The 57,671-nt window shown below is 52.3% G+C and carries 45 protein-coding genes (2 of these 45 cut by a window edge); 3 read left to right on the top strand and 42 right to left on the bottom strand.

What is annotated here, in order from left to right; genetic code table 11:
• From ACI3EW_RS07935 to dctP, 8 genes are all read right to left on the bottom strand, one after another.
• A protein-coding gene (locus ACI3EW_RS07935; protein WP_118532088.1) for an HAD-IIA family hydrolase crosses the window boundary here: on the bottom strand, positions 1-147 show its beginning. The gene continues 669 nt to the left of window position 1, outside the view; only the first 147 of its 816 coding nucleotides appear in the window; it begins with the start codon at positions 145-147; its stop codon lies beyond the left edge, outside the window.
• Positions 148-324: 177 nt separating this feature from the next.
• Positions 325-687 (bottom strand): DUF1667 domain-containing protein, encoded by a 363-nt coding sequence (locus ACI3EW_RS07930; protein WP_118532086.1) that lies wholly within the window; start codon positions 685-687, stop codon positions 325-327.
• Positions 687-1,952, bottom strand: coding sequence for an NAD(P)/FAD-dependent oxidoreductase (locus tag ACI3EW_RS07925; RefSeq protein ID WP_329752449.1), 1,266 nt, complete (start codon positions 1,950-1,952; stop codon positions 687-689). The genes ACI3EW_RS07930 and ACI3EW_RS07925 overlap by 1 nt, the downstream gene beginning before the upstream one ends.
• A 2-nt stretch (positions 1,953-1,954) precedes the next feature.
• The gene (locus ACI3EW_RS07920; protein ID WP_243022309.1) at positions 1,955-3,409 is read right to left on the bottom strand and encodes an NAD(P)/FAD-dependent oxidoreductase; all 1,455 of its coding nucleotides are present in this window, start codon (positions 3,407-3,409) and stop codon (positions 1,955-1,957) included.
• A gap of 14 nt (positions 3,410-3,423) precedes the next feature.
• On the bottom strand, positions 3,424-4,125 hold the full coding sequence (locus tag ACI3EW_RS07915) for an MgtC/SapB family protein (protein ID WP_118298120.1): 702 nt from the start codon (positions 4,123-4,125) through the stop codon (positions 3,424-3,426).
• Between the two features lie 195 nt (positions 4,126-4,320).
• Entirely contained in the window at positions 4,321-5,631 is a 1,311-nt protein-coding gene (locus ACI3EW_RS07910; protein ID WP_182426817.1) for a TRAP transporter large permease, read from the bottom strand.
• Positions 5,631-6,131, bottom strand: coding sequence for a TRAP transporter small permease (locus ACI3EW_RS07905; protein ID WP_118532082.1), 501 nt, complete (start codon positions 6,129-6,131; stop codon positions 5,631-5,633). The genes ACI3EW_RS07910 and ACI3EW_RS07905 overlap by 1 nt, the downstream gene beginning before the upstream one ends.
• Before the next feature lie 101 nt (positions 6,132-6,232).
• A complete protein-coding gene (gene dctP, locus ACI3EW_RS07900; RefSeq protein WP_182426519.1) occupies positions 6,233-7,318 on the bottom strand; it encodes a TRAP transporter substrate-binding protein DctP in 1,086 nt (361 codons plus the stop codon).
• 408 nt (positions 7,319-7,726) lie between these two features.
• On the opposite strand from dctP, the gene ACI3EW_RS07895 reads away from it, so the two are divergent.
• Complete coding sequence (locus tag ACI3EW_RS07895; protein ID WP_118321019.1) at positions 7,727-8,302, top strand: YcxB family protein; 576 nt, start codon at positions 7,727-7,729, stop codon at positions 8,300-8,302.
• Between the two features lie 23 nt (positions 8,303-8,325).
• Here the strand turns inward: ACI3EW_RS07895 and cobK are convergent, their stop codons facing one another.
• The 27 genes from cobK to ACI3EW_RS07760 all read right to left on the bottom strand — a co-directional run bounded on the left by cobK (position 8,326) and on the right by ACI3EW_RS07760 (position 44,391).
• Positions 8,326-10,551: a precorrin-6A reductase gene (cobK, locus tag ACI3EW_RS07890; RefSeq protein ID WP_485663352.1), complete on the bottom strand. Its 2,226-nt coding sequence runs from the start codon at positions 10,549-10,551 to the stop codon at positions 8,326-8,328.
• A complete protein-coding gene (gene cobJ, locus ACI3EW_RS07885; protein WP_118321017.1) occupies positions 10,548-11,288 on the bottom strand; it encodes a precorrin-3B C(17)-methyltransferase in 741 nt (246 codons plus the stop codon). Before cobJ ends, cobK begins: the two co-directional genes overlap by 4 nt.
• The gene (gene cobM / locus ACI3EW_RS07880) at positions 11,285-12,055 is read right to left on the bottom strand and encodes a precorrin-4 C(11)-methyltransferase (RefSeq protein ID WP_118532078.1); all 771 of its coding nucleotides are present in this window, start codon (positions 12,053-12,055) and stop codon (positions 11,285-11,287) included. The genes cobJ and cobM overlap by 4 nt, the downstream gene beginning before the upstream one ends.
• 75 nt (positions 12,056-12,130) lie before the next feature.
• Positions 12,131-13,483 carry a cobalt-precorrin-5B (C(1))-methyltransferase CbiD gene (cbiD, locus tag ACI3EW_RS07875; protein ID WP_118532076.1) on the bottom strand — a complete coding sequence of 451 codons (1,353 nt, stop codon included), beginning with the start codon at positions 13,481-13,483 and terminating at the stop codon, positions 12,131-12,133.
• A gap of 36 nt (positions 13,484-13,519) precedes the next feature.
• Positions 13,520-15,943, bottom strand: a complete 2,424-nt coding sequence (hemC, locus tag ACI3EW_RS07870; protein ID WP_118532074.1) for a hydroxymethylbilane synthase — start codon at positions 15,941-15,943, stop codon at positions 13,520-13,522.
• 3 nt (positions 15,944-15,946) lie between these two features.
• The gene (gene cobI, locus ACI3EW_RS07865) at positions 15,947-16,639 is read right to left on the bottom strand and encodes a precorrin-2 C(20)-methyltransferase (RefSeq protein WP_118532072.1); all 693 of its coding nucleotides are present in this window, start codon (positions 16,637-16,639) and stop codon (positions 15,947-15,949) included.
• 57 nt (positions 16,640-16,696) lie between these two features.
• Positions 16,697-17,509: a zinc dependent phospholipase C family protein gene (locus tag ACI3EW_RS07860; protein WP_182426816.1), complete on the bottom strand. Its 813-nt coding sequence runs from the start codon at positions 17,507-17,509 to the stop codon at positions 16,697-16,699.
• Between the two features lie 222 nt (positions 17,510-17,731).
• The gene (serS, locus tag ACI3EW_RS07855; RefSeq protein ID WP_118298108.1) at positions 17,732-19,012 is read right to left on the bottom strand and encodes a serine--tRNA ligase; all 1,281 of its coding nucleotides are present in this window, start codon (positions 19,010-19,012) and stop codon (positions 17,732-17,734) included.
• A 239-nt stretch (positions 19,013-19,251) separates the two neighbouring features.
• Positions 19,252-20,079 (bottom strand): pyridoxamine kinase, encoded by an 828-nt coding sequence (locus ACI3EW_RS07850; RefSeq protein WP_118321011.1) that lies wholly within the window; start codon positions 20,077-20,079, stop codon positions 19,252-19,254.
• 163 nt (positions 20,080-20,242) lie between these two features.
• The gene (locus tag ACI3EW_RS07845) at positions 20,243-20,833 is read right to left on the bottom strand and encodes an ECF transporter S component (protein ID WP_118532068.1); all 591 of its coding nucleotides are present in this window, start codon (positions 20,831-20,833) and stop codon (positions 20,243-20,245) included.
• 311 nt (positions 20,834-21,144) lie between these two features.
• Positions 21,145-21,837, bottom strand: coding sequence for a thiamine diphosphokinase (locus tag ACI3EW_RS07840; protein WP_252197354.1), 693 nt, complete (start codon positions 21,835-21,837; stop codon positions 21,145-21,147).
• Positions 21,838-22,043: 206 nt separating this feature from the next.
• On the bottom strand, positions 22,044-22,709 hold the full coding sequence (gene rpe / locus ACI3EW_RS07835; RefSeq protein WP_118298105.1) for a ribulose-phosphate 3-epimerase: 666 nt from the start codon (positions 22,707-22,709) through the stop codon (positions 22,044-22,046).
• A gap of 4 nt (positions 22,710-22,713) precedes the next feature.
• Positions 22,714-23,592 (bottom strand): ribosome small subunit-dependent GTPase A, encoded by an 879-nt coding sequence (gene rsgA / locus ACI3EW_RS07830; protein ID WP_118298104.1) that lies wholly within the window; start codon positions 23,590-23,592, stop codon positions 22,714-22,716.
• 76 nt (positions 23,593-23,668) lie between these two features.
• Positions 23,669-25,843 carry a Stk1 family PASTA domain-containing Ser/Thr kinase gene (gene pknB / locus ACI3EW_RS07825; RefSeq protein WP_405581574.1) on the bottom strand — a complete coding sequence of 725 codons (2,175 nt, stop codon included), beginning with the start codon at positions 25,841-25,843 and terminating at the stop codon, positions 23,669-23,671.
• Entirely contained in the window at positions 25,840-26,580 is a 741-nt protein-coding gene (locus ACI3EW_RS07820) for a Stp1/IreP family PP2C-type Ser/Thr phosphatase (RefSeq protein WP_118298102.1), read from the bottom strand. The genes pknB and ACI3EW_RS07820 overlap by 4 nt, the downstream gene beginning before the upstream one ends.
• Positions 26,577-27,623 carry a dual-specificity RNA methyltransferase RlmN gene (gene rlmN / locus ACI3EW_RS07815; RefSeq protein WP_118650133.1) on the bottom strand — a complete coding sequence of 349 codons (1,047 nt, stop codon included), beginning with the start codon at positions 27,621-27,623 and terminating at the stop codon, positions 26,577-26,579. The genes ACI3EW_RS07820 and rlmN overlap by 4 nt, the downstream gene beginning before the upstream one ends.
• 63 nt (positions 27,624-27,686) lie before the next feature.
• Positions 27,687-29,015 carry a 16S rRNA (cytosine(967)-C(5))-methyltransferase RsmB gene (gene rsmB, locus ACI3EW_RS07810; RefSeq protein ID WP_243022307.1) on the bottom strand — a complete coding sequence of 443 codons (1,329 nt, stop codon included), beginning with the start codon at positions 29,013-29,015 and terminating at the stop codon, positions 27,687-27,689.
• On the bottom strand, positions 29,005-29,730 hold the full coding sequence (locus ACI3EW_RS07805) for a zinc metallopeptidase (protein ID WP_118298099.1): 726 nt from the start codon (positions 29,728-29,730) through the stop codon (positions 29,005-29,007). Before ACI3EW_RS07805 ends, rsmB begins: the two co-directional genes overlap by 11 nt.
• A 96-nt stretch (positions 29,731-29,826) precedes the next feature.
• Positions 29,827-30,753, bottom strand: coding sequence for a methionyl-tRNA formyltransferase (fmt, locus tag ACI3EW_RS07800; RefSeq protein WP_118298098.1), 927 nt, complete (start codon positions 30,751-30,753; stop codon positions 29,827-29,829).
• Between the two features lies 1 nt (position 30,754).
• A complete protein-coding gene (gene def, locus ACI3EW_RS07795) occupies positions 30,755-31,231 on the bottom strand; it encodes a peptide deformylase (protein ID WP_118298097.1) in 477 nt (158 codons plus the stop codon).
• 75 nt (positions 31,232-31,306) lie between these two features.
• Positions 31,307-33,526: a replication restart helicase PriA gene (gene priA / locus ACI3EW_RS07790; protein ID WP_118532048.1), complete on the bottom strand. Its 2,220-nt coding sequence runs from the start codon at positions 33,524-33,526 to the stop codon at positions 31,307-31,309.
• A 45-nt stretch (positions 33,527-33,571) separates the two neighbouring features.
• Positions 33,572-34,960, bottom strand: coding sequence for a UDP-N-acetylmuramoyl-tripeptide--D-alanyl-D-alanine ligase (locus tag ACI3EW_RS07785; RefSeq protein ID WP_405581581.1), 1,389 nt, complete (start codon positions 34,958-34,960; stop codon positions 33,572-33,574).
• Complete coding sequence (locus tag ACI3EW_RS07780) at positions 34,960-36,459, bottom strand: UDP-N-acetylmuramoyl-L-alanyl-D-glutamate--2,6-diaminopimelate ligase (protein ID WP_485663351.1); 1,500 nt, start codon at positions 36,457-36,459, stop codon at positions 34,960-34,962. Before ACI3EW_RS07780 ends, ACI3EW_RS07785 begins: the two co-directional genes overlap by 1 nt.
• Before the next feature lie 69 nt (positions 36,460-36,528).
• Positions 36,529-38,199, bottom strand: a complete 1,671-nt coding sequence (locus ACI3EW_RS07775) for a formate--tetrahydrofolate ligase (RefSeq protein WP_118298094.1) — start codon at positions 38,197-38,199, stop codon at positions 36,529-36,531.
• Between the two features lie 96 nt (positions 38,200-38,295).
• On the bottom strand, positions 38,296-41,829 hold the full coding sequence (locus ACI3EW_RS07770) for a DNA translocase FtsK (RefSeq protein ID WP_485663350.1): 3,534 nt from the start codon (positions 41,827-41,829) through the stop codon (positions 38,296-38,298).
• Between the two features lie 118 nt (positions 41,830-41,947).
• On the bottom strand, positions 41,948-42,637 hold the full coding sequence (locus ACI3EW_RS07765) for a ClpP family protease (protein WP_118532117.1): 690 nt from the start codon (positions 42,635-42,637) through the stop codon (positions 41,948-41,950).
• Between the two features lie 110 nt (positions 42,638-42,747).
• Positions 42,748-44,391, bottom strand: a complete 1,644-nt coding sequence (locus ACI3EW_RS07760) for a C40 family peptidase (RefSeq protein ID WP_405581592.1) — start codon at positions 44,389-44,391, stop codon at positions 42,748-42,750.
• A 476-nt stretch (positions 44,392-44,867) separates the two neighbouring features.
• On the opposite strand from ACI3EW_RS07760, the gene ACI3EW_RS07755 reads away from it, so the two are divergent.
• Positions 44,868-45,434, top strand: coding sequence for a hypothetical protein (locus ACI3EW_RS07755; protein ID WP_118532044.1), 567 nt, complete (start codon positions 44,868-44,870; stop codon positions 45,432-45,434).
• An 85-nt stretch (positions 45,435-45,519) separates the two neighbouring features.
• On the opposite strand, the gene cls is transcribed toward ACI3EW_RS07755, so the two are convergent.
• Together cls and ACI3EW_RS07745 are read right to left on the bottom strand one after the other, a co-directional pair.
• The gene (cls, locus tag ACI3EW_RS07750) at positions 45,520-47,106 is read right to left on the bottom strand and encodes a cardiolipin synthase (RefSeq protein WP_215702503.1); all 1,587 of its coding nucleotides are present in this window, start codon (positions 47,104-47,106) and stop codon (positions 45,520-45,522) included.
• Positions 47,107-47,173: 67 nt separating this feature from the next.
• Positions 47,174-48,454: an O-acetylhomoserine aminocarboxypropyltransferase/cysteine synthase family protein gene (locus ACI3EW_RS07745; RefSeq protein WP_118298090.1), complete on the bottom strand. Its 1,281-nt coding sequence runs from the start codon at positions 48,452-48,454 to the stop codon at positions 47,174-47,176.
• Positions 48,455-48,667: 213 nt separating this feature from the next.
• Here ACI3EW_RS07745 and ACI3EW_RS07740 point away from each other — a divergent pair, with 213 nt between their 5' ends.
• Entirely contained in the window at positions 48,668-49,189 is a 522-nt protein-coding gene (locus tag ACI3EW_RS07740) for a zinc ribbon domain-containing protein (RefSeq protein ID WP_405581597.1), read from the top strand.
• Between the two features lie 81 nt (positions 49,190-49,270).
• Here ACI3EW_RS07740 and ACI3EW_RS07735 read toward each other — a convergent pair whose 3' ends face one another.
• The 5 genes from ACI3EW_RS07735 to nifJ all read right to left on the bottom strand — a co-directional run.
• Positions 49,271-50,149, bottom strand: a complete 879-nt coding sequence (locus ACI3EW_RS07735) for a DUF368 domain-containing protein (RefSeq protein WP_405581600.1) — start codon at positions 50,147-50,149, stop codon at positions 49,271-49,273.
• A gap of 198 nt (positions 50,150-50,347) precedes the next feature.
• Positions 50,348-52,822 carry a DUF6449 domain-containing protein gene (locus tag ACI3EW_RS07730; protein WP_405581602.1) on the bottom strand — a complete coding sequence of 825 codons (2,475 nt, stop codon included), beginning with the start codon at positions 52,820-52,822 and terminating at the stop codon, positions 50,348-50,350.
• On the bottom strand, positions 52,797-53,696 hold the full coding sequence (locus ACI3EW_RS07725) for an ABC transporter ATP-binding protein (protein WP_118650316.1): 900 nt from the start codon (positions 53,694-53,696) through the stop codon (positions 52,797-52,799). The genes ACI3EW_RS07730 and ACI3EW_RS07725 overlap by 26 nt, the downstream gene beginning before the upstream one ends.
• Positions 53,693-54,082: a GntR family transcriptional regulator gene (locus tag ACI3EW_RS07720; protein ID WP_329752479.1), complete on the bottom strand. Its 390-nt coding sequence runs from the start codon at positions 54,080-54,082 to the stop codon at positions 53,693-53,695. Before ACI3EW_RS07720 ends, ACI3EW_RS07725 begins: the two co-directional genes overlap by 4 nt.
• Before the next feature lie 285 nt (positions 54,083-54,367).
• On the bottom strand, positions 54,368-57,671 hold the 3' portion of the coding sequence (gene nifJ, locus ACI3EW_RS07715) for a pyruvate:ferredoxin (flavodoxin) oxidoreductase (protein WP_118532028.1). 239 nt of this gene lie beyond the right edge of the window; 3,304 of the gene's 3,543 nt are visible here — the last part of the coding sequence; its start codon lies off the right edge, out of view; its stop codon occupies positions 54,368-54,370.

Below are 57,671 nucleotides of genomic sequence, written 5' to 3'. Positions count from 1 at the left end.
TGTAAAAAAGACATATCGCTTTCCGGCTTTCTTCACCTCTTCCAGAAAATCCAGCGCTCCGTCAATCACATCGGTATCCAGATAAAAGGTTCCGTCCATATCCAGGACAAAAAGTTCTGTTTCCTTCAAAATCTCACGTTTCGTCATGTTCTTCTCCTTGTCGTTTTCCAGGACCGGTGCAGCCCATTCTCTTCCCTCTATTTTACATCATCTGATCCGCGAATGCAAATCCTGCTCCCCTACAGGCAGAAAGGAGGCAGCAGACAAATACGATCTGTCTGTACTGCCTCTGTCATCGTTGCCCCCGCACCGGCGGTTAGTCTTTTATGCCTGCTCTACATTTTTGCCCGCGACAACCGCCACTCCGGTTCCGGCACAGTCCGCGAGGATCACGTCTCCGATATGCACCGGTGCTTTTACTTTTGCGGCATGGATCTCCTTCATACATTCAAAAATGCTGCCCTTCGGAATGTCGGATGCGGTCTTGACGGATACACGTTCGATCGTTCCGCCTTCTACTCTCACAGTCGAGGTCACGATCCGGGTCGGGTTGGTCACTTCCTTTTTCGCATAGGCTTCCCCGCGCGGACATGTATTGCCCTCAACCTTGATCTCGTTTTCTCCCATCGTCACAGTGAGCTGGCAGCCCAGCGGACATCCGATACATGTCAGTTCTCTTACTTCCATCACTCATCCACCTCCGTGCAAATGGTTATCTCTCTCAGATCCGGATACTGTTCCAGGCTTTCCTTTGTCAGGAATACCTGTTCCATCTCCCCGGGCGCCAGCACTTTCTTTTTCCGGCGGCTGATACATGTTCCGTCATAATAAACACAGATGCTGCGTCCTTTGTATACATCCGCTACGCGGAAGCGCACCGTCAGTCTGTCTGCCATCGCACCGATGTCGATCGACTGCGGCACGGTATAGCGGACGCCATTCTCGGCTTTGATCGTCACGGTATGACCTTTTTTCGTCTCACCGGACATGATATAACGGGCCGCATTCTGCCCGGCAAGTGCCGCTTCCTCTGAAACATAGTCGACAAGATCATGCACATGGAGGACGTTTCCGCAGGCAAACACACCCTCGATCCCGGTTTCCAGCCGATCATTGACCATAGGCCCCGATGTGACCGGATTCATGGTGACGCCCATGTTTCTCGTCAGTTCATTTTCCGGGATCAGGCCGCAGGATAACAGAAGTGTATCACAGCTGTAATATTCTTCCGTCCCGGCGATCGGTTTTCTGTCCGATCCTACTTTCGCCAGGGTAATCCCGGTCACGCGCTCTTTTCCGTCAATTTTGACAACGGTGTGGCTCAGCTTTAACGGAATTCCGAAATCGTCAAGACACTGCACGATATTTCTCTTTAAGCCTCCGGAATACGGCATCAGTTCCGCCACGACCTTGACTTTCGCCCCTTCGAGCGTCATACGGCGCGCCATGATCAGCCCGATATCCCCGGAGCCGAGGATCACGACTTCTTTTCCGACCATATGTCCCTCGATGTTCATGAGGCGCTGTGCCGTTCCGGCGGTGTAGATGCCTGCCGGGCGGTAGCCCGGGATATTTAAGGCGCCTCTCGGGCGCTCTCTGCAGCCCATTGCAAGGATGATCGCCTTTGCCTTGATGATCTCCAATCCTTCGCTCCGGCTCACAACGATGATCTCTTTTTCCTGATGGATATCCATGACCATGCTGTTTAAGCGGTACGGGATTTCAAGTTTCTTTACTTCTTCCTCGTAGCGGGCCGCATATTCCGGTCCGGTCAGCTCTTCCTTGAAGGTATGAAGGCCGAACCCATTGTGAATGCACTGATTTAAGATGCCGCCCAGCACACTGTCGCGCTCCAGGATCAGAATGTCATCCACTCCGCTCTTTTTTGCTGCCGCCGCTGCCGCAAGTCCTGCAGGACCGCCGCCGATAATTACAATGTCATGCTGAATCATGGTTATGCCTCCTCGCCTTTTATCATTTCTGAGCCTTTGCGGTTCTTGCAGATCTCCGTGATCGGGATCCCCGCCTCACGGGAGAGGATCTCCATCGCCCTCGGCGTGCAGAAACCGGCCTGGCAGCGTCCCATTCCCTGGCGGACACGCCGCTTGATCCCGTCCATGGAGCGGGCGCCGAGCGTTCTTGTCACAGCATCGATGATTTCGCCCTCGCTGATGTTCTCACAGCGGCAGATGATCGAGCCGTATGCCGGATTCTTCCGGATCAGTTCCGCGCGCTCTTCCAGGCTTAAATCTGCGGCTTTCACGATGCCTTTCCGAACCGGATCAAAGTTCGGGTTCTTTCCGAATCCCGCCTTTTCCCCGATCATCTCCGCTAAATATTCCCCGATCGCCGGAGCGCAGGAAAGTCCCGGAGATTCAATGCCCGCGGCATCAAAAAATCCAGGTGCATCTTCCGCTTCCCCGATGATAAAATCGTCCCCGTCCTCATGTGCACGAAGACCGGAGAAGGAGGTGATCACCTGACGGAATGGGATGTTCTTTACACTCTTTGCCGCTTTTTCACAGGCTTCCGCAAGTCCCTCTGCTGTTGTATATGTTCCGTCCTTATCTTCCTGATCGACCGCTGTCGGTCCGACGAGAAGGTTTCCGTGGACAGTCGGGCTGACCAGAATCCCTTTTCCGTATTTTCCCGGAAGCTGGAATACGGTCGCTGAGACATGATGGCCTGCTTCTTTATCTAACAGACAATATTCGCCGCGGCGCGGAACGATATGAAGCTTTTTCGCGGAGACCATGTTGTGGATCTCATCCGCGTAAACTCCTGCGGCATTGACTATGTAAGTTGTCTCATACGTGCCGTTCGGGGTCTCGATCCGGTATCCATCCGCAGTCTTTTCGATCTTCTCCGCTTTTGTGTTGAACACAAACTCTACACCGTTGTCACATGCATTCTCCGCGAGTGCGATCGTCAGGCTGAACGGGCATACGATCCCGCCTGTCGGCGCATAGAGGGCAGCAACAACTTCCTCACTGATGTTCGGCTCTCTTCTTCGCACTTCATCTCCGGACAGGATCTCAAGATCCGGAACACCGTTTGCCATGCCTCTTTCATAAAGCGCCTGCAATGCCGGGCGGTCTTCCTCCGCAAAGCAGAGCACCAGGGATGAGTTGCGCTTGAAATCAAAATCGAGCTCTTTCGACAGCTCTCCCATCATGGCATTGCCTTTTACGTTTAACTTTGCTTTTAATGATCCTGTTTTTGCGTCATAACCGGCATGAACGATCGCGCTGTTCGCCTTGGAAGTGCCGGAGCAGACATCCTCTTCCTTTTCCAGCAGGACCGTACGGCACTGATATTTCGAAAGCGCTCTTGCGATGCTGCTTCCGATCACGCCTCCTCCGATTATCACTACATCGTATCTGTTCCCATTCATCCTGTGATCCTCCATCGTATTGATACTTCCTATAATTCTTCTGCAAATCTTATCTCTTCCATTGCCTGGATATTGCTGAGCAAGGTCTTTCTCAGCGTTTTATCCTGGACTTCGATCGACATCGTCGCGGACGGTCCCTCGCCCTTCAGCCTGCTTTTCGCAATGTCAAACGATACGATCCTGATATCCTTGGTACGCATGGTATCCATAAAGGTTCCGACTCCACTGCTGGTATTGAATTCCAGGTAAAAATCGAACACTTTAGCATGATTATGGATCATTGCATCTACTTTTGTCAGCAGCTTCAGCGTCAGAGCGATCAGAACCAACCCATATGCTGCTCCTTCGACAAAGCCGATCCCGGCTGCAAGTCCCTCACATGCACTGATCCAGAGGCACGCCGCTGTCGTCAGGCCGCGCACCTGATTCCGTCCGGTCACCATGATCGTTCCGACTCCGAGAAATCCGACTCCGCTGATCACCTGCGCTCCGAGTCTTGCCATATCGGCTTTGGCATCCGGGAATGTCCGGAACATATATTCGCTCGTCAGCATGACAAGAGTCGATCCCAGACAGACGAGAACATGCGTCTTGATCCCGGCGCCTCGCCTTTTCAATCCTCTGTCAATTCCGATAAACATTCCGACTGCCAGTGAAAACAACAGGCGGATCCAGATTCCGGCCAGTGTCCAGGTGGCTGCCGTACCCACGATCCATTTCCAAACTGCCATTGCTATCGCCTCCCGAATCCCGGGATAAGACAAGCGGATGTGCAGTTTTTGTTTTTTCTGTAACAGAAAAGAGCAGAATGCCTCCGTATCGCTACGACTGCCTTTCTACTCTTCTTCTCACAGGCTCATCTTATCCGGTTTTATCTATTTTTCATCTGGTTCCATGATGGTCCATATGTTCTGTGACAGATCCTCTTATGCCGCACCGTAAAGGAGATCCGGTACGCAGGTGATCAGGAACGGGCAGAATGTCAGGATCAGAAGAACGATCAGGAGGGAAAGGATGAACGGCCATACTTCCTTCAGGAATTCACTGATCGGGCAGCCCGTAATACCACAGGTCGTAAACATCATGGATCCGAATGGAGGTGTGATACCACCGATCATGATATTTACAATAGCGACAAGGCCGAAATGGTAATCGTTGATTCCAAGCTGTCTCGCAACCGGAAGAAGGAGCGGTGTGATGATCATTAACGCTGCACCGCCTTCCAGGAACATACCCATGATCAGAAGGATCACGTTGCACGCTAAGAGGAACAGCCATTTGTTCGTCGTCAGACTTAACATTGCGGATGCTACGACTCTCGGCAGGTTGATCCAGGTCATATAGTAGCCGAATACATTGGCTGCAACCATGATCAGGACAACGCTGGAGGTTCCGGCGATACTGTCAAGCAGGATCGGGATCAGATGTTCTTTTACGGACAGTTTCTTATAGACGAACCGTCCGATAATGATACAGTAAAGAACGGCTACTGCACCGCCCTCGGAAGGTGTGAACATTCCGAAACGCATTCCGAGAATAATGCCAAACGGGAAAAACAGTCCCCAGAAGGAGGTAATTCCCTGTTTTACGATTTCTTTCAGAGACGGGAATTTTTCACGGGTCGTCGGGTAATTTCTCTTATGTGCGATGATAGAAACCACGATCATCATGGAGATCGCCATCATGATACCCGGAATATATCCGGCTGCAAAGGTACGGCCAAGGGAGATCTGCGCAATCAGGGTAAACACGATCAGATTGACTCCCGGCGGGATAACCGGAGTGGCTGCCGATGAAGCTGCCGTGATCGCTGCTGAGAATGCCTTGGAATATCCTCTCTTTTCCATCTCCGGAACGAGCATCTTGGACTGCATCGCACAGTCTGCGTTCGCAGAACCGGAGCATCCGCCCATCAACATGCTGAGCACAACATTGACCTGTGCCAGACCACCTTTCATGTGTCCGGTCAGGACCTCCGCGAAATCCATCATCTTGTCGCTGATGCCGCCGTAGTTCATGACGGAACCGGCCATGACGAAGAACGGGATCGCAAGCATCGAGAACGACTGTGTGGAAGTCATGACCTTCTGTAAGATCAGCCAGTTCTTACTCGTCGTGTCGATAAACGTGAAATAGAAAAAGGTCGATCCGAACAGCGCATACACGATCGGCATTCCCAGGAAATAGAGAATAAATACCATAAAGATCGGAACGAGTTCAATTAATTCGAGTCCCATTATTCATCTCCTCCTCCCTTTTTAAATACCCTGATCAGGTCTTTCAACAGAAAATAAATGCAGAAGATCAGGGAAAGACCAAATCCGATCGGAACTGCGCTGGAGATATACCAGCTTGGTACACGAAGCGTATTTGTAAGTTTATCCATTGTGTTCATGACATACTGGACACTTGTCCTCGTCAGCATGACGAGTGTTACGAGCTCCAGGAGATCCATGAGCACCTTAACGACTTTTCTGATCTTCTCCGGAAGAATGTTGATCAGGATATCAACGCCCAGATGTGCATGCTTGCGGTACGCATATGCGCTTCCAATAAAGACAGTCCAGACGAAGAGCCCCGTAGCGACTTCCTCCGACCAGTAAAGCGGTCTTTTCAGAAAGTAGCGCATAAGGACGTTTACATTTACAACGATGGTACAGAGTGTCAGTGTCACGCAGGTAATGATCGCATCCAGATTTACCAGCACCGACCCCAGTGTAATTTTTTTCTTCTCCATAATCTATCCTCATGCATTCATCATAATAGTCACGATCTTAATTCATCAGCGGCTGCCCGGAAAGAGCAGCCGCCGGTTCCATGTGTTTTATGGATGATCCGTTAGTTTTTTGCGCGGTAGTCATTCAGGAAATCAACCAGTTTCTGGTGGAGATCCGGGTCTGCGCCGTACTCTTCTACGATCCAGTCGTAAACCGGAGCACATGCCTCTGTAAATGCGTCTACGTCGACATCGTTCCACTCAACGCCTTTTTCCTTCAGGAATTCGATCATGGAAGCTTCGTCGTTCTCTGCATTTTCCTGTTCCCACTTACCAGCTTCTACACAGCACTCGTCGAGGATGTTTCTCCATTTTTCCGGGATGGACTGGTAAACATCTTCTGCCATGAACAACCAGCGGGTTGCGATAAAGTGGTTGGTGTTTGCAACTTTCTTGGTGTACTCATAAGCACCTGTATCTTTCAGCGTGGAGACGGAACCTTCGAAACCATCTACAACACCGCTGGACATTGCGGATAAGCACTCCGTAAAACTCATTGCGGACGGGGTTGCACCGAGGCAGGTGATCGTCTTTACGAATAACGGAGATTCTGTGGAACGCATGATCAGACCATTCAGATCTGCCGGTTTTGTAACAACCTTATTCGTACATACACTTCTGAATCCAAAGGAATAATGGGTATCAAGAACGTGGATGTTATAGTCGCTTGCCAGTTTTGCATTCAGGTCTTTTACGATGTCGGAATCCATCACTGCGTTGTATTCCGCATTGTTCTTATAAAGCATCGGTCCTACTAATACGTTGTAGTCGCCGATATAGTCTGCAAAGTAGGACGGCTCCTCAAGGCCCATCCATACAGCACCGTTATGTGCCTGTGCTACAGACTCTGCGTAGCAGTCGAGCTGGTTCTGTCCGTAGTATTCCAGGATGATATGGCCTTCGGTCTTCTCTTTTACGAGATCTGCCAGATATTCGCTGGCTTTGTAGTTCCACTCTGCCGGCTGGAATACGTTGGAAAATTTGATCGTGATCTGGAAATCATCTGCCGCATCGGCGCTGGCTGCTGCCTCAGATCCTGATCCTGCGTCTGCTGCCTTGGTATCTGTCTTTGCGCTGTTTCCGCCTCCACAGGCTGCCAGGCTCATCACCATTGTTGCTGCGAGTACTACTGATAATACTTTTTTCATTCTCTTTTCTCCTTTTCGAACCTCCCGGCCCCCGGCCGGTACATTAACAAGTTCCTGCTCCCTTTCCATAAAGCCCTTTTTTGAGCAGAAAAATAGCGCCAACGCAAATAAACAGTTATAAAAAACTATTTTCTATCCGCGGCGCATCTCTTAACTCTCTGCTATCGGGTCTTTATTTATCTTTTACATAATATTAGCACTTATTTTACAAAACCGCAAGATGTTTTGTCGAAATTATATATTTTTTTTGTGATTGTGTTTGATTTTTGTGCAAGTTTCTTATCGTATCTTCCATCTTACATATTCTTTATGCATAAATCCGTCAATTCACGGTTGTAAAAAAAAGGCAGGGAAGGTATACTGAAAGCAGTATAAAAACTACTACTATAGGATACGAGGACAATTCTTATGATTCGCTATACGATTAAGATGCAGCACGACGAAAAAACCTTTGAAGCACTCTCCAGGATGCAGTACGATCTCTTCTGCTCCTCCAACCGGATCACACGGACGATCCTGAGCATTCTGCTCATCGCCGCCGGGATCGTGAATTTCACCCAGTGGTGGGGCATCCTGCTGGCCGCCTACGGCTGCTATCTGACAACCAGCACCTACAGCTCCGCGAACCACACGGCACACAGGCTTGCGGAACAGATCAAAAATAGCGGGATGCCGTTTCCGTCATCCCGCTATGAATTCTCTGATGATCATATTGAAATTTATGTTCTTCCTGCCGGTAAAAAAGAAGTTTCCCTGAGGTATACTGATTTCGATAAACTCGGAGAAGATCAGCGATTCTTTTACCTGTTCCGCGATTCTTACGGGGGATACATGATCCCGAAAGAAGAGCTCGGCGATGAAAAGGAAGTCACTGCGTTCCGCGAATTTCTGGAACAGAAAAGCGGAAAGACCGTCTGCCGGAAAACAATTCCGCTTTTGCGGGCTATGCAGATGGTGAAACGACTGCAACGCCGGGCGGGATAGGGTGCAGAAAATTCTGACTGTTCTCATCCCCTGTTCCCTTCAAAGCTCACGATCCACACCGGATTCAGTCCCATCATCAGGTGGCTGTTTCCGGCTTTTTTTGATCTGGCTGCTGTCAGGGTCACGAGCTCCGGTTCCGTTACCGGAAGTGTCTTCGCCGCCGCAAGGACAGCTGCAAGAGATTCCGGTGTGATGAGGTTTACGACAAATCTTGTCTTAGGATTCTTCTTGAGACAGAGCGCAATGACTTCCTCCATCTTTCCGCCGCTCCCGCCGATGAAGACGTGCGTCGGAGCAGGAAGGTCATTCAATGCCTCCGGGGCATTTCCCGCGATGATTTTTGCATTTGTGAGTGCAAATTTCCGGAAATTCTGATCCAGAAGCTCCACTGCTTCCGGGTTCTTCTCGATCGCAAAGACTTTTACCGAGTCGGAAAGTCCCGCGCACTCCACGGAGATCGACCCCGTTCCGGCCCCGACATCGTAGAGAACGGAATGTTCCGTCAGCTCCAGCTTCGATACGGAAACCGCGCGGACTTCCATCTTTGTCATCGGGACTTTGCCGCGAAGAAATGTCTCATCCGGGAGACCATGCGACAACGACCGGAGCGGACCGTTCCATTCCGCATAGAGGACCGCCAGCGGCGGAGCCTTCCGCTCCCTGAATGTCTCCAGGGATCCGGAGAGGACCTGCTCCCCGTCCAGAGAGAGGTTCTCACCGATAAAGAGCTTTGCATCCTGCATTCCGAGTTCTTCCAGCTGTCCGCAGATCTTCCCGTAGAAATCGGTTCCGCCTCCAAGGACGAACGCGCGTCCGGTGCGTTTCAGTTCGGACGCAAAATTTGTCTCCTGACCATGCATGCTGAAGAGTTTTACATGATCCCACGGGCGCCGGATCTTTGCGAAAAAGTATCCGACCGATGAAATCCCCGGAATGATCGTGACTTCATACGATCCGCGCTTCTCCAGGACTGTGGAGAGCTTCTCCGCCGCACTGTAGAATCCGGTATCGCCTGACATGGCTCCGCAGATGATCCCTGCTTCCGGATGGCTGTCCAGATAATCTGCGATCTTTTCCGGCTGATATGCCTCGTAGACCGGCTTGTGGAAATCGGCAAGCTGTCTAACACAGCGGGATGCGCCGACGATCAGGTCACACGCCTCAAGACGTTTCTTTGCCTCGCCTGTAAGCCAGGATGAATCTCCCGGGCCGGTTCCGATGAGGAAAACCTGGCGAATTTTTTCGTTTTTTATGTTTTCTCCGACCGCTGATCCGGCGGAGTCTTCCTGTGCAGGAGCGGGCTGGTTCCGATCTGCTTTCTCCGGAGCGATATGATCTGTGTTTATCAGATCTGAACCTGTTTGGCAGCTCTCTCCTGCCTGTTCCGGTCTGTCGTCCGCATCGTCTTTTTCATGCCCATCGGAAGCTGCGAGTGAAAAATTTTTCTCCAGATATTTGATCCCATCTTCCAGTGAGATTCCATCCTCCGACGGATGCCCGATCACGACGAGTCCGACTCCGGCTTTCTTCGCAGCGCTGACTTTCTCCCCGAAGCCGCCGGCTTTCCCAGATTCCTTCGTCACCATCCATTTCGCATGGACGGATCTCATCATCGCGACATTCAGCTCTTCCGAAAACGGTCCCTGCATCGCGATCAGATGGCTGCCGTAGAATCCCATGTCCGCACATGTCTTTACGACATCCGGCATCGAGAGGACGCGCGCGTAGACTCTCGTCTCCCAGTCCGGAAGCTCCAGAAACGCAGATAATTCCTTACTCCCGGTCGTGACGAAGACCGGTCCTTCAGTCATTTTCAGAAATTCGACTGCCGTGCGGACCGAATCGACAAATACCGGCTCATTTTTCCGGTCAGCCGCCATTTTCTGGATTTCCACCAGCGTCTGGACCCGAATTCCGCTCCTGCCTCCGTCCCGCAGGATCCGCAAAAACGCCGTATCTGTCTTCTTCGCCGCCTCGCGGATATTTGCCGTAACGGCTTTCGCGAACGGGTGCGTCGCGTCCAGGATCAGATCGTACCGTTTTTCCCGGAACAGATCCTCCATCCCGTTCTCATCGATGCGCCCGTCATAGACATGGAGATTCGGTGCCTCCGGGATCTCCTCTTTTCCGTACTCCGTCGCGACGAAAACATCCGCCCGGACATTGCTCCCGGCCAGTCTCTCCGCGAGAAGCCGGCCTTCCGTGGTCCCCGCAAAGATCGCGATCTTTTTTTCTTCCTCTATTTTCATATCCGGTATCCTCTCGGTGTGACCATCCAGTCCTGTCCGCCAAGAACAGACTTTTCGGTCCGGCTGTTTCCGATAAACACAGTCGTGAACATGTCCGCCTCGTAGTCTTTTAATTCCGCGAGTGTCATGACCTTCTTCATTTCCCCGTCCCGTCCGATGTTTTTCACGATCCCGCAGACCGTTTCCGGAGATTTATACCTCAGGAAGATCTCACACGCACGTTTTAAATAGTCGGCGCGTTTTTTGCTCGACGGGTTGTAGAGACAGATGGAAAAATCCGCCTTTGCCGCGGCATCGAGACGGGTTTCGATCGTCTCCCACGGGGTTAAAAGATCGCTCAGGCTGATCACTGCGAAATCATGCATGAGCGGAGCGCCGAGGACTGCTCCGCCGGAGAGCGCCGCCGTGATCCCCGGGATTACTTCCAGTTCCACATCCGGATATTTTTCTGCCAGCTCCAGGATCGGTCCCGCCATTCCGTAAACTCCGGCATCCCCGCTGCAGATCATCGCGACGGATCGTCCTTTTTCCGCCTCCGCAAATGCCATCTCGCAGCGCTCGATCTCCCGCTTCATCGGGGTCGTCAAGAATTCCTTATCGGGAAAGTACGGCTTCGCAAGCTCCACATAGACCGTGTATCCCACGATCACATCGCAGGTGTTAAGCGCCTTTACGGCACGGAGCGTCATGGATTCATATTCTCCGGGGCCCATGCCGACGACAGTCAGTTTTTTCATTGGTCCGTCCCCTTTCTGAATTCTGTGGAGAAGTCCGGCGCATAAAGTCTCGACTCCTCATAACCATTGTGATCTCTTGTCCCGAATACATCACCGATGAAGATCATCGCCGTCTTCCGGATCCCGTTTTCCTCTGCAGACCGTGCCAGCGTGGAGACGGTGCAGCGGACGATCTTCTCATCCGGCCATGTCGCCTTGTAGATGATCGCCGCAGGGGTATCCGGCTCATATCCGGCTTCCGCCAGCTCTTTTTCCATCTGCGCGAGCAGACCCGTGCTGAGAAAGACCGCCATCGTCGCATGGTGGGCTGCCAGGGAACGGAAATTTTCTTTTTCCGGGACATCCGTCCGCCCTGCCATCCGTGTGATGATCACGGACTGGGACACGCCAGGCAGCGTGAGTTCCGCATGGAGACTCGATGCAGCGCCGCAGAAGGAGCTGACGCCCGGGCATACATCGTAGGCGATCTTTTTCTCATCCAGCCGGTCCATCTGCTCCCGGATCGCGCCGTAGATCGCCGGGTCTCCGGTGTGGAGACGCACGGTCACCTTTCCGGCTTCTTCCGCTTTCTCCATGGCATCGATCACCTCGTCGAGCGTCATATAGGCGCTGTTTAAGATCTCACAGCCCGGCTTCGTCTCTTTCAACAGTTCCGGATTCACAAGGGATCCCGCATAGATCACGACATCCGCTTCCCGAAGGAATCTCTGTCCCCGGACCGTGATCAGATCCGGCGCCCCGCTTCCGGCTCCAACAAAATGTATCATGCACATCTTCCTCCCGATTTTTTATCGATATTTAACATTCTTCATGCCCTGTCATCACATGTCCACACACCGGGCTTACCTACGATGATCTTCCTCTTCGCATAACGACTGCATTTTCAGCTCCGACAGTGCCTCTTTCAGGATCTCTGCCGCATCATCCGTCTCACCAAGGTACTCCCCTTTTGTTCCGAAGACGATCATTCCCGTCTTCAGCTCGTCCCGGGATCTGTGGGCGAGGTGCCAGGCGGCACGTTTTAGAAATACGCGGATCGTATCTTCCAGGATGCCTGCCTGTTTTAAGTGGTCCATCGCTTCGTCCGTCGTGTTGGATCCCTGGATCTTTCTTAATAGCTCCAGATCTTCGGTGCCCGCGGAAAGCGCGCAGGATAAGAGCGTGTCCATCCGCCCGTCGGCTTCCCTTGAATGTGTGTTCATGATCCCGTTTCCGATCTTCACGAGTTTTCCCATATGACCGGCGATCACGATCCCGGAAAAGCCGAGTTCTGCAGCGATGTCGATCGTCTTTCCGACGAAGTTGCTCATCGTAACGAGTGATTTTTCCAGACTTTTTTTCTGCTCATCCTGTTCGGAAGAATTCACCGAAGAGTTTCGATCGGAACAGTCCGAGGACTGACGATCCAACGGTTCCGTTTGATCGCAGATTCCTGAAGCCTCATCCTTGGATTTGTATTTTCCCGGACAGCTTTTTAAATATGTTTGCAGAAATCCCGCTCCCATATTTCCCGGTACAGCAATGACCCAGCGGCGCCCTTCCGCCTTTAAAACATTCAGATGCGTCCGGATCGTCTCCACGAGTGCTTCCTCGCTCATCGGCTCCACGATCCCGCTGGTTCCGAGCACCGAGATCCCGCCCTCGATCCCGAGGACCGGATTGAAGGTCTTTTTCGCAGCTTCCACACCAGCCGGGATCTTGATCGTAACGAGAACAGACCGGAGTTCCCCGGCCTCTTCGAGAAGTGCATCCACGGCGTCCCGGATCATCTTTCTCGGCACCGAGTTGATCGCCGCAGCGCCGACCGGCTGGTCGAGTCCCGGCTTTGTGACACGGCCGATCCCGATGCCGCCGTCGATCACGATCTGCGGAAGGAAACTGCCGACTGCATGGTCTGCAGCTCCCGTCTCTGCATCCGGAAATTCCGCCCGCGCGTACACGAGGATCCCGTTCGTCACATCATAGTCATCCCCGGCGTCCTTCCGGACTGCGCACTCCGCCCAGCCATCCCCGGAAGTTTTCTCCTCCAGCGCCACGCGAACCGGGATGCCTTTCGGGGTCATGAGTTCCTCTGTTTCTCTCCAGGAACCAGTGAGAAGGAAACGCACTGCCCCCTGGGCCGCAAGCGCCGCGCAGGTTCCCGTTGTGTAGCCGCATCTTAACTTTTTATGGTCCTTATATACAAACGTCTCCATTGTTTTCCTCTGCCCCTGCAGGCCCCGCAACTTTTGTTATCTCGCGATCTCATTCCGGTCCGCCAGCAGCACCTCCAGGATCCCGTCCGCAGTGTAATCGGAGGCTGTCAGGGCATTTGTCACTCCATACTCCGCGAGGACCGCCGCTGTCACTTTTCCGATGCAGACCGGGCGCGCCGTTCCAAACAGAGCTGCCGCATCTTTCTCCCGTCCTGCGAAAAATCCGCGGACGCCGGAACCACTTTCAAATGTGATGTAGTCGGCATGTTTCAGCCGCGAAAGATCTGTCTGCTCCGCCCGCACATCATAGATCGGGATGTCATCAAACAGATATCCCTGTTCTTCCAGCCGATCCGTGAGGATCTTTGATCCCTGTTTTGCCCGTGGGATCAGAAGTTTTCCACTCTCGGAAATCCCGGAAATTTCTCCTGCTTCTTTCAGATGCGCCACAAGTCCGTCTGCCAGCGCCTTCGTCGTGTATTCTTTCGGGATAAAGTCCGGCGTGATCCCGATATTTGCGAGATACTCCCCGGTCCCGCGCCCGACAGCGGCAAACTTTAAAGAGCCGAGTTTTCTGAGATCCACATGCTTTTCATGCATCCGCTCGAAGAAGATCTTCACCGCATTCCGGCTTGTGAAGATCACCCAGCTGTACTGTGCAAGATCCGTGAATGCCTGATCCAGGCGATCCATCGGTTCTCTCACTACGACCGACTCCCCGGCGCGGATCGTCTTCGCCCCTTCGACTGCCAGCCGGTCCATGATCCGTCCTCCGACGGCTTCTGTTCCGGTGACTCCCACCGTGATTCCGGTAAGCACGCCCGGCACCATAGATGTAAAGTGGAAGGCACAGACCTCACCCACAGCGATGATCCCGGGAGGCGTAAGTCCCGCTTTTCTTACAGCCTCAGGCAGATCCTTTAAGGATGCCCGGACAACGCGCATTCGGGACAGTGTTCCGTCCGTCACAACGGCTGCAGGCGTCTCCCCGTCTTTTCCGCCATCTATGAGACGTTTCACGATCTCCTCAAGGTTCGAGAGTCCCATAAGGAAGATCAGGGTTCCCGGAAGCTTCGCGTACAGGCTGTAATCCCCGTAGAGTCCTCCGCCGTCCTCATGGGAGATATGTCCTGTAAAGACATGGAAATCTCTTGCGATATTCCGGTGTGTGACCGGGATCCCGGCCGCTTCCAGTGCTCCGATCGCGGATGTGACGCCCGGGACGACCTCATAGGAGATTCCTGCCTCCGTGAGTGCCTGGATCTCCTCGCCGCCTCGCCCAAAGACGAAGGGATCTCCACCTTTTAAGCGGACTACACGTTTCCCCTCCAGTGCTTTCTCCACAAGGATCCGGTTGATCTCCGACTGTTTTTTGATGTGGTGACCCGCCTCTTTCCCGACATAGATCCGCTCGCAGGATTCCGGCACTAAAGACAATAATTCCTCGGAGCCAAGCCGGTCATATACGAGAACTTCCGCCGCTTTTAAGATCTGCTGCCCCTTTACAGTGATCAGACCGCCATTTCCCGGACCTGCTCCGACGAGAAATGCCTTTCCTGCCGGCACATCCCCATCGGTTCCCTGTCTGACAAGAAGCTCCGCGAGTCTCATGGAATCCTCCGCTGCTCCTGAAACCTGAGTGCGGGTTACTCCGTTCTTTGTTTCCCTCATCAGATCCATCCGGAAGCTTCCATTCTCTTCCTTCGCGTACACACCAACTGCCGCGGTACAGCCTGCCCCAAGAAGACGCAGGACCTTCCGCTCCGCAAACAGGGCGCGCTCCGCCTCTCTGTCATTCAGTTTTTCCAGGATCTTTAAAACCTCGCTGCCTTTTTTTGTCTCAACAGCGATGATCCCCTGCCCGCCCGCCGGGATAAAGATTTCCGGTTCCAGGAATTCAAATGAAAATCTCGGATCATCCAGAAGTCCGAGGCGGGAGAGACCAGCAGCAGCAAGAATGATCCCGTCATACTCTCCCGCATATAGTTTTTCCAGCCGTGTATCGACATTTCCGCGAAGAAGTCTGCACTCCACGTCCCCGCGCTCCATGATCTGAACCTGGCGTCTCGGGCTTCCCGTTCCGATGATCCGCGGCATCCGCTCCGAAGTCCGGCCTTTTACCGTTACAAAGACGTCTCTCGGATCTTCCCGTTTTAAAACTGCCCCAATGCAGAGCCCGTCGCTCAGATCCATCGGCATGTCCTTCGCGCTGTGGACCGCAAGGTCGATCTCCCCGTTTAACAGTCCCTGCTCAAACTCCTCGACAAACGCGCCTTTTCCGCCGAACGCCACGAGGGATGTCTTTAAGATCTTATCGCCTTTTGTCATCAGCGGCACCAGCTCGCACACGACCTCCGGACATACTGCCTGGATCGCCTCCGCAACCATCTTTGTCTGAACGAGCGCCAGTCTGCTCTTCCGCGTTCCGATCCGGATCGTCCGCCATTTTTTTGTCTCCATGCGCTACTGTTCCTCCCTGTCCTTCGCGATAATAAGGGAATAATATCCCGCGTCCTCCGCAATCTCCGAAGCGCTCTCAAAAAGCCGTTCGCCGTCCATTCCGCAGTTTTCCACCATCCAGGCCGGAAGCTCTCTTTCCATGAGTTCCCGCTTCACGTCCCCGATCTTTTTTCCTGACTTCATTAAGATCTTTGTTCCCGGGAGCTCCAGTCCGTCTGCGACCGGATAGGATCCCGGCAGAATGTGGATCGCCTCCGCCTTTTCCCCGAGGGAAATCCCGAGTTTTGCCGCCGCCGCGCAGAAGGACGGGACCCCGTTTACCAGAATCGACTCATATCCGAGACTCAAAAGTTTCTGATGGACATAGCCGTAGGTCGAATAGATCGTCACGTCCCCCAGCGTCAGAAACGCGATGGTCTTTCCCTGGTCCATAAGCGCCGTAAGGCTCTGAACCGCCGCCTCATGGCTCTCCCTTAACACAGTCTCATTTTTTGTCATCGGAAACACCGCAGGGATGATCTCCTTATCTTTGATCTCCGGAACTGCCCCGCTGGCGATCTGATATGCGGTGCAGGACTCCCGGTCTTTTCCCGGGATCGCGATCACATCTGCTTCTCGGATCAGGCGGACCGCCTTCAATGTCATAAGCTCCGGGTCACCCGGTCCCACTCCGATTCCATAGATCTTTCCCCGCATGATGGTTCTCCTTTATTCTCCAAGTTTTTGTTTCTTTCCGCATTGTGTCTGCAAAAATTACGCCGGTGTCTCCCCGTTAAAGTTTCCGTAAAACAGTTCCGGCATCGGTCCCTTTCCTCTCAGGTATGTAAACAGGTCGCTGAGAAGCTCCGCCCCGACCGGGACTGCCTCATGGAATTCGCTCTCCAGATGGTCTGTGATCGACTCACATCCCGGTGTCGGCTGTTTTCTCATGAACATGCCGTGGATCACCCCGTAGCAGCCCGTAAAGCGAAGCAGGAAGCAGCAGAACCGCTTCGTCCATTCGCTGGAGTTGATGAACAGCCGGTTCATGGTCCTAAAGCTCATAATGGCCTTTGCGACCTTGATCGGGTCCTCATCGAAAAGTCTTGAGGAGGCGCGGACAGTCTGGGCAGTAATCTTTAAATGGCAGGTGAGGTTTGAGTGGAGCGGCCGCATGTGTTCGCGCTCCAGAAGCCGTCTCTCCAGCTCCGTCTCGATCTCCGCGTGGGTGATCCCGGTCCGTTTCTCCTCCGCGTTCACATAGGCATGGACCCGGTTATCCAGACAGAAATGGCAGGCAACGCCCATGAGGTATGCGATCATCTCATCCCGCTCGTCCCGCGTCTCCGCTTCATGGACCAGCATCTTTCCCCGCTCAAAAAGCTTTGCAGCCGGTTCCCCGTGCATTCTCACGCCTTTCTGGTTCACCTTGTTCTTTCCGAGCGCTTTGTAAAAAAACAGGACATCCGGTCCATGCGCGCCAAGAAGAAAGCAGTACCGCTCTTTCTTTATGATCCGCTTGATGACCGGATCTGCCTCCATATATACTTTTCTCCCGTAAAGATCATGTGCAAATGCTGCCGGCATGAAACTCATCTCCTTTGTAATATAAAAAACAGAGTAACTGTTCCGTAGATCTGCGCACTTGCTGCGCTGACCGTAATATAACATAGGTTTGAAGGCAAAAATCCCATCGGCGAAGCCGGTTTGGAATGGATGTCTGCCCGCAATCGTGAGGGTATTGAACAGTTACAAAACGGAAAAAAGCTGTGACAAAATGACTCGCCACAGCTTTATGAAATTCCTTATTTATTTGATTTCGGACTTGCCGCCCATATACGGTCTTAAAACTTCCGGAATTCTTACGGAACCATCTGCCTGTAAGTTGTTCTCCAGGAAAGCGATCAGCATTCTCGGCGGAGCTACAACCGTGTTGTTTAAGGTGTGGGCGAAATATTTCTTTCCGTCCGCTCCGTTTACACGGATTCTTAAACGTCTTGCTTGAGCGTCGCCAAGGTTGGAGCAGCTTCCTACCTCGAAGTACTTCTTCTGTCTCGGGGACCATGCCTCAACATCGACAGATTTTACCTTCAGGTCAGCGAGGTCACCGGAGCAGCACTCTAAGGTACGAACCGGGATGTCCATGGAACGGAACAGGTCTACGGTGTTCTGCCATAACTTGTCGAACCACATCTTGGATTCTTCTGGCTTGCAGACAACGATCATCTCCTGTTTCTCGAACTGGTGGATACGATATACACCGCGCTCCTCGATGCCGTGTGCGCCTTTCTCTTTACGGAAGCACGGAGAATAGCTTGTTAAGGTCTTCGGAAGTTCCTCCTCCGGGATGATCTGGTCGATGAATTTACCGATCATGGAGTGCTCACTTGTACCGATGAGGTAGAGGTCCTCGCCCTCGATCTTGTACATCATAGCGTCCATCTCTGCGAAGCTCATAACGCCGGTAACAACATCGCTGCGGATCATGAACGGCGGTACGCAGTATGTGAATCCACGGTCGATCATGAAATCTCTTGCATATGCGATCACTGCAGAATGAAGTCTTGCGATATCGCCCATTAAGTAGTAGAAACCGTTTCCGGCAACTCTTCTTGCAGAGTCAAGGTCGATTCCGTTGAATCTCTCCATGATCTCTGTGTGGTACGGGATCTCGAAATCCGGAACGACCGGATCACCGAATTTCTGTACTTCCACGTTCTCGCTGTCATCTTTACCGATCGGAACGGACGGATCGATGATGTTCGGGATCGTCATCATGATCTTTTTGATGCGCTCCTCGAGGTCTTTTTCTTTCTCCTCAAGTTCAGCAAGGTGATCAGAAGCTGCGGTAACCTGTTTCTTTACCTCTTCTGCTTCTTCTCTCTTTCCCTGTCCCATTAACGCACCGATCTGTTTGGAGATCTTGTTTCTGTTTGCGCGGAGATCATCAGCCTCTTTCTTTACTTTTCTGTTCTCCTCGTCCAGCTCGATCACTTCGTCTACTAACGGAAGTTTCGCATCCTGGAATTTATTCCGGATGTTCTGCTTTACGACTTCCGGATTTTCTCTTACAAATCTTAAATCTAACATCGCTTTTCTCCTTATTTTTGCAGCAATTCCAACATTTCAGGATCAGGCCTGCTCATTTCCGGTCGATCTGCGGAAACGCCGCGTAAATTTTCTCTCTTCCGGCTTTATCAGATCCGGTGCCGTCCGTAGACCCGGAGTTTTCCTGATACACGTTCTCCGATATCTGACGGCTTTCCTGCGTAAAACACGCTTTGGTAAAAATATATCATATTTCTTCGAGAAAAGGAAGGGGATTTCTCTTACTTTTTTATCAGTTTCCCCAGAATCTTCTCAAAGCAGACGCCGTTCGCGTGCGGGATCTGCTCCTCATCGGAGACTTTGATGCACTCTTTCACGAAACCTGCTGCCTGAGCGACTGCCTCGGGAAGGGACTTTCCATTTAGGAGCGCCCCCGCCACAACGGAGGAGAAAACATCTCCGGTTCCCGGGCGCTCGCCGCCGGAAGATCTTGTCCTGATAAATTTTGCTTCCATCTGCCCGCGTTCCAGGACCACGTTCGTGTAATAGCTGCCTTCGCGGACTCCCGTGATGACCACGGACTTCGCACCCATGAGCCGAAGCATCATCGCCATATTTAAAAGCTCCCGCCGCGTCCAGTTTTCCTTTTTGTAGGGGGTATCCGTGAGGATGCAGCACTCCGTCACGTTCGGGAGGACGATATCCGCCATGCAGACGAGTTCCTTCATCTGCTCGCACATCTCCGGCGTGTAGGTCTCATAGGCATGTCCATGGTCTCCCATGACAGGATCGACGACGACAAACGTCTCCTCCGACTCCAGTTTCCGGATCATGTCCATGACGATCTCGATCTGTGCCTCCGAGCCGAGAAATCCTGTCGCCACCGCATCGAAGGAGAGACCGAGTTCCTTCCACTTGTCAGTGTAGGCTGTCATTTTTTCCGTGTAATCATCGAAGAAATACACCGGAAATTCCGTGTGGTTCGAGAGGATCGCTGTCGGTACCGGACAGCACTGATGGCCCATGACCGATAAAACAGGAATAGCCACTGTTAATGAACAGCGGCCATACCCGGAAAGATCATTGATCACAGCAATTTTTTTCTGCATAATTTTTCTTCCAGTCTTTCTGTGTTTCCGCAATCCCCTTCGTTTATACACTGCCGTTCCCGGGATTCCTGCTCACACGGGCATCAGCACATAGACAAATAGAAATTCTGCGGAAAATACTTTGATTCATATCTTTCAGTTATTTTCCCTGAATCCTGATCTTTTACACTCTCTCTGCAGCAATCAACCCCGCTTTTCTTAAAGCCGGGCGGAGCGCTGCGTAGAGGATCACGGCGATCACGGAATTGATCACTGCATTGATGATCGTCGTGTACGTTGTGATCGCAAGGAGCGCCTTGATCGCGGATGCGGCTTTGTCAGCATTCGGGAATAATAAGGTGTACCATACATACTTTAACGCCGGCTCGAAGAAGCAGTTGAAGCCGAGACCGCAGACTGCAGCGATCGCGGACCAACGGATCACATACGCATGGTCATGTTCATCGGAAAGCTTCGCGATCTTATGAGCTACGAAGCCGACGATCAGGCCGATCACAAGCTTTGTGATAAAGGTTCTCGGTGCAGATGCCGCGTAACCGCCGACAATATCAGCGATCGATAAGCCGACCGCTCCGGAAAGACCTCCGTAGACACCTCCGAGGAGGTACGCGGAAAGGACGACGAACGCATTTCCGATGTGGATCTTGCTTCCGCTGGCTGAGATCGCCGGGAACACCGCATATCCGATATAGCAGAGCGCCGCCATCAGGCCCGCCTGCGCGATTTTCATTAACTGGTCATTCTTTTCTTTCATAATTAAGTCTCCCCTCGTGTGTTACTGACAGTCCATCCGGCAGTTCTCTTCAGATGTATGCCGTCCGGCATCAGGAATCGCTCTTCGTGAATATGAGCTTCCGGAGCCATTCCGACAGGTCATGCAGGAGCTGTCTCTTCTGTCTTGTCATCCATAGTAACACTCATGTGGATTGTGCAAAATGTCCAGTTTTGGTTTTTTTATGCAGTCCAGTAGATTCTTATTCCACTCTTCCGGTCCCGCCTTCTGCCTGTGTCCTGCGCTCAGTCTTTCATCTTTTTCATTCTGCAGCGTTTTCCTGATCCCGCATCTTAGTCTCCGGATTCCACACAGATCAGGATCCCCTCACGGAATGAGATCTTTGCAGACTCCCCGGGGACCTCGTTGCTGACGCAGAGACTCGGGTTTTCCAGGATCGAGATATCCTTATTATGGAGCGGATACTTAAATCCATCCAGCGTGATCCCGAGAACTTTCTCCGTGAGCGGCAGAAAAGAGACGTATTTTCCGTAGAGGTCTGTCTTTCGAAAGACGGAATGTTCTTCATCGTCCGGCGTCAGGAGAAAGATCCGGTTCTTTGCATCATAGATCTCCATAAAAAGTCCGGCGTCTTTCGCAGCCCTCATCAGGTGAATGTTGGAGAGCTCGTGGTCCAGTCTTCCGCCCGTAGCGCCGAGCACATGGGCTGTGCGGAAACCGGCGCGGAGAGCGGAGCGGACTGCGAGGTCTGTGTCCGTCTCATCCTTTTCCGGTTTGTGGACATCCGTTGCCCAGCCTTCCTTCTTCCTTAGCTCCTCCATCCGCTCCAGACCAAAGGTGTCAAAATCCCCCACCGCGAGATCCGGGACAAGTCCCAGGTCCTCACAGACAGCCAGTCCGGCGTCCACCGCGATCACATACGGGTACTTCCTCTCCTTCACAAATTTTGCCGCAAACTCCCGGTCTGTCGGCCCGCCGGACACGATCAGGCAAGTGTCCGCAGCTTCTTTCATATCTGAACTCATTTTCGTTGTCACACTCCTTTTGATCCGATCAGGTGGGATCTTATCTGACTGAGATAAAAATCCAGCCATGACGTTTCCTGTTCCATGATCTTCATGGCATACAGGAAACGCATGGCTGATGAAATAATTTCGTTACTCTTCGTATCCGGGAATTCTTGAAGCGGGAATTCCGTATGATACCACAGTGACCGCAGACTTTGCCGGTTCTATTTTGCAGAATACTCGTCAAAGATCTTTAAAAATTCCCGCGTATTCGCTGCCGCATCATTCTTAAATACCGCAGAACCGGCAACGATGACATTTGCACCGGCGTCGAGAACATCTCTCACATTTGCCGCATTGACGCCGCCGTCCACTTCGATATCCGTGGTAAGACCGGCCTCATTTAACATGGTGCGGAGTTTTTTGATCTTCTCTAAGGTGTACGGGATAAATTTCTGTCCGCCGAATCCCGGATTGACGGACATGATGAGGAACATATCGACCTCTTTTAAGATGCAGGAGAGAGTCTCCACAGGTGTCGCCGGGTTTAATGCGACAGCCGCTTTCGCGCCGGTCTCCTTGATCTGGTTGATCGTACGGTCAAGGTGAAGACAGGCTTCCTGGTGGACACAGATGAGGTCCGCGCCGGCCTTTCTCACATCATTTACATATCTTCCCGGCTCCTCCACCATCATGTGGACATCAAACACACGGTCTGTCGTCTTTCTGAGGGAAGAGATCACCGGCATACCGAAGGAAATGCTCGGAACAAACGCTCCGTCCATCACGTCGAGATGGATGTACTGCGCTCCGGCGTCGGAAACAGTCTTTACATCCTCTCCAAGTTTTGAAAAATCTGCTGAAAGAATCGATGGCGCTAAAATATACATGATCTTAATATCTCCTTTTATTCTTAAGTTCATCATAGATCAACCGGTAATTGTCATACCGGGATCCTGCGATCTTTCCTGCTTTTACGGCATCCTTGACACCGCATTCCCGCTCTCCTACATGGACGCAGCCAAGGAACCGGCATTCCGGCTCATAGGCTTCAAACTCCGGGAAATAGTCTTTTAATTCCTCCGGCTTCATATCGTCAACAAAGATCGAGCTGAATCCGGGCGTATCCATCACGAAGGTTTCCTTCTCGACGAAAAACAGCTCGGAATGTCTCGTTGTGTGGCGTCCTCTCCTGATCTTCTCGCTGACAGCACCCGTCTCCATCTCCGCCTCCGGCTGAATGCGGTTCGTCAGGGACGATTTCCCGACACCGGATGGACCGGCAAGAGCTGTCGTCTTTCCCCGGAGAAGATCGTGGATCGCCTCGATCCCATCTCCCTCAAGAGCGCAGGATAAGTGAACTTCATATCCTGCGTTCCGGTAGATTTCAGCGAGCCGGTCAGCCTCTCCCTCTTTTCCGAGGTCCGTCTTGTTAAAACAGATCACCACCGGCACATCCTGGGCTTCCATCGTGACAAGGAACCGGTCCAGAAGGTTTAAGTTCGGTTCCGGATCAGCGACCGCGAACACGATCATCGCCTGGTCAATGTTCGCGACGGCCGGGCGGATCAGGGAATTCTCTCTCGGGAGGATCTCCACGATGTTTCCGAGGCATTCCTCCTCTGAGAGCACATCGAATTCCACATTGTCACCCACAAGAGGTTTGATCTTCCTGTTCCGGAATACGCCCTTTGCCTTGCATTCATATACTTTGGAAACGCCGTCATGGACATAGTAAAATCCGGCGATCCCCTTAATGATTTTTCCAGTCATACACTCTCCCATATCTCATCCTGACTGCCCGTATGCTCCGCAGTCAGGTTTCGTATCCGCTCTCTGCCGCCTTTTATCAGCTGTCAACTTCCGTAAAGGTTACGTTGTACGAGGTCAGAACGACATTGTTCGTGAGATCCACGATCTCCACTTCACCGGTCTGCACGCCGTCTGCGCCGCGGATCTTGTCAAGCTTGATATTTAAGGTCGTGTCCGCGCTGTAGGACTTCGGCTCTGCAAGTTTCGTGTAGGTCACTTTTCCGTTTACCGTCTGTTTTAAACGGATCAGGATCTGGATCTCGGAGGACGCTGCCCCCGGTCCGTAGGAGACCTGAAGAGGATAACTTGCATCCAGGGAGGCGATAAACTGTTTTTTCGGCGCTTCCGGTCCGAGACTCACGGTATAATCCACGGTCTCTCCGGGTGCGACCTGGGTTCCTGCCTCAACGCCCTGGCTGATGACATGACCGGCCGAGATCGTACTGTCATACTCTTTTGAGATCTCGCCCGCCACAAGTCCTGCCGCAGAAAGAAGTGCGGATGCCTCCGCGTCTGTCTTTCCGTAGAGATTCGGAACAGAGACAAATTCTTCCTCCGGCCCCGTGCTCACATACAGAGTCACAGTACTTCCGAGTGCCACTTTGTCCTCCGGCTCATAGCGGATGATGGTTCCGGACGGGACATCCTCGCTGGATTCTTCCTGCACATCTGCTTTCAGGTTCTTTCCCTCTAAGAGGCGCACTGCCGTCTCAAGAGTCATTCCGGAAAGTCCGAGTTCCGCGAGATCCACCTTGTCAGATCCGGCGCTGATGACGACAGTCACCTTGGAAAAGCGCGGGATCACGGTATCCGGTTTCTCTTTCTGGGAAATGACCATGCCTTTTTCCACACCGTCGGAATTTTCCTGCTCCACCTGCATGGAAAGGTCGAGTCCCTGCAGAATCTTCTCAGCTTCATCCTGTGAATGTCCCACAAGATTCGGCATGTAGACCTCTTTCTGGCTGATCGTTGTCTCCGATACCGCTGTGGTCTTTGCCTCCTCCGTGGTCGCCTCCTGGGAGACCTGCTCCGTCGGATCTTCCGGCGTGCTGCTCCTGAAGAGGCCGCCGAGTTTCAGGATAAATACGATCACGACCGCCACGATGATCACGGCTGCCGCAACACCCAGGCCGGTCAGGATCTTTTCCAGCCCGGTCGCTTCGTCGTTCTCTTTGCTCTTTTTCTGGTCTTTCTTTGCGCCCTCCGGCTGCTCATAACGTTTTTCCAGATCACGCCGTTCCCTGCGCTCACGGATCTCCTTCACCGGCTTTGACTCCCGGATCCGCTCTCCACTCCTGGTCTTGATCATATTCAGCTCATTCGGGCTGATCACGATCGTATCGGAGCTGTGGTCTTCCTCCTCGATCACACCGACATTCGGATCATCGTCGTTTAAGAGCGCTCTTCTCAGGTCGCTGATCACGGCTGCCGCGCTCGGATAGCGGCGTTCCGGTCTCTTTTCCGTACATTTTAAGATGATGCGGGCAAGACTCGGGGAAACCTCCGGATTCAGTGTTCTCGGATCCGGCATCGGATCTTCCAGATGTGCCAGCGCAACTGTCACGGTGTTGTCTCCCTCAAACGGGACATGACCGGTGACCATCTCGAACATCGTGATACCGAGAGAATACAGATCACTCCGCTCATCGCTGTATCCGCCCCGCGCCTGCTCCGGGGAAATGTAGTGGACGGATCCCACTACCGTCGCCGCATTCATGGTCTGGGAGGAGACGGCTCTCGCGATCCCGAAATCCGCGACCTTCACCTTGCCATCCATGGAAATCAGCATATTTTGCGGTTTGATGTCCCGGTGGATGATATGCTGCTCGTGGGCAGCCTCGATCCCGGAGGCAACCTGGATCGCGATCCCGATCGCTTCTTTCACTTCAAGATGACCTTTTTTCGTGATATAGCTCTTTAAAGTAATTCCCTCTACGAGCTCCATAACGATGAAGTGGATGTCTCCTTCATCCACAACGTCGTAGATATTGACAATATTCGGGTGGGAAAGTCCGGCTGCCGCCTGGGCTTCCATCTTAAATTTGCTGACAAAAGTGGCGTCGGAAGTAAACTCCGATTTCAGAACCTTGATCGCGACAAGGCGGTTCAGCTTATGGCATTTTGCCTTATACACATCTGACATTCCGCCAGATCCGATCTTTTCCAGGATCTCATACCGATCCTGGAGCATCGTTCCAGGATATAGAATCATACATTCACCTCACTTATCTGAGGTTCTACAAGGACGATCGCAATGTTGTCCTTTCCTCCGTTCCGGTTTGCCTCATCGATCAGGGCGTCCGTCTTCTCTTTCAGTGTATCCGTCGTCTTTAAGACGCGGCTGATCTCTGCGTCATCCACCATGTTTGTCAGTCCGTCGGAGCAGAGCAGAACGCAGTCGCTTTCGAGAAGCGGCACCTCGAAGAAGTCCGCCTCCACACGCTTTCCGATCCCTACAGCGCGCGTGATGATATTCTTCTGGTTCCGGTAGGATTCACTGTCCCGCTCCATCTTCCCTCTCGCGACCATCTCCTCCACAAGGGAGTGATCCCGCGTGATCTGGGCCAGGCTGTCCCGCAGAAGGTAGAGTCTGCTGTCCCCCACGTTTGCCACATACATCATATCGTCCTCGATGGTGGCCGCCACCAGGGTGGATCCCATTCCTTCCCGCTCCGGATCTTCCATGGACTCCTCATAAAGGCCGAGATTCGTCTTTTCAAGCGCTTTTCTCAGGACCATCACTGGACTCACAGCGTCAGAATTTTCGATATTTTCTTTCATATGTTCCACGACATACCGGGATGCGAAATCCCCTGCTTTATGTCCGCCCATTCCGTCTGCAACGATGAACAGGTTCGGGAGCGGTCCCACCGGCTGATCCGATGCAAACAGGAAATCCTGATTGGATCTTCTCACGATTCCGGTATCTGTCTTCGCGTAAGAGATCATGACAGTCCCTCCTCACTCAGGTAACTCTTTCTAAGCTGCCCGCAGGCGCCGCCGATGTCGCGGCCCATCTCCCGGCGGATCGTAACGTTGATCCCGTGTTTTTCAAGGTAGCCTTTGAACGCGTCGATCGCGTCCCGGTTGGACTGTTTAAAGTCACGCTCCTTGATCGGGTTGACCGGGATCAGGTTCACATGGCCCTGCATATCCTTTAAGAGCGCTGTCAGGCGCTTTGCCTCATCGAGGTTGTCGTTGACTCCCTGGACCAGGCTGTACTCAAAGGTCAGGCGTCTTCCTGTCTTTTTATAATATTCCTTACATGCCGGAAGCACCTCCGACAGGGAGTAGCTGTTGGCGATCGGCATCAGGGTCTTTCTCGTCTCATCGTCCGGCGCATGAAGAGAAAGTGCCAGGGTGATCGAAAGACCTTCATCCGCGAGCTTTAAGATCTTCGGGACGATCCCGCAGGTGGAGACCGTGATGTTTCTCTGGCTGATGTTCAGGCCGTTTTCGTCGGAGAGGAGCCGGATGAAGCGGACCAGGTTGTCATAATTGTCCATCGGCTCTCCGCTTCCCATGACCACCACATTGGAAACGCGCTCTCCCGTGGATCTCTGGATCCGGTAGATCTGATCCAGCATCTCTGAAGGACGTAAGTTTCTCGTAAGTCCGTCCAGAGTCGACGCACAGAACCGGCAGCCCATGCGGCAGCCGACCTGGGATGAGATGCATACGGAATTTCCGTGATGGTATTTCATCAGGACGCTCTCGATCACGTTTCCGTCATCGAGACCAAACAGATATTTTCTCGTCCCGTCGATCCCGGATTCCAGCATTTTTACGGTCCGTAAAGACGTATATGTACTGTTCTCCGCGAGTTTTTCCCTAAACGCTTTCGGCAGGTTTGTGCACTCGTCCAGGGATGCGGCCAATTTTTCATGCATCCACTGGTACAGCTGTTTCGCACGGAACGGCTTTTCGCCGAGTTCCTTCACAAACTCTGTCAGCTCCTCCAACGTCATTGATTTCAGGTCTTTCTTTTCCATTCTCCACTCTCCAAAACAGCAGTTCTGTTATTTTTTCTGTAACTGTCCGGTATATCTGCACAGTTATTTTCTTCTGAATGCCGAGATAAAGAATCCGTCGCACGGATGGACTCCCGGTAAAAGCTGGATCCTGTTCTCCTCGCAGGAAGCTTTTAACGCCTCCGGCAGAAGGTCACGGATCTCTTTTTTCTCAAACGGCAGATTTTTTTCAATCCAGTCCGCGTTCTCTGCATTCTCTTCTTTTGTGATCGTGCAGGTGCTGTAAACAAGCGTTCCGCCCGGTTTCACATACTGGGACACCACAGAGAGGATCTCCCTCTGAAGTCCAGCCAGTTTCACGATCTCATCTTTCGTCATCCGCTCCTTGATATCCGGCTTTTTGCCGATGATTCCGAGCCCGGAGCACGGAAGATCCGCGAGGACAACATCTGCCTGTCCGATCATGGACGGATCCAGGAACGTCGCATCCCAGACCATTGTCCGGATATTGGGAAATCCGCAGCGCATGATATTTTCCTCGATGAGGTCCGTCTTTCTCTCACTCACATCCCGCGCTTCCACCATTCCGGTCCCCCTCAGGAGATCTGCCGCGTGCATGGCCTTTCCTCCGGGGGCGCTGCACACGTCAAGGACAAAGTCTCCCGGCTTGATGGATGCCATCCGGGCTGCCAGAGAGGAGCTCGGATCCTGGACCGTGATCTTTCCCTCCGCGAACGCGGCGACTCGGTCTAAGTAGTCAAATCCGCGGATCGAAGCGATCCCAGGGAATACATCTGACAGATCCACCGTGATATTCTGGGCTCTCAGTTCTTCGACGGTCTCCGCCGCAGGGGCAATACTCTCGTTAAACCGCACCGTGAGCGGACGTTCCTCCAGGAACGATGCCGCGATCGTCTCCGCGGTCTCTTTTCCAAACATCTCCTCCCACATGGACAGCATCCACTGCGGGATCGAATACCGGATGGATGCATCCTTCCAGGACAGATTTTCTTTTTCTCTTGAGACGGTCCTCAGCACACCGTTTACAAAGCCGGAAAGTCCCTGGAATTTTCTCTTTTTTGCAAGCTTTACCGCCTCATTGCAGACAGCGGAATCCGGGACACGTTCCATATAGAGGATCTGGTAGACCGACATCCGGAGGATCTCGCGGATCACCGGTTTCATCTTCGCAGTCTTTACCTTTGAGAAGCGGTCAATCACCGCATCGATCTGGATCCTGTATTCCAGCGTTCCCTCCACGCATCTTGTGATAAATGCGCGGTCCTGGCGTTCCAGAAACAGGTACTTTTCCAGCGCCTGTTTTAAGACGAGGTGGCTTAAATTGTGGTTTTCAAGGACTTCCAGGAGGACGTCAAGGACGACCTCCCGGATATTTGTCGTATTAGTTGTCACGTCTGTTTCTTCCTCCAAAGAGAATAATGAGACGAAGAAGCTGCAGGATCGAGGTCGCCGCCGCTGCCACGTAAGTGAGGGCTGCCGCATTCAGAACTTTTCTCGTTCCGCTTACTTCCTCGCCCGCAAGGATCCCCTGGGAATCCAGGAGTCTCACTGCTCTGGCGGACGCATTGTACTCCACCGGAAGCGTCACGAGCTGGAACAGCACCGCAAGGGAGAACATCAGGATCCCGATCTCAACGAGCGGGGAGCCAAGTCCGCCGAACACAAGTCCTAAAAGGATCAGCGGCCAGGAAAGTTTAGAGCCGAAGTTTGCCGCCGGGACCAGAGCGCTCCGGAAGCGCAGCGGAGCGTATCCTTCATTGTCCTGCATCGCGTGTCCGCACTCGTGGGCAGCGACACCGATCGCTGCGACGGAAGTTGCCCCGTATACGGACTGGGACAGATTTACGGTCTTCGTCCGCGGATCATAGTGGTCCGTCAGCTCTCCTGCGATCGGCTGGACCGTCACATCATAGATTCCCTGGGCATTCAGAAGGCGTCTCGCCGCCTCAGCACCCGTCATCCCGGTCATGCTGCGGACTCTCGAGTATCTGGAGAACGTGGAATTCACACGTCCCTGCGCCCAGAGTGAGAGGGCAACTCCGATCAGTACAAGGATGATCGTCGGGTCAAACCCGTATCCATAACCGTAACCATACATTCCGTACATAAACATCTCTCCTTTCGATGTCGTTTCTGCCGTTCCCGTGTTGACTTCACAGTCACTTTTCTGCCTGAGCGCTGCAGTGTGATCCTGCCACAGGCCTTATTCGCAGAAACTTCCGTCTTCCATCTGGAAGCCGCGCAGGAAGGAAGCCGTATCCATCCGCTTCTTTCCCTCAAGCTGAAGCTCTTTTACATCAAGGACGCCGTCACCGGTCTCCACAAAGAGCTGATTTTTTGTCACATGGATCTTTCCCGGAGTCCTCTCGCCCGGAAGGTCAGCCACATCCGCTGCCCAGATCTTCATGGTTTTTCCTGCGTAGGAAGTATAGGCACTCGGCCACGGATTCAAGCCGCGGACAAGGCGTTCGATGGACGCCGCATCCTTTGTCCAGTCGATATGTCCCATCTCTTTCGTGAGCATCTTCGCATAGGAAGTCTCCGATTCTCCCTGGGGAGTTCTCGTGATCGTTCCGTCCTCGAGTCCTTTTAACGTCGATAAGATCATTGATCCGCCAAGGGCAGAGAGCTTGTCAAACAGGCTTCCGCCCGTCTCTTTTTCATCGAGCGGGATCGCTTTCTGCTCGAGCATATCTCCGGTGTCGAGTCCCACATCCATCATCATCGTGGTCACACCGCTCTCCTTCTCGCCGTCGATGACTGCCCACTGGATCGGGGCAGCTCCGCGGTATTTCGGGAGCAGGGACGCATGAACATTCACACAGCCGTATTTCGGCAGATCCAGGATCACTTTCGGCAGGATCTGTCCGAAGGCAACAACGACGATCGCGTCCGGTGCCATCACTTTTAAGAGATCCACAAATTCCGGATCCCGCACTTTCACCGGCTGGTATACCGGGATCTGATACTCGATCGCTTTTTCCTTTACAGGCGTCATAAGAACGGATTTTCCGCGTCCTTTCGGTTTATCCGGCTGCGTCACCGCAGCGATCACTTCATGTCCGCCCTCCACAAGAGCGGTCAGCGTCGGAACTGCGAAGTCCGGCGTTCCCATAAATACGATACGCATATTATTCCTCTTCCTCTCCGACTGTGTCCTGAAGTTCGCCCTCTACAAGGTCCACATAAAGTTTTCCGTCCAGGTGGTCGCACTCATGGAGAATGCATCTGGCAAGAAGTCCGTCCGCCTCGATCTCGTATTCCTCCATATTTTCATTGAGCGCTTTTGCCTTTACATGCTCCGCGCGGGTCACCTGTCCGCATTTTCCCGGAACGCTTAAGCAGCCTTCCTGTCCTGTCTGGCTGCCGCTCGTCTCAAGGATCTCCGGATTGATCAGTACATACTGGTTTCCGTCATCCACATCGATGACCACGATGCGCTTGCGAACACCTACCTGCGGAGCCGCAAGACCGCAGCCGTTGCTCTCGTACATTGTCTCAAACATATCCTCAATGAGTTCGATCGTTCTCTCATTCATTTCTTTTACCGGTTTGCACGGTTTTGTAAGGATCTCATCTCCGATGGTTCTAATCTGTCTGATTGCCATTTTATCTTATTTCCTCTCATATTTATGATACCGGGGCCAGAAAGGCTCCCGCATTGTTTTTGCCGAAACATGATGTCACGTCAGATCGTACTGCACAAACACATTCCGGAAGAGATCCGGGATGGTCTCCCGTTTCCGGGCAGAATTTCTGATTTTTAATAGTATATCATAACTTTCATGTTTCATATATAAAATTTTTCTGTAATTATCATTAAGTTTATACGGGGAATCCTCCACAGGGCCGATGACTTTCAGCCCGTCCAGAGCGTATTCCCGCAGGATAACGCGTTTTAAGTCCTCCGACGCCCGGACAACATCTGCCTCCCTCTTTGAAGAAAGACCGATCGTCAGGAGTCCCACGAGCGGCGGATATCCCATCATCTTCCGGTAGAGAAGTTCCTGCCGGTAGAACTGCAGATAATCCTGTTCGGCTGCCGAGGAGACCGCATAGTGGTCAGGCGCGTAGGTCTGGATCACCACATCCCCCGAAAGATCCCCGCGGCCCGCACGGCCTGACGCCTGGGTCAGGAGTTCAAAGGTCCGCTCCGCGCTCTTAAAATCAGGCGCATAGAGGGAGAGGTCCGCCGCCATGACACCCACAAGCGTCACATTTTCGAAATCGTGTCCCTTTACGATCATCTGGGTCCCGATCAGGATGTCCGCGCCCCCCTCCGCGAAGGTGGCGAGGATCTCCTCATGAGCCCCTTTTTTTGCAGTCGTGTCCGCGTCCATCCGAAGCACGCGGGCAGTCGGGAACTCCCGCTTTGTGAACTCTTCCAGCTTCTGAGTCCCGGTCCCGAACGGCGCGATAAACGGGGATCCGCAGGACGGGCATCGATCCGGGAGCGGGCGCTCAAATCCGCAGTAGTGACACTTTAACCGGCCATTTCTGTGGTAGGTAAGACTCACGTCACAGTGCGGACATTTCATCGCTTTTCCGCAGGAACGGCAGGACACAAAGCCCGCATATCCTCGCCGGTTCATGAACAGCATCACCTGCTGTTTTTTCTCCAGCCGGTCTTCGATCAGTTTCTTTAACTTCCGGCTGAAGATCGAGCGGTTTCCCTCTGCGAGTTCTTCCCTGAGATCCACGATGTGGACTCCCGCCAGTCGGCTGTTCTCCTTCGCTCTCTTTGTGAGTGTCAGAAGCCGGTACTCCCCCCGTTCCGCCCGGTAGTAGCTCTCCACGGACGGAGTCGCAGATCCGAGAACAAGGACCGCCCCGCTCATATCTGCCCGGACGCGCGCCACCTCTCTCGCATCGTACCTCGGCGCCGTCTCACTCTTATATGCGCCTTCATGTTCCTCATCGATGATGATGAGGCCGAGATCCGGGAACGGTGTAAAAAGAGCGGAACGAGGACCGATCATGATGTCGATCTCCCCGTTTGCCGCCCGTTCCGACTGTTCATAGCGCTCACCGGCCGAAAGCCTGGAATTCATGATCCCGACCCGGTTTCCGAATCTCCGGTAAAAGCGCATCACGGTCTGGTAAGTCAGGGAGATCTCCGGGATCAGAACGATCGCCTGTCTGCCCTCCCGCAGGACATGATCGATGAGTTCCATATAGACTTCCGTCTTTCCGCTTCCCGTGATCCCGTAGAGCAGATAGGTATTTCTCAGTCCGGAATCATAGTCCCGGATCACAGTCTCTGCCGCCCGTCTCTGTTCCTCATTCAGGGAAATATTCCGCGCGGATGAAAAGCTTCCCAGGTGTCCCGGTTCCTTCGGCGCCGCTTTTAATTCGACGATCTCTTTTTCCACCAGCGGTTTTAATGTAGCGGATGTGACGCCGAGTTTCTCCGATGTGAGCTTTAACGGCAGTTCATCGTTTTCCAGGAGCGCCCGGTAAAGCCGGACTCTTGCCCGGAATTTCTTCTTTTCCGCTTCTATGAGCAGCGTCTCGATCTCCTCCCGGGGTTTTAAGGAGACGATCACCCGCTCCTCCCTGGGCGTCACTTTCACCTTCACGGGGAGGACCGTCTTTAACGCCTGGTTCATCGTGGTCGCATAGCGGTCCTTCATCCAGAACGCCAGACAGATCATCTGGGTACGAATCGGGACCGCACCTTCCTCCACCGACATGATCTCTTTCATCTTTTCCGGGTCGTAGTCCGTCTCCGTCGAGAGCCCGACGACGATGCCCTTCCGCACCGTGTCACCCTTTCCGAACGGGACATTTACCTGTACCCCCGGTTTTACAGCTTCTCTCAGATGGGCCGGGATCCGGTACTGGAAGATCCGGTCCACATTTTTTACAGAAAGATCAATGATAATGTCCGCGTACTGTTCCAATCCGGGTCCCTCCTTTCTTTGAGAAGCTTTATAGCAGTTTTTTTGTTACTTCTCTGCCAGTTCCGCAAATTTGTCCGCGACAGCGGAAAGTCCCATGGAGTTGGATCCTTTAAAGAGGATGCAGTCTCCGTCTTTTACTTCCTGCTCCAGATACTTCACCATCTCGTCGCGGTCTAAAAACTCCACGACCGGGATCTCCTTCACCGCACGGACGCCTTCCGCAAGACATTTGCCCGCCTCTCCGAGTGTCACAACGAGATCCACCCCGGAATTTGCCGCGTATTCACCGACCTCCCTGTGGTAGGCCAGATAATTTTCTCCGAGCTCCTTCATATCCGCAAGGACAGCGATGTGGCGCTTTCCGGTGAGTCCCTTAAATACATCGAGCGCCGCTTTCATGGATGCCGGGCTTGCATTATAGGAATCGTCCATCACCGTGAAGCGTCCGTCCGCATAGACCTGCTGGCGGTGTTTGAAGCCGTGGAACGTTAAAAGTCCCTCCGCTGCCTCCGCCATCGTCATGCCGCGCTCACAGCAGACCGCGATGGCCGCCATGGCATTCATCACATTGTGCATGCCCATGACATTCAGGCGGATCTTCTGTGTCTTTCCGCCGTGGAGCGCCGTAAATTCAGCTTTTCCGTCCGTGAGGACGAGATCCACCGCGCGGTAATCACAGTTTTCACCGGTTCCGTAGTAGACGGTCTTCACGCCGTCCTTTCCTTTTGTCTTCTGCAGCATATCGTCATCGCCGTTTAAGACGAGAACGCCGCCGTCGGAAAGTCCGTCCTGGATCGTCATCTTTTCTTTATAGATATTCTCGCGCGATCCAAGCTGCTCGATGTGGGTGATCCCGATATTTGTGATCACTGCGATATCCGGCTTTGCGATCTGCGCGATCACGGTGAGCTCGCCCGGCTCGCTCATTCCAAGCTCCAGGACACCGACTTCATCCGCCTTTGTGATCTCGGACACAGTGATCGGGACGCCGACCTGGCTGTTGCTGTTTCCCGGAGTCTTGTATACATGGTAACGGGCAGAGAGGGCCGCTGCGATCATCTCTCTCGTTGTAGTCTTTCCGACACTTCCTGTAACGCCGACAATCGGCAATGTCAGGCGCTTTCTGAGATAACGTCCCACTGCCTGGAGCGCTTTCTTCGTGTCATCCACAGCGATCCATGCGCAGGAAGTCTTTTCCATCTCCTCTGTCTTCGCGTTCTGCTCACTTGTGAGGACAGCGCCGGCGCCGTTTTCAGCCACCTGCGGTAAAAAACGGTGCGCATCGACCTTCTCACCGATGATCGGCACAAAGAGGTCTCCTGCCTCCACCTGTCTGGAATCCAGACGGATCTTATTTAACAGGGCATCGCTGTTTCCGGAGAGCAGCACGCCCCCGGTGGCACGAACGATATCCTGAACACTTACGTTCTCCATTACTTTCCAATCTCCTTTACTGCCTCTTCCACAACTTCCCGGTCAAGGAAATGGTGCTTTACTCCCTCGATCTCCTGGTAGTCTTCATGGCCTTTTCCGATGATCGCGATCATGTCGCCTTCCTCAGCGTTGTGGATCGCGTAAAAGATCGCTTCCCGTCTGTCCGGGATCACGATATACTTTCCGTCCGTCTTTGCAAGACCAACTTCGATATCTTTGATAATGTCCTCATTCTTCTCAAACCGCGGGTTGTCGGCTGTGATGATGCAGAGATCCGCCATCTTTCCGCCGATCTCGCCCATGGAATATCTGCGGTCCCTCGCACGGTTTCCGCCGCAGCCGAAGACGCAGACGAGACGCTTCGGATGATAATCCCGGAGTGTCGAGAGCAGGCTTTCCATGCTGACCGCATTGTGCGCGTAATCGACGATCACGCTGCACGTTTTTGACACATAGGCGATCTCCATGCGGCCGTCCACGCGGACATTTTCAAGGGAAGTAAGGACTGCTTTCTGCGTTTTTTCATCCAGGTTTCCGCTTCCGCCGGAGAGCGCAAGAGAGCACACTGCGAGAGCCGCAAGAGCGTTGTCCGCATTGAATTTTCCCGGCATTCCCACACGGACTCTGCCGTTGAGCGGTCCGTGGACGGAGAATTCGATCCCCACGAAATCATGGTCTGACGCATAGTGAATGTCATCACCTGTAAAATCTGCATTCCCGCCCAGCGCGTATGTCACCAGTCTGCAGGATGCATCACGGGTGATCTCCTCATAGTGGTCGGTCAGACGGTTCACGACACCTGTTTTGCAAACAGTCAGAAGTCTTGATTTATAGAAAAGATATTCCTCGAAGCTCTTATGCTCCTTCGGCCCGATATGGTCCGGGGAAATATTTGTGAACAGGCCGTAATCAAACATGATCCCGCCGACTCTGTGCAGCATCAGTGCCTGGGAGGAAACCTCCATCACGCAGCACTCGCAGCCGGCCTCCACCATCTTGTGGAAATACTCCTGCACCACATAGGATTCCGGAGTCGTATTGGAGGTCGGGAATTTCTCATCCCCGATGACAGCTCCGTTCGTTCCGATAAGCCCGGTCTTCTTTCCGGCGGCTTCCAGGACCGCCTTGATCATGTAGCTCGTCGTGGTCTTTCCCTTTGTCCCGGTGATCCCGATCGTGATCAGCTTCTCCGCCGGATAGCCGAATCTCGCCGCGGAGAGTTCCGCCAGTGCAAGTCTTCCGTTTTCTACCTGGATCACCGTCACATCTGCCGGGACTTCCACTTCTTTTTCTATCACGAGGACCTTGCAGCCCGCCTTTAACACATCCGGGATAAACTCGTGGGAATCCCTGGTGCTGCCCTGAATGCACACGAACACAGAATCCGGTCTCGCCTTTCTTGAATCATAGATCACTTCATCCACGTTCTGATCCAGACTGCCGGAAACCAGAACATATTTCATGCGTTTTAACCAATCTCCAATTACCACTGTCGTCATCCTTTCCCATAACCCGCACAGGCGGGAACAAAAAGCGCCCGCCTGCAAGTTTTCTTTCACTTTTATAATTTAGAACAGTCCTGTGATCTTTCCGTTCTCATCCACGTCGATATTGTCCGCCGCCGGTTTTTTCGGAAGTCCCGGCATTGTCATGATCGCACCTGTGAGCGCAACCACAAAGCCGGCACCCGCGCACACATAGACGTCGCGCACAGTCAGATCAAATCCCTCCGGACGTCCCAGCTTCTTCTGGTCGTCAGATAAGGAATACTGGGTCTTCGCCATGCAGACCGGAAGATCGCCGAATCCCATCTCTGTGATCTTTGCGATTGCCTTTTTCGCCGCCGGGGAATAGCTTACGCTTCCGGCTCCGTAGATCTCCTTCGCGATCGTCTCGATTTTGTCGGAGATTCCCATCTCATCCGGATATAACGGAGCGAAATCGCTCTTCTTTGTCTCCAGAGTATTTAATACCTTCTTTGCGAGCTCGATACCGCCGTCGCCGCCTTTTGCCCATACTTCGGACAGAGCGAACTCACATCCTCTCTCCTCGCAGAAATTCCGGATAAACTCGTACTCCGCCTCGGTGTCTGTGAGGAAGGAGTTCAAGGTAACTACGACCGGAACGTGGTATTTCTGGATATTCTCGATATGTTTCTCCAGGTTTACGATTCCCTTCTTTAACGCGTCAAGGTTCTCCTCGGAGAGCTGGTCCTTCGGAACACCGCCATTATACTTTAATGCGCGCACGGTCGCAACGAGAACGACTGCGTCCGGATGGATGCCGGCCTTGCGGCATTTGATATCGAAGAACTTCTCAGCTCCGAGATCCGCGCCGAATCCTGCCTCCGTGATCGCAACGTCAGCAAGTTTTAATGCGGTTCTTGTTGCCATAACGCTGTTGCATCCGTGGGCGATGTTCGCGAACGGTCCGCCATGTACAAGGGCGCCTGTGTGCTCCAGGGTCTGGACCATATTCGGCTTGATAGCGTCTTTTAAGAGCGCTGCCATGGAGCCGACTGCGTTGAGGTCCTTCGCTGTCACCGGTTCTCCCGCGAAATTATATGCTACGATGATCTTTCCGAGACGTTCCTTTAAGTCCTTCATATCCGTCGCCAGACAGAGGATCGCCATGATCTCGGAGGCAACCGTGATCACAAAGTGGTCTTCACGGACAAAGCCGTCCGCCTTTGCACCGAGGCCGACAACGATGTTTCTGAGCACACGGTCATTCATATCCAGGCATCTCTTCCAGAGGATCTGTCTCGGGTCGATCCCAAGTGCATTTCCCTGCTGGATGTGGTTGTCCAGGAGAGCAGCCAGAAGGTTGTTTGCCGTTGTGATCGCATGGAAATCACCGGTAAAATGAAGGTTTAAGTCCTCCATCGGAACAACCTGGGCATATCCGCCGCCGGCAGCTCCGCCTTTGATCCCAAAGCACGGTCCGAGGGACGGTTCACGGAGGGCAAGCATTGCTTTCTTTCCGCATTTTGCCATCGCCTGGGCAAGTCCGATACTAGTGGTCGTCTTTCCCTCTCCTGCCGGAGTCGGGTTGATCGCTGTCACCAGAACGAGTTTTCCGTCCGGTCTGTCTTTGATCTCCTGCCAGAGCTCATTGGAGATCTTTGCCTTGTACTTTCCATAAAGTTCCAGGTCATCCTCAGTGATTCCATACTGGGATGCAACGGTAGTGATCGGGAGCATCTTTGTCTCCTGTGCAATCTCGATATCGGTCTTCATAATCGGTATCCTCCTTTTGTAGTAGCATAACTTTTCAGTAGATCTGCGCAGTTCGCGTCCGGCAGCCGTCTGATATCCACACAGCTGCCGCAGTTCCTAGTATCCTGCTTCCAGGAATTCTTCGAACTCTTCCATGGACATTAAGATCTTCCTTGGCTTCGTTCCTTCTTCCTCACCTACAACACCGGCCTCGGCAAGCTGATCCATGATCCGGGCAGCGCGGTTAAAGCCGATCTTGAACATTCTCTGCAGCATACCGATCGACGCTTTATCCTTTTCGATAATGAACTTGCCCGCGTCCGTAAAGAGCGCGTCCCGTTCATTCTGTCCGCCCGCTCCTCCTCCGAAGGAGGACTGGCTCAGTTTCTTTTCGATTTCCGTGTTATATCCTGCATCCGTGTTCTGTTCTTTTAAGAACTCGGTTACATTTGATACCTCGCCGTCCGAGACGAAAGCGCCCTGAACACGGAGCGGTTTCGGATAGCCGGACGGGTAAAACAGCATATCGCCGTTTCCTAACAGTTTCTCCGCGCCATTCATATCGAGGATCGTTCTCGAATCCACGCCGGATGCGACAGAAAAGGCAATTCGTGACGGCACGTTCGCCTTGATCACGCCTGTGATGACGTTGACGGACGGACGCTGGGTCGCGATCACAAGATGGATCCCCGCAGCGCGGGCGAGCTGTGCCAGACGGCAGATCGCGTCCTCCACCTCATTGGAAGCGACCATCATAAGATCCGCCAGCTCATCGATAATGATGACGAGCTGCGGCAGTTTCTTCGGGATCTGATCAGCAGGGATATCCCCGCTCTCCGCCAGAGTCTGAACCTTCGCGTTATATCCCTTCAGATCACGGACATTTGAGGCCGCAAATTTGTTGTAGCGGTCCATCATCTCCGCAACTGCCCAGTTGAGCGCGCCGGCCGCCTTTTTCGGGTCGGTCACGACCGGGATCAGAAGATGCGGGATCCCGTTATATACAGAAAGTTCCACCACCTTCGGGTCGATCATGATGAGTTTTACGTCATCCGGTGACGACCGGTAGATGAGGCTCATGATCATTGTATTGATCCCCACGGATTTACCGGAACCTGTCTGTCCTGCGATCAGAAGATGCGGCATCTTCGCGAGATCCGCAACGATGACCTGGCCGCCGATATCCTTTCCGACGGCGAACGCCAGCGTTGACTTATGGTTTTTAAATTCCGGACTTTCCAGAAGATCACGCAGATATACGATGCTGTTGACCTTGTTCGGGACCTCGATCCCGACGGCCGCTTTTCCGGGGATCGGCGCCTCGATACGGATATCCGCCGCCGCGAGATTCAGCTTGATATCGTCCGCTAAAGACAGGATCCTGCTCACCTTCACGCCCTGTTCCGGGTGAAGCTCATACCGGGTGACCGTCGGGCCGCAGCTGATATTCGTCACAGTGACCCCAACGCCGAAGTTCCGGAGTGTCTGCTGAAGTTTGATCGCGGTATCCTTAAATTCCTGCCCCGACTGTCCCGTCACAGGAACACCTTTCTTTAAGAGATCAAGCGGAGGGATCACATACGGTTTCTTCGGTTTTTCCTCCGTCTGTTTGATCTCCTTTAAGACTTCGTTTCCTGCCTCTTCTCTCTCGGCAGCTTCCCGCTTTCTCGCTTCCGCTTTTTTCTTTATGATCTCTTCTGTGTCCGTTTCGATCACCTTGCCGGAAGCGGTCACGACCCTGCGCCTGTCGTCTGCAGATTCGCGGGCTGCCGGACGGTCCGGTGAACGATCTTCCTGGTACGTCGGCTGTTCCATGTCTGACTGTCCGGATGCAGCCGGCGCCGGTTCCACGATCGGATCCGCCGGTCCTGGTCCGGGCTCCGGGATCTCCTGTACTTTTGACGGACTGGTTTCCTCAGCCCATTCGTCCGTTTCGCTGTCGTCATGGAACTCTATCACAGGATCATCGTGCTCCGCACTCTCCGGATGGGCCGCTCTGTAAGCGCGGCTTCCCGGCTCCGCAGCCGCCTGGATCCAGTAATCGTCATTTTCCACATACGGCTCCGTATCGAGAAGTTCATCATCTGTCAGATCCATCACGGACTTTTCTTCTGAAATCCGGGACGTTTTCGGAGTTTCCGCGGTTTCAGATACGGATACAGGTTCGCTTTCAGCAGCGGCAGCGGTCATTTCCCCGCTCTTTGCTCCTGTCTCCGCTTCTATTTTCTGTCCGCCCTCTGCGGATACCGTCTCCGGCATCTCTGAAGGTTCCCGGTTCTCTGCGCTCTCATTCTGCTCCGGAGTCTCTGAGCGGAAGATCTTTGCTTTCCTCTCTGCGTCTCTTCTCATTGCGGCGAGGATCTCACCGTCCTCCCCAGACTCCCCGACAGGGATATCCGGAATGTTGGATAAGACAGACACCTTCGGTTTTCTCTCCCAGGCTTCCGTCTCCCTCTTCTTTTCATCCGGGAAAAGATCCGGATCATCAAAGGCATTCTCCCCATGACGGATAAACACGTCCTCGTCCTCACGGGTTCCGGCCGATGCCGGAGCTTCCGCAAACGGAACTCGTTCTGTATTCTTTGCAGTCTCTTCCGCCGTTCTCTCTTCCCGGGAGACATCCGCCTCCTCAAGAGGACATCCGCCCATCGTGATCTTTCCTTTGAAGATATCGGCCGGATCCGGCTGCATCTGCTTCGCCTCTGATCTTTGACCCTGTTTTTCCTCATGATATGTACCGGAGGCTGCTTGTTTCTCCTCCGTCACGTCCGTCTCAGAAACCGCCTCGGCATCCACAACTCCCATATATCCGCCGGCGATCCCGCCGAAATCCGGATTTTTCGAGAAATCCGTCGCCGCAAGGTTTACACCCTGGACGCGCTGTTCTTCCCGGAGTCTGCGCTTTTCAGCCTGGCGCTCCTCATGGATCTCTTTTCTTCTGCTGTAATCTTCCTTCGCGTACTGGTAGGCTTTTCCGCTTCCGCTCTTCACCGCGGACACGAACGATCTCTCCGTGATGCATACCAGGGAGATGATCATGAACACGATGAGGACCACATAGGCTCCGATCGTTCCGACCGCTGTGTGAAGGATCATGACGAGGACGCCGCCGATCACACCGCCGCCGAGTCCGCTCGCGCCGGCAGACTGGTAGATATCGAGGATCGTCTGCCCTTCCTGGTATCCGCCTCCAAAGATCAGCTGCGCAAGTCCGCAGAGCACGATCAGCAGGACCTCCACCGCGATCATCTTGTAGACCGCGCGGATATTTCCCTTATTTGAGGCGTAAAATAACAGCTCCGCGAAAAGCAGGAGCGGTGCAAGATAGCCGATACAGCCAAATACACCCAGCATGATCTGGCTGAAAAAATTCCCGAGAAATCCGCAGATATGGAAGTTGCTTAAAAATAACAGCACACATACCGCGAATGTTCCGAGGATCACCGCTTCGGATTGTAAAAATCCGGTGTCCTCCTCGTACTCCGGTTCCGGCTCTCTCTTCTTTGCCGTGGATCTTGTCTGATTTTTTGCTGTCTTATTTTTAGACGCCTGTGCGGATCTTCCTGTTGTCTTCGCTGTTGATGATGATCTCGTTCTCGCGGACGTCTGTGATTGTTTTGTCGTTTCTTTTTGTTTCCTGGTTCCAGCCAAGTGCTTTTCCCCCTTTTATTTTACAGGGCAAGTACCCCAAAGTATAGTATACAAAAAAAATTTTCAAAATGCAACCGTAAGAAGTCACAAATCGAACATATTTTCGGTTCCGGATTTTCTACCTGTGGGAAACAACGTTTTCTTCCATCATCCTGTTTAATTTCCCGATCGCGTCCCGGATCCCGCCTTCCCCGTCGATAAGGCCGCACTCCACCGCCTCTTTTCCGACAAGTACGGTCCCGAGATCCTTTGTCAGCATTTTTGTATTGTGCATGAGCTTTTTCAGTCTTTCCCTGTCGATCCGGCTGTGCTCCGACACAAAACTTATGATCCGCTCCTCGATCATCTCAAAATATTCATACGTCTGTGCCGTTCCGATCACCATCCCGCTCATGCGCACCGGATGCACCAGCATCGTTCCGGTCGGCACAATAAAAGAATAATCCGATGCCACTGCAAGCGGAACTCCGATCGAATGGCTGTCCCCGATGACAAGAGACACCGTCGGCTTGCTTAAGGAGGCGATCATCTCCGCCAGTGCCAGTCCGCAGCTCACATCTCCGCCGATCGTGTTGACAAGGATCAGGACACCGCCAATCGTCTCATCGCTCTCCACCTTGGCGAGCTCCGGCAGGATATGTTCATATTTCGTCGTCTTTGTGCTTCCCGACAGGTTCTCATGTCCCTCAATCTCCCCGATGATCGACAAAAGATGGATCCGCTTTCCGTTCTCCTCAAGCGTCGCCTGACCGTTCTCCCGGATCCGTTCCTCCTCCGCCTTTATCTCCTTCTGTTCCTTTTCATTCATATCAAAAAACTCCTTTCCGACATACCAGGTATCCCCAGTATGCACAGAAAGGAGTTTTCCTATCCATTCCATTTCAGGAAATCATATTCTGTTTTGAGTCATTCTCCATTTTAAGAACGGTTTCCGATCACATCCACGATACAGATCGGTGTGCGGTAATTCCAGGTTGAGATCTTGATCCCGCTCCGGCGGCTCGCCGCATTGATGACCTGCCCGTTTCCGATATACATTGCAACATGATTGATCTTTCCACGGCTGTTTCCGTAGAATACCAGATCACCCGGACGCATCTCGCTCGACTTGATCCGTTTTCCGCTCTTTGCCTGGGATCCGGAATAATGCGGAAGGGAGATTCCGAAGTTCTTCATGACGGACATTGTAAATCCGGAGCAGTCCGCTCCCTTTGTGAGGCTCGTTCCGCCCCATACATACGGATTTCCAAGGAATTTCATCGCGTAGTTTACGATCCGGCTCCTTAAGGACGCGCTCTCCTCCGTCGGGGAGAACTTGATCGCCTCGGAAAGGGCGTACCGTACCTCCACGAACTCGGAAGATACATAGGCCGCCGAGATCTCATCATCTCCGTCTCCCTCGCCGCTCTCATCAAATTCGATCTTTACCCAGCCGTCAAGCTGTTCTGCGACATGGTAGCGCTCGTTCTCAGAGATCTGGGTCCAGATCTTCGCATCGGTGGACGGCTCCGTTCTCGCATTCAGTCGGTCCGCATGGACGATCGCCATTAACTCCGCGTGGTTCATCGCCGCCTGCTTTGCCTCGTCTCCGGTGAGGATATAATCGCTCTTTACATATCCGGTGATCCCGCCCGAACTGATCTTGTACCAGCCGTTCGCATCCTCCAGGATCTCGCATCCGGCATAGCTCGGGAGTTTTCCGATGATCTTCTCATTTTCCCCGGCACCGGCACGGATATTCAGATAGTTTGAGACATTGGAAACACCGGGACGGTCATAGAAATTTAAGACCATCGCCTTCATATCCAGCTTGTTCGCCTCATTCATACAGAAGCGTTTCTCCGCATAATCCGCAGAGATGTAACCGCCGGAGATCTTATACCAGCCATTCTCTTCCCCGACGATCTCGTGAAGCTCTCCCTGCAGGCATTTTCCGACGATCTGTCCGTCTGTGGACGGAGTCTCACGGATATTCAGGTTATCCGCCGTAATATAGGCGCGCTCTTTCACGAGGTCCTTCGCAGCCTCTTTCGCCTCATCCCCGGTGAGGATGTATTCGGAGCTTGCATATCCTTCAACTTCCCCGGAGCTGATCTTTACCCAGCCATCCAGAGTCTCTAAAATCTCACAGGCACTTCCGTCCGAGAGCGTTCCGACGACATTCGCCGCTCCGTCTGGGTCTTTTCTGATATTCAGGTATCCTGTCACCTTCGCGATCCCGAGATTTGAATAGGAATCGATCACTTCCTGGATCTTCGCATCTCTCGCCTCAGACTCTGATTCGATCTCAGCGCGGCTCTCCTCTTCCGCCGCAAGGGAAGACTCCTCCGCACTCTCGCTCTCCGCCGCCGATTCGGAAGCCGCCTGTGCTGCCGCCATCTTTGAGCGGACCGCAGTCACAGCCTTTCCTCCGAACAATACCGCCAGAGCGATCACCACAAGAACTGCTGCGCCGATCACCAGGATCCCGTAGTGTTCCCAGAAAGACGGTTTTCTTCTCCGCTTTCTGCTCGCTTTATTGATTGAATCCATATAGTTTACCGTATCTTTATCATCATTCATATGTTTCTCTCCATGCTGTTTCCGATTTCCGCTCCCCGTCTGTCACGTTCCGATCAGACGAAGCAGCGCGTTTTGTGGGCAAGGACAATTGTCCCTGTCATGCACATACAAACATTAGTGTAACATATCTGTAATCAAAAAGCAAAAAATTTTCTATTAAAAAATTGTGAACATGGCGTCACCCGGTGACTGTACACGGTGCTCCTTCCCCGGGCACTGTCGTCAGCCGGAAAACAGATCCTGTATTTTTTCTTGCACAAGCGACATTTATAATTGAAAACATTGCCAAATTTTTATATAATATTCTTAATTATTTGTCCATATTGTCTAAAGTTACAAAAGTCATGACTTTTCCGGCATATGGAATCGGATCTTCTGAACGCTTTCACGTTGTATATAAGTCTGATGCTTTTTACCGGCCGGACGCAGCCGGGATCTTATCAGACTGAGATAAATTCACCCAGGAGGTACCCCACATGAAACATTACACCAGCCCACGGATCCAGCGGGCACAGCTTTTTCTCATGAAAGTCTCCTCTTATCTTGAGATCGCCTGTGCCCTGATCCTGATCGTCGCGATCTGTATCGCGTTCATACCGGTCCCGCAAAACCTGTACAGTCTGTATCTTGACAACGGCTTTGATCTCTCAGACTTTATGAAGAAAAGTTTTGATCTCGTCATCGGTGTCGAGCTTCTGAAGATGTTCTGCCGCCATGATATCGACTCTATCGTCGAAGTTCTTCTCTTCTCTGTCGCAAGACAGATGGTCATCGATCACCTTGCCATAAAAGAGGCGCTCATCGGCTGTATTGCCGTCGCGATCCTCTTTGCTGTCCGCAGATTTCTCTTTGTGCCGATCCTCGACAATCCGGACGAAGCGGAACGAAAACTAGAAAAGGATCAGTACATTAAAGAACGGATCGCTGAGGCCATCTCCGCTTACAAAAAAGAAAATGCCTCAGTAAGTCTCAGGGAACGCGCGGAAGCATCCGTCAATACAGCCTCTGCAGATCCGCTCAGTGATAAGAGCGGAAACGAATAACAGGGTCTTTTGCGTCACAGGATTTCAACAAGTGAAAACAAAATGGAGCAGATCTTCTCTGCTCCATTTTTTCGTCTGATTCTTTTTACATCAGCGGTGCAATGAGCCGCATCGCCTTTCCGCAGAATTTATGGAGTGTCGGAAGTGCATCCACACTCTCCTTCGTCATCCGGACACATTTCTTTAATGTCTCATCAAAATCATACCGGATATCCTTCACGACCGGATTCTCATAGATATAAACACCGCATTCAAAATTCAGGTACTGGCTCCTGAAGTCCATGTTTACAGATCCGACGACTGCCTTCTCCCCATCACTGACGAATGTCTTGGAATGGACAAAGCCCGGAAGATACTCATATACCTTTACACCGGCCTCAATCAGCTCCGTATAGTAGGAATGTGCCAGCATGAACGCCGATTTCTTGTCCGGGATATGCGGCATGATGATCACTGTATCCACACCGCGCTTTGCCGCATAGGTGAGCGCCGTGATCATATCGTCATCCAGAACCAGATACGGAGTCATGATGTACACATATTTTCTCGCCTGGTAGATGATGTCCAGGTAGAGCTGGTGTCCGACCGGCTCCCCGTCGATCGGGCTGTCGGAAAACGGAATGGAAAAGCCGTCCATGTTGAGCTCCGGGGCGTGGAAATAATCGCCGGTGTCCAGATATCTGCTGTAATCGAAATCGGAGTCCAGCTTTTTCACACAGACGTCCCACATCTGGAGAAACATCACGGTAAAATTATTCACCGCATCGCCCTTTAAGCGGATCGCATTGTCCTTCCAGTGTCCGAAGCGGACTTTCCGGTTGATATACTCATCCGCAAGATTCACTCCTCCGGTATATGCCGTATGGCCGTCGATCACGAGGATCTTTCTGTGATCGCGGTTATTCTGGCTTGTCGAGATCGCCGGGCGGATCGGATTAAAGATCTGGCAGTGGATCCCCTTTGCCTCCAGCTCCTTCGGATAGTCATGAGGCAGATTTGAGAAGGAGTTCATTCCGTCGTAGAGGATCCGCACCTCGACACCTTCCTTCACCTTCTGCTCCAGGATCTTCACGATGGAGTCCCACATAACTCCTTTTGCGATAATAAAATACTCGATAAAAATATAGCGCTTCGCCTTCTGAAGCTCCCGGAGAACATCTTCATAGAAGTCATCTCCCAGCGGGAAATACTTGAAATTCGTCCGGTCCCAGGTAGGATAGCCGCCGCTCTCCTTCATATAATGGCTGAGATTAGAATTGCTCCGGCTCCTGAGTTCCAGTCTCTTACAGACATCCGGGTCCTGATCAAGGTAATGATCCGTCTTCTTTTTCACCTGTTCGATCCGTCTCGCAAAGATCTTCGTCTCTGTCTGGAGCTGGACAAACACATAAAACAGGGTTCCGAATACCGGGAACAGGAGGACCGGGACCAGCCAGGCCATCTTAAAGCTCGCGTTCTGCTTTTCATTCAGGATATGGATCGTGAGGATCGCGCTGATCACAGCAAAGGAACCATATCCCCATGCCTGGTATCGCTTGTCCAGCCACACATAGACCCAGTACAGCACTGCCAGCTGCAGCGCGATAAATAAGAGGAAGAACGCAGTTCGTCCGAATACGACTCTCAAAAGTCCGCGTTTTCCCTTTCCCTTCATTTCATCCATTTCCATCATATATTATGCCTCAACTTATCTCGTCCATATCAGTCTCCGATCAGTCGGCTGATCTGCAAAACTGTTTTTAATCTTCCAGTGCCTGTCTTAAATCTTCGATAATGTCATCCACATCCTCGATCCCGACGCTCAAGCGGATCAGGGACGGATCAACTCCGGCCTCCACAAGCTGCTCATCGGTCAGCTGGCGGTGGGTATGGCTCGCCGGATGAAGGATGCACGTTCTCGCGTCAGCGACATGGGTAACGATCGCAACGAATTTCAGTTTGTCCATAAATTCGCCTGCTGCCTGTCTTCCGCCCTTTAAGCCGAAGGAGATCACGCCGCAGCTTCCGTTCGGCATATATTTCTCCGCGAGCGCATGGTACTTGTTGTCTTTGAGTCCCGGATAGTTGACCCAGGCAACATCCTCTCTCGCGAGCAGCCACTCTGCTACCTTCTGTGCATTCTCACAGTGTCTCGGCATTCTGAGGTGTAAAGTCTCCAGTCCGACATTTAAGAGGAAGGAATTCATCGGGGACGGAATCGATCCGAGGTCACGCATCAGCTGGGCTGTCGCCTTTGTGATGTACGCTTTCTTTCCAAAACGCTCTGTATACACGATTCCATGGTAAGACTCATCCGGTGTCGTAAGTCCCGGAAATTTGTCCGCATGGGCATTCCAGTCGAAGTTTCCGCTGTCAACGATACAGCCGCCGACAGTCATCGCATGGCCATCCATATATTTTGTCGTGGAGTGTGTCACGATATCTGCTCCCCACTCGAACGGGCGGCAGTTAATCGGAGTTGCGAACGTGTTGTCCACGATCAGCGGTACGCCGTGTTTATGCGCAAGGCGGGCAAACTTCTCGATATCGAGAACAACTAACGCCGGGTTTGCGATCGTCTCGCCGAATACCATCTTTGTGTTCGGGCGGAACGCCTTCTCGATCTCCTCCTCCGGTGCATCCGGATCAACGAGCGTCACATCGATCCCCTGTTTTTTCATCGTAACGGTAAACAGGTTGGAGGTTCCTCCGTAGATCGTTGCCGCGCTGATGATATGGTCACCTGCGTTGCAGATATTGAAGGCTGCGTAGTAGTTTGCAGCCTGTCCAGAGGAAGTCAGCATCGCAGCGACACCGCCTTCCAGCTCGCAGATCTTTTCTGCGACTGCGTCGTTCGTCGGGTTTGCGAGTCTTGTATAGAAATATCCGTCCTCTTCCAGATCGAACAAACGCCCCATCTGCTCGCTCGTCTCATATTTAAAGGTTGTGCTCTGATAGATCGGGAGAACTCTCGGCTCCCCGTTCTTCGGCTTCCAGCCGCTCTGGATACAGATCGTTGCTGGTTTTCTCTTCTCTCCCATAATAGTTCCTCTCTTTCCCCCGGACTGTGGTCCGATGTGTAAACTGACTATTATCATAGCACACTTTCTCTTCCGCTTCAACCTACCAAAGTCGTTACGCTGCCAGCATAATGATTGACTTCTCCCACAAAAAAGACTAAAATAAAGATAATATCCAGCGTCTGTTCTCACACAGCCGCTCACGATCCATATTCAGAAAGGAGTCTATTGCATATGGCATTTTTTACAGATATGAAGCGCAGTCTCACGGAGGCCGGAAAACAGGTCGCTCAGAAAACGAAGGAAGTTTCCGACACCGTTCAGTTAAAAACACAGATCTCCAGAGAAAAAGAGGCGGTGAACCGCCAGTACGCCCAGATCGGCAAGAGAGTCTTCGAAGCCGCAAACGCAGTCGACGAGGAAGCTTACTCTGCTGAGTTTGCCCTGATCCGTGAAAGCTTAAAGACGATCGACGAACTCCAGGACAAGCTCTCCACCCTGGAAGGATTCATCCACTGTCCGGAATGCGGTGCAAGGATCGAGAAGACCGCCGCTTTCTGCAGCAAGTGCGGTGCTAAGATCGCGGAAGTGATGCCGGAGGATGCTCCTGTCGACGTTGTCGATACTGCTGAAACAGCTGAGACAGCCGAAAACGAAACATCCAATGATACCTGCGCCTGCGAAGCGGTTCCGGATGAGAAATTCGAAGACGGATCCGCCGAGACTACGGCAAATGTGACCGAAGATCACGAATAAACCATCTGACAGAAAGAAAACCGGCGATGTCTGCAGGAATCCCTTTCCACGGATCCCAGCAGCAGCGCCGGTTTTCTTTTATTATTTTTCTCCCACAAACACCGTCACAAACGCACCCGCGCCCATGAGAACGATTCCGAATAAGATCTCCCAGATGGACAGGGAACCAAGCTTCGATACGAGACCCGTGTTGATAAAAATCGCGATCGGGGATGAGATCACAAGTCCCAGGATCGCACAGAATGTCTGAACCCCGTATTTTTCAAAGAGGAACGTGATCAGCTTTGCGATCAGGAAAATCCCGAGGATCACGCCGATCCCGAACGGAGCCAGAAGCAGGATCCCATCCTTCATTCTCATGAGATCAAACGCACGGAGATTGTCGAGGAATGTCTTGATCGTATTGATGATCGCGTAATAATATCCGAAGATCATGAGCATCATGGATCCGGATACGCCCGGGATCACCATCGTCGCAGAAGCCACAACTCCGAGAATAAATAAGATCACCATATTCACCGGAGTCACTGCGATCACGGTCAGAGCGTCCTTGCTCTCCTTTAAGAGCGGCATTCCACCGGAGATCACGAAGGCGATCACAAACGCCAGGATCCCGAACACGCCGATCCCGCCGGAAGTCATCTTTGACTTCATGGAGAAAATGATCGCAGGAAGTCCGCCGAGGATCAGACCCACGAACGCCATACATGTCACAAATGTGTGCTTGTCGAGCAGATATTCGATCGCATAGGTAAATCCCACGATCCCGATCCCGCAGCCGATGATGATCGGGATCAGGAATGCGATGTTCTTCTTAAACTCCTTAAACAGACCTGAAACCGCACCGATCAGCCGATCGTAGATGCCAAGGGAAACCGCCATCGTTCCTCCGGAAACGCCGGGAATGATGTTTGCGATCCCGATCATGACTCCCTTTATGATATTGCCAAAAAATTCCATGATAAACCTCCATAAATCTTTTGTCCGGATGATCCCATTCTCCATTTCCACACAGCGCAGCGATCTGCCGGGAACGTTCGGGTGTCTCATGCGCCCGACAGACCAGGCAGCTGCCGGTGTATCCGGCGTCTCTGCCTGGTCTGTGGTAAATCCTGTTTCATTCAGACGATCTGATTATACACGATACGTTCCATTCCATCAATCACTTTCGCTGACTCCGATCCCCTGGTTTACAGATTTATTCACGATCTGATCGTAATTTAACGTCTGATCCAGGAATTCCGGGATTGTCGTTCCAACGAACCGGTACAGGCGTTCTTCCGGAGTTCCGGTCAGAACCTCATCTCCCGACGGTTTCAGTTCCACATAGATCTCGATCCCGCTTTCATATGTGCAGAGGCGGTTTCTCTGGAGAAGGTTATCCGAGGCACTCGCCGAAAGGACCTCTCCGATCTTCTTTCTGTTTTCCTCCGATCCATCGTTTACGATCGTGATCGCCCGGTAATTGTCATCGTACGTTCTCGTCGCGATCGCCATTTCTTCATCCGAAGAAGCTTCCGCCTGCACCGTGCTCTCGTCAGCCACCATATCTGCCGCTAAGACAGACTCTCCTGTCTGAGGATCTGTCCCGGTCTGCTCCGTCTCATAGTCCACCGGATACAGGATCTTTACAGCAGCCACTTCATCCACGGAGATTCTCTGCTCCACATCGAGACCCGCCTGTTTTAAAAGGGCGATCGTCTTTGTAAAGGACGGATAGACCGGGAAGAAGTTTACATTATTCATATCATCAAGGCGGAATCCAGAGGAAGTATTTCCGCGCTGTTTGCTGATCACGGTGAGGTATTCCTGCTCAGCCGTGGTGAGGAAGCGCAGCGCAGCCACCGGTGCATTTACCGCTCTCTCATTTAACGTCAGACCTGCAAGCTCATCCTGGTAGGCGGATAAGATCTCCGCCTTCATGGAATCGTCCGTCCTGAGCTCCGAGATGTCTCCATCCGTCATCCAGTAGATCCCCGTGATATTCTCCGGTGTGTAGGACATTACCGGATAAGTGCCCTCTTTGTACTCTCTCGATGCGTAGAGTTCATCGAGACTGCTTCCGAGTACCGAGCGCGGGATCATGTAGGAGCGGTAAACGGTTTTTCCGTTTTTCATATGGAAACTGACCTGCGCATAGATCATTCTCTCGCTGTCATCATAGATGGAAGTCGAATTTCCTTTGATCTTCGCCTCCCTCTGCAGCTTCGCCTCTTCCACACCGTGCTCCGCGAAGGCGAGGACTTTTGCGTAATCGGTAAGTTTCATGTTCTCATCCGCATAATTTCCGTAATCCAGATACTTCCATCCGTAGGAGGTTCCGTTCCGGTACGGAAGCCCATAATCGAGATCGTCGAGATACGCATTGATCGATGCATAGTTAAAGTTCTTCTCGTTCGGAAGATACGAATCATAACTGATCGCATCCGTCCAGAAGATCCCGATCAGCAGAATGGCAAGGACTCCTCCTGCTGCTGTCTGGGCAAGATTCGAAAAGAGCTTCGAGAAATCGAAATGATAGATGATCTCGATCATGCAGCTCATGAGGACAAGTCCCAGGATAAAGCCGATAGCTGCCCAGGACAGGCTGTAGTAAATACTCCACAGCAGGATCGTCGCTGCCGTCGTGACCGGCACAAGGAGCAGGACTTTGATCGGGGCCTGCGTCTTTTTGAAGGCCATCGCTTTTCCGGCAGACTCTGAGGGGCGGAGCTTATAGAGGATTAGCGCCAGGACGGTGAGGAGCACCGCAGCAAGGAGGCCGATCGCACAGAGCTTATAGAGTCCCATGCCCGTTCCCGTGCTTCCGATACTCATCTGGATCCTGGAATATCCATAATCGATATCATCAAAAAACTGATCTGAATGGAAGATCCGGAGTCCCGCTTCCATCAGTTTTGCATAATATCCGATCGGGGATCCGTACTCCGCAATCCATCCCATATCGCTGTTTCTTCCGGTCGTCACAAAGAAAAATTCCTTCAGGACACTGAGCAAAAGGGAAATGGCCGGAGCATAGCCGTACAGAACACCTGCACCGAGGATCGAGATGAACAGGTTTCCCGTGAGCAGGACCGCGATCACCATCACAGCATAGATCAGTAAAAATCCTACCATATGAGTGGCGAACGCAGAGAGCATCATCTTCACGATGCTGCCTCCCTGGATCCCGTTTCCGCAGAAGATCGCAAATGCTGCGATCATGTTGATCAAATATGCCGCAAAGAGGATCAGGAAGCCGTCCAGAAACTTCACAGCAAACAGCTGCTCTCTTTTGACCGGGAGACAGTTGTAAAAGTCAACCTGCTTTTTGGAATGCAGATACAGAAATCCGGTCAGTCCGAGGATCATAGCCGCTGCTGCCACCAAAACGCACAGGAACGCATTCTCAAATCCAAGAACTTCTCCGACGAGGCGCAGGATCTTCGTGTGTTTCAGGGCATCTGCCCCGATCTCCGCATATCCAGTCCCGTTCACGAGCCAGTTTTCATACTCTTTTCCGATGCTCGCGATCCCCATGGCCGCCGCCATCGGCATTGCAAAGAAGAATGTGAGCAGGGAAAAAGCGACCGCCCAGAGTCTTCGTTTCATGTCCTCTTTCATAAGTTTAAAAAATAAGCTTTTTGATGTCATATCCTGCCACCTCCGTTTCACTGATAAAGATCTCTTCCAGTGAGAGCGGGATCAGTTCAAAGAACAGCGGTTCACACGCCGCCATCTGCTGCTCCACATTCTCTCTCGTCCCGCGCACCGTGATCGTCGCCAGGCTGCCCCGGTACTCTGTCTTCAAGATATCGAGACTGGTAAGGTCCTCCACCTTCACTCCTGGTTTTAAGACGCACTGGATCTTATGGATATTCAGTTTCATGTCATCGAGATCCTTTGAGAGCAGGATCCCGCCCTTGTGGAGAAGTCCGACATGGTCACAGATATCTTCCAGCTCCCTCAGGTTGTGGGAGGCGATGATCGGTGTCAGGTTCCGCTCCGCCATATCGTTCGCGAACAGGCTCTTTACCGCCTGGCGCATCACCGGATCTAGACCGTCGAAGGTCTCGTCACAGAAAATATAGTCCGTTCCCGCGCAGATCCCGTAGATGATCGAGAGCTGCTTTTTCATCCCTTTTGAGAACGTGGAGATCTTTCTCTTCTTTCCAAGGTCGAAGGACTCCAGGAGATGGAAAAATCTCGGCTCATCAAACGCCGGGTAGATCGTCTTGTAGAACTTCATGAGTTCCACCGGGGTTCCGTTCGCGAAAAAATACTGGTCGTCGGAGATATAGAAAAACTTCGACTTTACCTTCGGATTCTCATAGACGTTCTCCCCGTCGATCAGAACGGTTCCCTCGTCCGGTTTTAAGATCCCGCTGACCATCCTGAGAAATGTGCTCTTTCCGGCGCCATTCGTCCCGATCAGCCCGAACACGCTGCCCTCTTTGATCTTCGCATCGATATGGTCCACCGCTGTGATGTCATCAAATCGTTTGGTCAGTCCGCTTGTCTCGATCATTCGTCTCCACCTCCGTTCTTTCTTGCCGCCTCATACTGGATCTCCACCATGTTTTTGATCTCCTCTCCCGGGATCCCGACACGGATCGCCTCATCGATCATATCGCTCACCTTCAGGAGAACCTCTTTCTTCTTATTCTCTTTCATTGCCTGATTGTCTGCCACAAAACTTCCCTTTCCCTTCACTGTATAGATGTATCCCTGCCGTTCCAGCTCCACATACGCGCGCTGGATCGTATTCGGATTGATCGAAAGTTCCATCGCAAGGCTGCGCACGGACGGCAGCGGTTCATTCTCTTTCATCACGCCGAGCAGCATCAGCTCCTCGAGTTTCGCGACCACCTGTTCATAGATCGGCCGCCGGTCTTTGTAGTCTAACAGGATCATAAGCCTCCTCCTTTCCCGATTCTCTGCGTGATACACTCCTGATTTCCGGGCCCTGGGGCAGAAAAATTTCTGTCTGTTTATTCTTTCTAAGTGTATCAACACTCTTAATACAGTTAGTATAGAGAAAAAGACCTGTGAAATCAAGGAATATCACAGGTCTTTTTTCTTACGATTTATTTACGATGAAGCGGAAGCCGCTGCAAATGCAGCGCACTGCAAAAAGATCCCGGGAAACAGCCAAAGCTGTTCCCGGGATCTCAATACGATCTGATTCAATTTTGCAGATTACTGCTCGTTGTCATCGTAAAGCTTTACTAACTTCTCAAGGTAAGCGTACTTATCTTTCGCGTTCTGCTCAGCCTTAGCAAACAGCTTCTCAGCTCTTGCCGGGTTCTTCAGTGCGAGGGATGTGTAACGAACCTCACCCTTGATGAACTCCTGATAATCAACGGTAGCCGGCTTGCAGTCAAGGCTGAACTTCTTGCCCTCAGCTGCCGGGTTGAATCTGAAGAGGTTCCAGTAACCGGACTGAACAGCAAGTTTCTCCTCTGTCTGAGCCTTTGCCATACCTTTCTTGATACCGTGGTTGATACACGGAGCGTAAGCAATGATCAGGGACGGTCCCGGATATGCCTCAGCCTCAGCGATTGCCTTGATGGTCTGGTTCATATCAGCGCCCATGGAGATCTGTGCAACGTATACATAGCCGTAGCTCATAGCGATTGCAGCAAGGTCTTTCTGCTTAACTTCTTTACCGCCTGCAGCGAACTGAGCAACAGCACCTGTCGGAGTAGCCTTGGAGGACTGTCCGCCTGTATTGGAGTAAACCTCAGTGTTGAATACCATGATGTTGATATCCTTGCCGCTTGCAAGTACGTGGTCAACACCGTTGAATCCGATATCGTAAGCCCAACCGTCACCACCGAAGATCCACTGGGACTTCTTAGCCAGGAAATCTTTGTTCTTGACGATGTCCTTGCATGTCGGGCAGTCAACGTTCTCAAGAGCAGCTACGAGTTTGTCAGTTGCAGCACCGTTTGTAGCACCAACACCGAATGTGTCTAACCACTCCTGGCATGCAGCTTTTACTTCTGCTGTTGCGTTCTCGTTTGCAGCAACTTCCTCAACTTTAGCCTTTAAGCCATCGCGGATTGCCTGCTGAGCGAGTAACATACCATAACCAAACTCAGCGTTATCCTCGAACAGGGAGTTAGACCAAGCCGGTCCTTTGCCTGCTTTGTTTGCTGTGTAAGGTGTGGACGGTGAAGAGTTACCCCAGATAGAAGTACATCCTGTTGCGTTTGCGATGTACATTCTGTCACCGAATAACTGTGTGATCAGTTTTGCGTACGGCGGCTCACCACAACCAGCACATGCGCCGGAGAACTCAAGGAGCGGCTGTTTAAACTGGCTGCCCTTTACAGTTGTCTCTTTGAATTTATCGATTACATCCTGCTTGATGTCAAGTTTCTGACCGTAGTTGAATACTTCCTGCTCTGCAGCGTTTCCTTCAAGCGGAACCATTGTAAGAGCCTTCTCACCCTTCTTGCCCGGGCATACGTTCGCACAGGAACCACATCCGGTACAGTCAAGTGCGGAGATCGTCATAGCGAACTTGTACTCCGGCATACCTGTCATCGGGATTGTCTTTGTACCAGCCGGTGCGTTAGCAGCCTCAGCCTCTGTCATAGCTACCGGACGGATAACTGCGTGCGGGCAGACATAAGAACAGAAGTTACACTGGATACAGTTGTCCGGATTCCAAACCGGTACGTTTACTGCGATACCACGTTTCTCGTATGCAGCAGAACCGGACGGAGTTGTACCGTCAACATACTCTTTGAATGCGGATACCGGGAGGTTGTTACCTTCCTGAGCATTTACAGCAGCCTGGATGTTGTTTACGAAGTTGATAACATCCTCGCGGCCCTCTGTAGCGTGAACCATGTCAAGACCTTCGTCTTCACAGTTCTTCCAGCTCTCCGGAACTTTCACTTCTACAAGTCCCTTAGCGCCTGCATCGATCGCTGCCCAGTTCTTCATAACAACGTCTTCACCCTTACGACCGTAAGTAGCCTTTGCAGCTGCTTTCATAAGCTCGTTTGCTTTGTCAGCCGGGATGATCTTTGTCAGCTCGAAGAATGCGGACTGAAGGATCGTGTTGATACGGGTCGGGCCCATGCCTGTCTCGATACCAAGTTTAACACCGTCGATGGTGTAGAATTTGATGTTGTGGTCAGCGATGAACTTCTTAACCTGTCCCGGTAAGTGTTTCTCAAGACCCTCAGCATCCCACGGGCAGTTGAGGAGGAATGTACCGCCGTCAACAAGCTCCTGAACCATGTTGTACTTGCGGATGTATGCCGGATTGTGGCATGCAACGAAGTTTGCTTTGTGGATCAGGTATGTGGACTTGATCGGAGTATGGCCGAAACGTAAGTGGGACATTGTAACACCGCCGGACTTCTTGGAGTCATAATCGAAGTAAGCCTGAGCGTACATGTCTGTGTTGTCGCCGATAATCTTGATGGAGTTCTTGTTGGCACCTACAGTACCGTCTGCGCCAAGACCCCAGAACTTACAGTTTGTAGTTCCTTCCGGAGTTGTAACAAGCGGAGCGCCTAACTTTAAGGAAAGGTGTGTCACATCATCGTTGATACCGATTGTGAATCTCTGCTTCTCTGTATTCTCGTATACAGCAACGATCTGTGCCGGTGTTGTATCCTTGGAACCAAGACCATAACGACCTGTGAATACCGGAACCTTATCGAACTTGGAGCCCTTTAATGCTGCAACAACATCAAGGTATAACGGCTCGCCGATGGAACCCGGCTCTTTTGTTCTGTCGAGTACGGAGATCTGCTTAACTGTATCCGGGATTGTGTTGATAAGAGCCTCTGTGCAGAACGGTCTGTACAGACGAACCTTAACAACGCCGACCTTCTTGCCCTGTTTTGCAAGGTAGTCGATCGTCTCTTCGATTGTATCGTTTACGGAACCCATAGCGATGATAACGTGCTCAGCATCAGCAGCTCCATAGTAGTTGAACAGTTTGTAATCTGTACCGATCTTAGCGTTTACTTTGTCCATGTACTCCTGTACGATTGCCGGAAGAGCATCGTAGTACGGGTTACATGCCTCTCTTGCCTGGAAGAAGATATCCGGGTTCTGAGCGGAACCTCTCTGTACCGGATGGTTCGGGTTCAGAGCGTTCTTACGGAATGCATCAATGGCGTCCATATCAGCCATTTCTTTTAAATCCTCGTAATCCCATGTCTCGATCTTCTGGATCTCGTGGGAAGTACGGAAACCATCAAAGAAGTTGATGAACGGAACTTTACCCTTTAATGCTGCAAGGTGTGCAACCGGTGTTAAGTCCATAACCTCCTGTACGCTGGATTCGCAGAGCATTGCGCATCCGGTCTGACGACAGGCGTAAACGTCGGAGTGGTCACCGAAGATATTTAAAGCGTGAGTTGCTACACAACGAGCGGATACGTTGAATACGCCCGGGAGCTGCTCACCAGCGATCTTATAGAGATCCGGGATCATAAGAAGAAGACCCTGAGAAGCTGTATAAGTTGTTGTT

Origin of the sequence: Pilosibacter rotomagensis (assembly GCF_045062245.2) — a bacterium.
Taxonomy (GTDB): Bacteria; Bacillota; Clostridia; order Lachnospirales; family Lachnospiraceae; genus Pilosibacter.
Note: the sequence above shows the minus strand (reverse complement) of the source record. Positions and strands in the feature narration are given on the sequence as shown.

Excerpts from the sequence above, each read along its gene's own strand:
- ACI3EW_RS07930 (WP_118532086.1), bottom strand. The coding sequence starts at position 687 with ATGGAAGTAAGAGAACTGACATGTATCGGATGTCCGCTGGGCTGCCAG.
- ACI3EW_RS07925 (WP_329752449.1), bottom strand. The coding sequence starts at position 1,952 with ATGATTCAGCATGACATTGTAATTATCGGCGGCGGTCCTGCAGGACTT.
- ACI3EW_RS07920 (WP_243022309.1), bottom strand. The coding sequence starts at position 3,409 with ATGGAGGATCACAGGATGAATGGGAACAGATACGATGTAGTGATAATC.
- ACI3EW_RS07915 (WP_118298120.1), bottom strand. The coding sequence starts at position 4,125 with ATGGCAGTTTGGAAATGGATCGTGGGTACGGCAGCCACCTGGACACTG.
- ACI3EW_RS07910 (WP_182426817.1), bottom strand. The coding sequence starts at position 5,631 with ATGGGACTCGAATTAATTGAACTCGTTCCGATCTTTATGGTATTTATT.
- ACI3EW_RS07905 (WP_118532082.1), bottom strand. The coding sequence starts at position 6,131 with ATGGAGAAGAAAAAAATTACACTGGGGTCGGTGCTGGTAAATCTGGAT.
- dctP (WP_182426519.1), bottom strand. The coding sequence starts at position 7,318 with ATGAAAAAAGTATTATCAGTAGTACTCGCAGCAACAATGGTGATGAGC.
- ACI3EW_RS07895 (WP_118321019.1), top strand. The coding sequence starts at position 7,727 with ATGATTCGCTATACGATTAAGATGCAGCACGACGAAAAAACCTTTGAA.
- cobK (WP_485663352.1), bottom strand. The coding sequence starts at position 10,551 with ATGAAAATAGAGGAAGAAAAAAAGATCGCGATCTTTGCGGGGACCACG.
- cobJ (WP_118321017.1), bottom strand. The coding sequence starts at position 11,288 with ATGAAAAAACTGACTGTCGTCGGCATGGGCCCCGGAGAATATGAATCC.
- cobM (WP_118532078.1), bottom strand. The coding sequence starts at position 12,055 with ATGATACATTTTGTTGGAGCCGGAAGCGGGGCGCCGGATCTGATCACG.
- cbiD (WP_118532076.1), bottom strand. The coding sequence starts at position 13,483 with ATGGAGACGTTTGTATATAAGGACCATAAAAAGTTAAGATGCGGCTAC.
- hemC (WP_118532074.1), bottom strand. The coding sequence starts at position 15,943 with ATGGAGACAAAAAAATGGCGGACGATCCGGATCGGAACGCGGAAGAGC.
- cobI (WP_118532072.1), bottom strand. The coding sequence starts at position 16,639 with ATGCGGGGAAAGATCTATGGAATCGGAGTGGGACCGGGTGACCCGGAG.
- ACI3EW_RS07860 (WP_182426816.1), bottom strand. The coding sequence starts at position 17,509 with ATGCCGGCAGCATTTGCACATGATCTTTACGGGAGAAAAGTATATATG.
- serS (WP_118298108.1), bottom strand. The coding sequence starts at position 19,012 with ATGTTAGATTTAAGATTTGTAAGAGAAAATCCGGAAGTCGTAAAGCAG.
- ACI3EW_RS07850 (WP_118321011.1), bottom strand. The coding sequence starts at position 20,079 with ATGCAGAAAAAAATTGCTGTGATCAATGATCTTTCCGGGTATGGCCGC.
- ACI3EW_RS07845 (WP_118532068.1), bottom strand. The coding sequence starts at position 20,833 with ATGAAAGAAAAGAATGACCAGTTAATGAAAATCGCGCAGGCGGGCCTG.
- ACI3EW_RS07840 (WP_252197354.1), bottom strand. The coding sequence starts at position 21,837 with ATGAGTTCAGATATGAAAGAAGCTGCGGACACTTGCCTGATCGTGTCC.
- rpe (WP_118298105.1), bottom strand. The coding sequence starts at position 22,709 with ATGTATATTTTAGCGCCATCGATTCTTTCAGCAGATTTTTCAAAACTT.
- rsgA (WP_118298104.1), bottom strand. The coding sequence starts at position 23,592 with ATGACTGGAAAAATCATTAAGGGGATCGCCGGATTTTACTATGTCCAT.
- pknB (WP_405581574.1), bottom strand. The coding sequence starts at position 25,843 with ATGATTCTATATCCTGGAACGATGCTCCAGGATCGGTATGAGATCCTG.
- ACI3EW_RS07820 (WP_118298102.1), bottom strand. The coding sequence starts at position 26,580 with ATGATCTCTTACGCGAAGACAGATACCGGAATCGTGAGAAGATCCAAT.
- rlmN (WP_118650133.1), bottom strand. The coding sequence starts at position 27,623 with ATGGAAAAGAAAGACCTGAAATCAATGACGTTGGAGGAGCTGACAGAG.
- ACI3EW_RS07805 (WP_118298099.1), bottom strand. The coding sequence starts at position 29,730 with ATGTACGGAATGTATGGTTACGGTTATGGATACGGGTTTGACCCGACG.
- fmt (WP_118298098.1), bottom strand. The coding sequence starts at position 30,753 with ATGCGTATCGTATTTATGGGAACGCCGGACTTCGCAGTTCCGACGCTG.
- def (WP_118298097.1), bottom strand. The coding sequence starts at position 31,231 with ATGGCAATCAGACAGATTAGAACCATCGGAGATGAGATCCTTACAAAA.
- ACI3EW_RS07785 (WP_405581581.1), bottom strand. The coding sequence starts at position 34,960 with ATGGAGAACGTAAGTGTTCAGGATATCGTTCGTGCCACCGGGGGCGTG.
- ACI3EW_RS07780 (WP_485663351.1), bottom strand. The coding sequence starts at position 36,459 with ATGACGACAGTGGTAATTGGAGATTGGTTAAAACGCATGAAATATGTT.
- ACI3EW_RS07775 (WP_118298094.1), bottom strand. The coding sequence starts at position 38,199 with ATGAAGACCGATATCGAGATTGCACAGGAGACAAAGATGCTCCCGATC.
- ACI3EW_RS07765 (WP_118532117.1), bottom strand. The coding sequence starts at position 42,637 with ATGAATGAAAAGGAACAGAAGGAGATAAAGGCGGAGGAGGAACGGATC.
- ACI3EW_RS07760 (WP_405581592.1), bottom strand. The coding sequence starts at position 44,391 with ATGAATGATGATAAAGATACGGTAAACTATATGGATTCAATCAATAAA.
- ACI3EW_RS07755 (WP_118532044.1), top strand. The coding sequence starts at position 44,868 with ATGAAACATTACACCAGCCCACGGATCCAGCGGGCACAGCTTTTTCTC.
- cls (WP_215702503.1), bottom strand. The coding sequence starts at position 47,106 with ATGATGGAAATGGATGAAATGAAGGGAAAGGGAAAACGCGGACTTTTG.
- ACI3EW_RS07745 (WP_118298090.1), bottom strand. The coding sequence starts at position 48,454 with ATGGGAGAGAAGAGAAAACCAGCAACGATCTGTATCCAGAGCGGCTGG.
- ACI3EW_RS07740 (WP_405581597.1), top strand. The coding sequence starts at position 48,668 with ATGGCATTTTTTACAGATATGAAGCGCAGTCTCACGGAGGCCGGAAAA.
- ACI3EW_RS07735 (WP_405581600.1), bottom strand. The coding sequence starts at position 50,149 with ATGGAATTTTTTGGCAATATCATAAAGGGAGTCATGATCGGGATCGCA.
- ACI3EW_RS07730 (WP_405581602.1), bottom strand. The coding sequence starts at position 52,822 with ATGACATCAAAAAGCTTATTTTTTAAACTTATGAAAGAGGACATGAAA.
- ACI3EW_RS07725 (WP_118650316.1), bottom strand. The coding sequence starts at position 53,696 with ATGATCGAGACAAGCGGACTGACCAAACGATTTGATGACATCACAGCG.
- ACI3EW_RS07720 (WP_329752479.1), bottom strand. The coding sequence starts at position 54,082 with ATGATCCTGTTAGACTACAAAGACCGGCGGCCGATCTATGAACAGGTG.